This is a genomic window from Glutamicibacter sp. FR1, from assembly GCF_047300825.1.
In the GTDB taxonomy this organism is placed as follows: domain Bacteria; phylum Actinomycetota; class Actinomycetes; order Actinomycetales; family Micrococcaceae; genus Glutamicibacter; species Glutamicibacter nicotianae.
This window is the reverse complement of sequence record NZ_CP178602.1, coordinates 964,663-1,021,224: the sequence shown is the minus strand read 5'-3', so window position 1 is coordinate 1,021,224 and position 56,562 is coordinate 964,663. Positions and strand designations below refer to the sequence as shown.

Here is a 56,562-nt window from a genome sequence, read left to right as displayed (position 1 = left end):
AGCTGCGCAGCTTCGGGCACGAGCGCGGAGAGATATTCCGCCAATACTGCTGGAGATTCAGGAATGGCGGCGTGCGGGTGCCAACTCATCTGCCGCAAACTGGCCGTCCACGCTTCGGGCAATCGGTGCAACGGGCTTGAACCCCAGCCAGTGTCCCTGATCTGGAACGGACCAGGGACACCGGCTGGGGCTCTTGGCATCTAAGCGGCTTACAGCGTACTGGGCCTGCGTCTAGCGCACCGGCATGTTCAAGGAATCAAGACGGTCATAGACTTTCTGCCCGCCGAACCAGGTTTGCTACGCAGTGATCAACGGCAGCTGGTCGAGCTCCGCTTCGAACGGGTCCGCCGAGAGCATGACGAAGTCGGCAGACTTTCCGATTTCCAGCGATCCGGTCAGCTCCTCCAGCCCCATGGCCTTGGCGCAATTGATCGTGTAGATGCGCAAGGCATCAGCCAAGGTCACCGCTTCCTCTTCCCAGAGGATTCCGGAGAACGCTCCAGTATGATCCTTGCGGGTGATCAACCCGTAGATTCCCTCCCAAGCGTTCGGGGAAACGCTCACCGGCCAGTCCGAGCCTCCGGCAACCAGCGCCCCGCTGGCAAGCAAGGTCTTGTTCGGGTGCATCTTGGATGCCCGTTCGGCAGGAAGGACCAGTTTCATCGCTTCGGCGATCACCCCCGGGGAACCACAACGAAGGCGAGATGTCCGCGGTGACTGCCAATTCTGCAAAGCGCGGCAGGTCATCCGGGTGAATGAACTGGCCATGGGCGATATGGTACTTTGGCTCGATCAGACCTGCCTCGCGCACCTTTTGGACTGCGTCCAGGACCAGCCACACCGAGGCGTCGCCGGCGCAGTGGATCTTTGCTGAAATGCCCCACAGTTCGGTGCTCATCAGCCAGCCCTCGAGTGCTTCTGGAAGCATGGTCGTGCTGCCGCAATGGCACTCCGGGAAACCCACGCCTTCCAGATACGGTTCGATGAACGCTCCGGTACCGGCCGGCGGGACGCCATCGAGGAAGATCTTGATGAAATCAGGGCGGTGGTGGGCGGACCTGGTTTGCTCACGCTGGGCAATGATCCCTCGCCCAGCGGATGGGTCCCGAAAATGAAATCGTTGGCCTGCATGCTGGTGACCACCCAGGCGTGCAGGTTCCCCGACTCGTCCAGTTCTTTCAACGCCTGCATGAGCTGCAAGGAGGCGGCGGCATCCTGTAATCCGGTGATGCCGTAGGAATGCAGTATTTCCATGCCCCGTGCAGCGGCTTCGGCCACTTGCGAGGTAGGTGTCGGGCTCAAGCTCTCGCGTGCCTGCTCGACAATGACTCCGGCGGCTTCGAGCAGCACACCGGTGGCCTCATCCAGCCGCTCCAGCGCCTGGGGTGTGTTGAGCTCGCTGAACAGGCTCGAGCCCCAGCTGCCGCCGATAACCCACTGGTCCGCGGCCAGCTTGTCCGACCATGCCGCTACGGCTTCCAGGAACTCATCGAGGGTGAGCGTCGGTGGCACGTTTAGCTCGAACAGGTCCATGTGCCCGGCAAGCATGTGATGGTTATGCACATCCATCAGCCCGGGCATGATCGCGGCCCAGCCCCGATCGATCATCTCCGTTTCTTCCCCGCGCAGCCCCAGGACATCATCGCCGAGCGCGACGATTTTTCCTTCACTGACCGCCATCGCTGTGGCGATGCTGTCTCGCGGATCCAGCGTATGAATGGTGCCATTGAAAATAATCAGGTCAGGGGCTGTGTTCACGAATGCATACCTTTCGACGGGGTCCCATCCCGGATGGCTTGTGCAACCTCTGGAGGCGAGGCGGGCGACCGCCCGTCGGGTGCATTCATTCTGGCAAAGTCCGCACCTGGGGTGTTGGCTTTGCGCGCAGGATTGGTTGTCATTGCACGCCAACGTCGCATGGGTCAGCAGGCCAGGGCATGTTCCGTTGTCTCGGATCTTGGTGGATTGTTCCACACAACTTGCTGGCAACTTGCGTGTCCCCTCTTGCGACAGCCTGCAGGTTGTACAAGGGTGGAAGGACGAATGCGAAAGGAGCACACCTTGAAGAAAATCCTCATGGTCCTGACCAGCGTTTCCGAAATCGGTGGGGACAAGGAGCCCACCGGATACAACGTCGCAGAAGCCGCCCATCCTTGGAAGGTGTTCCGGGATTCCGGTCACTTCGTCGACTTCGCATCAATCAAGGGTGGCCAGCCGCCACGCGACACCGTGGATCAGGATGACCCGATCCAGGTGCAATTCACCCAAGACGAAACGACCCGAGCCGGCCTGTACAACACCGCCCGGGTGGGAGTCGTCGATCCCGAACAGTATGACGCGGTGTATCTCGTTGGAGGCCACGGCACCATGTGGGACTTCCCGGACAATGAAGGACTGCAAAAGCTGGTCGGCGCCATCTACAACAAGGGCGGCGTTGTCGGTGCGGTCTGCCACGGCCCGGCCGGTCTGCTTGATGTCGAACTGCATCATGGTTTGAAGCTCTTGAGTGGCAAAACCGTTGCGGCATTCACCAACGATGAAGAGGTCGCCGTAGGCAAGGACAAGATCATTCCGTTCTTCTTGGCCGACAAACTCACCGAGCAAGGCGCCACGCATATTGCCGCCGATAACTTCGAAGAGAATGTCCAAGTCTCCGAACGCCTGGTCACCGGACAGAACCCGGCCTCCGCGGCCGGTGTCGCCAAGGAAATGGAAAAGCTCTTGGCCGAAGTGATCCACCAAGAGAAGGCCGCTGAAGCCGAAGCAGCCGCTCAAGACGAAGCCGAATAAGCAAAAAGGTAATGCAGCCTGAAGATTCATAAAGAACTCTTGGATCCGCGTAATTTCGCGGATCCAAGAGTTTTTAACTTCCACTGGCCTTGATATGACGCATCCCGTTGCTGAAGCAATACTGACCGGGCGCATTAAGGTACAAGCAGATTTGAGCCCAGCCACCTGGAAGGCTGAACCGGGAGGTATGGAAGCGGGCTACCGCTGAACGAAGACCTGCAGTCCGCTTCCTCGTGTGAACCCCAGTTTTTCGTATCGCATCGCCATGGTTTCATCCGCAGCTATGGCTGCCACCACGGACTTAGACGGCAAGACCGAAATGGCTGAGCGAAGATCGGCTAACACTCCGGAGGTTGAACCTGGCATTTGAGCAAGAGAAGAAAGAATGTAGACCTCCCCTACAGGTAGACCACGGATGTCCAGAGCTACTTCTCCTTGACGCGCCATGGTTGCCATGCCGGCAGCCAACCAGATCATCAGCAAAGCGCTGATGCCGAATCCGGCAATTTGAACCCAGGCACTTCCAACCTGCAGGAAACGAACGGCTAGAGCCAGCAAAGCTGGAACGCATAATGCTACGAGGAACAAGCACAATCGGAGCAGAGCCGGCACCGGTCTGTTGCGCAGCAGCACGAAAACGCCCAACCTGTTACTGGTCAGGTGTATATGACGGCTCCCGGCGGACACCAGCGAAAGCAGCTGCGCAAGGAAAATAAATGCGGCACTAGCTGTGCCCTTACCGAAGGCAAGACTGGTGATGCGAGCAGCTTGGCAGGTGTCCCGTATGAGCCCGATAATGCTCGTCAATCGATTGGGTCTGGTTCGCAACCTGGCCGTCCATGCATCGCAAAAGCCTTCTCATACAGAGTGGCGCTCTCATCCGGCCAGCCTGGATCTCGCGGAACGACACCAGTAGCAGCCCAGAGCGTCTCCCTTAGCCACTGTGCGAATCCAGCTACACGGAAGTTGCCTACAGCGCCTGCATCCCCTTCAGCATGCTCAAGCAAGACAATTGCTCGCCTCATCCCACCGAGCTCGTCCTGAATGACGTTCCACAATTCTTCATCCTTAGTGAACACAACGTCGTAGCTGTCTTCATCTTCTTCGGGAGGCCATTCCATCATTTCGCGTTCAACCGGCAATGACCGGGAAGCAAGGAGCTCTGGGTCGGAAATATCGTAGGCTGCAACTACACGTGCCGAGTCTACGTATTCATCGATGAGGTTGCCGGCGAACCTGGAGTAGTCGAAGGTCTTGCCACCCAACGAGGTGAGAAGTGCTGCAGCTTCCGACACGCGTGGAGCAGCACAAACCCCGTAGTGCGCACGAGCGGCTTGCAGGAGTTCTTGGTAGTCAGTCATAGTTTCATAATTGAAACACGATTAGTGCCGCCAACAGTAGCTGGCGACACCAGTGCTTCGTGCAGGTTATTTCTTAGGTCGAGATTCCGTAGAAGAGATGAACGCTAGTGTTCCGCTTGTCCGGGTGGTAGCGCCACCTGCACCCCTTCTTGCCGCGGGTGACATTCTTGATTTTGGTCAGGCACTTGGCGCTGATGAAGATCATATTGCCCTTGCACGTTGCCAGGTAGCAGTCGCGCTTCTTCGGCTTGCTCTTCTTGCTGTTCTTCTTGATGGTCTTGGAGATAGCCCTACCGGCTACGAGAACGAGGGCTCCTCCGATAACAAATGCAGCACCGACAGCTAGGTAATAAATTGCGGTGTTAACCTTTCGAGTAGCTTCGGGGCCCTTTCGGAAGCCAACTCCGTCTTTTTCCTGCCGGCAATGCCGTATCTGGGGTGCAGAGATCTATGCGAATGCTGTTTTGGAGATCATTATTCGAAATTCGTGCCGACGACTCAGGAGCCGATGACGCGGTCCCACGGCCTGGAGGTTAAGAAAAATCCCCGTCTCCTGAAGCGGAGACGGGGATTTTTCTTGCTCTGAAGCAGAGGACTACTTGCGCAGGCCCAGACGCTCGATCAGCGAACGGTAACGCTCGATGTCGGTGTTCTTCAGGTAGCCGAGCATACGACGACGGCGACCAACCAGAGCCATCAGGCCACGGCGGGTGTGGTGGTCATGCTTGTGCATCTTCAGGTGCTCGGTCAGGTCCGAAATACGGCGGGACATGACGGCAATCTGAACCTCAGGCGAACCGGTGTCACCCTCGTGGGTAGCGTAAGCCTTGATGATTTCGTTCTTGATAGTGGCATCCAATGCCATAACAAACTCCTAGAGTTGGACCGCGTTCATAAGTCAGTGCGAACGCCGAGGCATTCACAGGGGAAACTCGCAACCGCGGACTGCAGCGAGAACCACCGTCAATCATATCACCGACGGGGACGCCGGCGGGACCTCCAAGCATGGGTGAGATACGGCACCTGCACCTTCTTATCTGGCTCATGCCCCAAATGCTCATGCCAGTACCATGCCAGGTTCGCTTCGACCTTTGCCCGCGTGGTGTCCGAGGACTTGCGGTAGTAGCTGCGTGATTTTGTCAGCTCGATAATCTCGTGGAAATCCAGCTCCATGAACCAATGCCAGATGCCATGCTCGGGCTTGTTGAACTGCGGTCCCAGCGGCGGCTCCAGCTCGGGCCGGTGTACATCCCCTGCATGCATGATCCGTGCCAAGCGGTGCACCCAGTGAACGGTGACATCCAGCTGGTTCCACAACAGTGCCAGCCAACCGTCGTCATGGAGCAACCGTGCCGCTTCGGCACTGGCTCGCGGGTGGTCAACCCAATGCCATGCCTGCGCATAGGTCACCAGATCAAAACTGTCAGCGGCCAAACCGGTAGCTTCACCAGCAGCGCAGGCCACCTCGATGTGAGGCAGGCGCTTGGACAGGACCGAGAGCATGTCCGAGGAAGGGTCTACCGCGGTGACTTCCAAGCCTGCAGAAACCAGTTGCTCGGTGAAGATCCCCGAACCGCAACCGATATCCACCGCAGTCGCCGGAAGGTGATGCAGCGTGAAATCCACTGCTTCCTGGGGATAGGAAGGACGGATCTTGTCATAGCTTTCGGCATCCGACTGGAAGGCCGACGCCAATTCTTCGCGGCGTTGGGCTCCCACAACGAAGGCGCGTTGCGGCAACGAAGGTATTTCAGCCATGATTCCTAGTGGCGTTCGGCAGCCAGTACCGCACGGGCCTGGTCGACATCCTCGGTCATCTGCTCAATCAAGGCTTCGATGCCGCGGTAGGCGACCATCGGACGCAGATGGGAAATGAACTCGACGACAATCTGCTGGCCATACAGGTCGAAATCTTCCACCCCTTCTTCGGGACGGTCGATCACATGCGCCTCGACCACGCGGGAGACACCATCGAAGGTCGGGTTCGAGCCAACGGAAATTGCCGCCGGCCAACGCACCTCGGCCTCGTCGATGACCCAGCCGGCATACACGCCATCGGCAGGGATGATGCCGGTGGCTTCGGGATCCAGATTTGCGGTGGGGAATCCCAGCTCGCGGCCGCGGGCGTGGCCATGCACTACTTCGCCGCGCATGCGATGCGGCCGGCCGAGGATCGCGGCGGCGGCCTCAACGTTGCCAGCCGCCAGTTCCTCGCGCACCCACGTCGAAGACAAGCGCCGCTTGTCCCCCACATCTTCAACGCCGATGACCTCGAAACCGTATTTGGCTCCCAGCTCCTGCATGTAGCCGAAGTCTCCGGAATTGCCGCGGCCGAACCGCACATCGTGCCCGACAACGACGGCTACGGCGTTCAGCTTCTCCACGATGATGGAACGGACGAACTCTTCAGCGCTTTGATCCGCAAATTCCAGGGTGTAGTGGATCATCAGCGTGGCGTCCAGGCCAACGCTGGCCAGGGTGTCGATGCGGTCGGCAATGCCCATGATCAATTCAGGAGCACTCTCGGGACGGTGCACCAGCGCCGGGTGCGGGTCGAAAGTGATTGCCACCGATTGTGCAGAGCGCGCTTTGGCCTGTGTGACAGCTGCATCCAGCACTTCGCAGTGGCCCAGGTGGACACCGTCAAAGTTGCCAATGGTCACGACAGTGGGCGCCATATCCGCGGGGACGGCATCCAAGCCCTTCCAATAGTGCACTTTGCTCCTTCAGAAATTCTGCTGCGGCGGATGGAAAACCCACCGAAGTAATTCTTGCACGTCTTTAGACGTGACGCTCATTACGATTACGGTACAGCCACCACAAGCCGATGATCGGCAGAACCAGCGGAATGTATCCGTACCCTTCGCCAAAACCGCTCCACACCGATGGATGCGCGAATTCTTCGGGGTGGGTCAGCGACAGGATTCCCACGACGATCACGCCCACCAATTCAATGGCTACCGCATACAGCGAGACCAGCCAGGCGCCACGCTTGGCCGAGGACAGCGAGAACGTGGCCAGGATGTAGATCAGGCCGGAAACCAGCGACAGGCTGTAGGCGATCGGAGCCTCGTCGAATTTGCTCATGATCTGGTAGACCGCGCGGACCGTCGCCGCCAGAGCGAGGATGCCGTAGACGGCAATGATCACGCGGCCCAGGCCGGTGGACCGGCTCGGCTTGGGGGCCTTGTTGGCGCTGCGCGCCTCGGCGGCCTGCATGATGCGCGAGTTGCGCTGCTTTTCACCCATGGGGTACTCCTACTGCCAGATCTGTTCCATGCGGAACACCATAACGAAAGTGACCGCGGCTGACGCGGCCAGCACGGCGTTGGACCAGCGGCTCTTCTCGCTGATGGCCCAGAAGAAGGCGATCGACGGCATGATCAGCGCCGTGATGAAGTAGCCCCAGAATTCCACCGGGTCCCCCTGCACCGCGTTGCCGCCAGCCTGGCGGATCACCGCCGCAATGCCGTAGGCAATCAGGAACAGCTCGGTGGCCACCGCGCCGATCAGCGCCCAGTCATCAGGGTGCTTGCGGATTGCTGTTGCAGTCGCTGCCACCAGAAACGCCAGCGCACAGACCACCGCGCCGGCGATGAAGAATCCATTCAGGGCAATCAAGCCAGGTCCTTTCGGGATTACTTGGCGGTGAAGACCAAGGCGGTACGGGCCTTGTCGCCCTTGTCTTCCAGCAACGCGACGAGCACGCCGTTTGGCGCGAACGCGGCAACGGTCTGGCCTTCGGCGATGTCCATGCTCAAGTGCGAGGCGGGGATGGTGCGGCCGAACGACAGCTCCACTGCTTCGTCGACGCTGACCGTGCGGTTGGGGAACAGCGCCGCGGCAGCCTTTTCAATGGGGAGGATCTCGAATTCCTGGGCCAGCTGCTCCAAGGTGCGGGTGAGCTCGATCTTGTACGGGCCCACCTCGGTACGGCGCAGCGCGGTGAGGTGCCCGCCCACGTTCAATGCTTCGCCCAGATCGCGGGCCAGCGCACGGATGTAGGTTCCGGATGAGCAGGAGACGGTGACGTCCACGTCGAGGATCTTGCCGCCGTTTTCGCGGCGCACCTCGTGGATCTCGAAACGCGAAATGGTCACCGGACGGGCCTTGAGCTCCACCTGTTCGCCGGCGCGCACGCGGGCGTAGGAACGCTTGCCATCGACCTTGATGGCCGAGACCGAGCTCGGGATCTGCTGGATGTCGCCGCGCAGCAAGGCCACCTCGCGTTCGATGTCCTCGTCGCTGACAGCTGCTGCGATGCGTTCGGAAATGATCTCGCCTTCGGCATCGTCGGTGACGGTATTCTGCCCCAGGCGGATGGTGGCGGTGTAGGTCTTGTCGTGGCCCACGATGTAAGTCAGCAGGCGGGTTGCCTTGTTCACGCCGACCACCAGCACGCCGGTGGCCATCGGGTCCAGGGTGCCGGCATGGCCGACTTTCCTGGTCCCAGCGAGTCGGCGGATGCGGCCCACCACGTCATGGGAGGTCATTCCCTGGTCTTTGTCGACTAATACGAGGCCTGATGCCTGCTCTTGCGTGTTCTGCCCGGCTTTACTCACGCCTTCCAGTATATGGGCTGTGCAGAGAATAAGCCTGCCGCGGGTTCCAAGCGTGGCAGATCCCACGTGCGGACCAATCCCCCTCCGATAGCGTGGCTGCAGACCCGCCCGGACGCCGCGTCACAGAGGGACTGGAAAATTATTTTGACGGGATTCCAATCCGCCAGGCATCGGGCACCGAATGCTCCATGACAGCCTGCTCCGCACGGACAGGAAAGGAACCGACGACAATAGTCGCGGCGAAGCAAGGAGAAAATCATGAAGCGCACATACAGCAAAGCCGCTGGAGTCTTCGGGCTCATCGCAGTCGCCGCCATGGGACTGAGCGCCTGCTCGACAGGTTCGGAAACCATGGAATCGCCCACCGCTTCTGCTTCGGAAAGCAGCTCTCCGATGGCCAGCGAGTCGGCCATGGATCCAGCCGGAAATCTCGTTGGCCCAGGCTGCGCAGCCTACGCCGAAGCAGTCCCGACCGGTGATGGCTCGGTAGAAGGCATGGCGCAGGATCCAGTAGCCGTCGCCGCCTCGAATAACCCGCTGCTGACCACGCTGACCTCGGCAGTCTCCGGTGAGCTGAACCCGGACGTGGACCTGGTCGATACGCTCAACGGCGGCGAATTCACCGTCTTCGCACCGGTGGATGACGCCTTCGCCGAGATTCCGAAGGATGACTTGGCAGCAGTGGCCAAGGACGCCGACACCCTGACCAGCGTGCTGACCTACCATGTGGTTTCCGGCCAGATCGCACCGGCTGATCTTCCCGGAACCCACAAAACGGTCCAGGGCGAGGATCTTGAAGTCACCGGCAGCGGTGATGATCTGGAAGTCAACGGGGCCTCGGTCATCTGCGGCGGCGTGCAAACCGCCAACGCCACCGTGTACCTGGTGGACACCGTCCTGATGCCGCCGGCCAAGAAGTAGCACCCCCGGAAACAGCAGGTCCGCCGGCATCGAGGTGGTGCGTGGAATACCTTCCATGCACCACCTTCGCCGGTGATGCGAGAACGTGGTTCCCGCAGCCCAGCTATTCCCCGAACGCCACGCCACCGCAGAGCGCCGCTGAGACACAAATGCATGAGACTCTAGGATTCATGAGTTCCAATAGACTCGACGCCATGGAAGACGATTCCGTGCAAACGCCAGACGATTTGTTGCGACAGGTCGCGCTGGGGGCCGAATCTGCCTTCGAATCGCTCTATGATGCCATGGCATCGCGGGTCTTCGGCCTTGTGCTGCGGGTGCTTCGCGACCAGGCGCAGAGCGAAGAGGTCACCCAGGAAGTATTCGTCGAAGCGTGGCAGCAGGCCAAGCGCTTCGATCCGTCCCGCGGAACCGCTGCGTCCTGGCTGCTGACCATAGCCCACCGCCGAGCCGTGGACCGGGTGCGCTCCAGCCAAGCGAGCCAAGCCCGGGATCTGCGCATTGGAATCAAGGAATTCCAGGACAGCTACGAAGACGTGGAAGAGAACGCCATCTTGCACGACGAGACCGTACGCGTTGCCCGGGCACTGCAACAGCTCAGCGCACCTCAACGCGAAGCCATACAGCTGGCCTACTTCGGCGGATACACCCACCTGGAAGTCGCTGAGCTGCTGAAAGTACCGGTGGGAACCGCTAAAACGCGAATACGCGATGGCATGGGCAAGCTTCGAGAACTGATGGGAGTGGCGTAATGGAAAAGCATGAGAACGAGCGGACCGACGGCTTCGCCCTGGAAGCTCTGGGAGACGAGGACCGCGGCAAGCTCGCGCACCAGGACTCAGATGCCGCCCAGGCCCGCCACGAGCTGGATGCCTTGCAGGAAACTGCTGGACTGCTCGGCTTGGCAGCGCAGCCGGTTGCTCCCCCAGCACGGCTCAAGAACGATGTCATGGCAGCTATCCGCGCCACCGAGCAGCTGCCGCCCGTCCAGGACCAGGAGCCTGCCTCGGGCAGCTCCCCCGCCAGTGGCTCCACGGCTGGTGCGGAACGTGAATCCGATGCCCCGGCAACGCCCCCGGCGCCGCAGCCCGGGACACCGCGCGGCACCCAGCGCTTCTTCGCCTTGGCCGCCGGCGTCCTGCTACTGGCAGCGGCGGCGTTGGGCGGCTTGGCCATCCAGCAGAATTCCGAGCAGCGCGAGCTGGAAAGCAAAATGGCAGCCATGGCCGAACATCAGGAAGAGCTCGCCCGGATCCTGGGGGCTCCCGATGCCAAGTCCAAGACGCAGACCTTGGATGACGGGGCAACGATCACGCTGTCCTATTCCGCGGCCGAAGGACTGATGGCGGTTTCCACCTCGGGCATGCCGGAGCTGTCCAGCGACAAAGGGTACGAGCTGTGGCTGATTTCCGCCGACGGCGCAGTCCCGGCAGGAATGCTCACGGGCAGCGATGCCAACGGCATGATCATGGTTTCCGATCCGATGCAGGGGATCACTCATTTCGGGATCACCGTCGAGCCGGCCACCGGCTCCCCCGCCCCGACGACGGATCCCATCATGCTGCAGTCGCTATGAGATCGCAGAAGATCTTGTAGCCGGTTCCAATCTGCTGTGCGTCCCGTTCCGAAAACACTGTAAGTGGTTGTTCCCCCGCATTAGGGAGGGGAACATGGAACGAAACGCATGAGGTGAGTGGCAGTGGGCTTCAAGAACAAGCGCGGCAGCAGGGTTTACGTTTTCCACGCGGTAGCCGGAATATGTTCGGCAGCGCTCATGTTTGCCGTCGCCCAGTTGGCCTCGGCATTTTTCAATAGTGCTTCCTCGCCGTTTTTCGCACTGGGGTCTGCCATCATCGACTTGACGCCTCCATGGCTCAAGGACTTCGCCATCGCCACCTTCGGGACCAATGACAAGCTGGCGCTGTTCATTTCCATCGGCGTGGCGGCAGCGGTGCTCTCTGCCCTGATCGGCCTGCTGGCAAAGCGGAGTTTCGCGTTGGCCTGCACCGCCATCATTGCTTTGGCGCTGGTGCTTGCCAGCGCTGTGGCCGCCCGCGCGTCCACCAGCCTGCTGGATGTTGTCCCTACGGTGCTGGGCGCAGTCGCCGGCATCGGAGCTCTTCATTGGCTGGCCCGGCTGGCTACAGCCACTGTCCCCGAACCCGGCCAGGGCACGGCAGCTGCCGGCCCAAGCCGCAGAATATTCTTGCGCGGCGCGGTCCTGTCCTTGGCGGCCGCGGCACTGGCCACCGCGGTGTCCACCTCCGTCTCCGCTACACGCAATATGGCTGTCGCCGCCCGCAACGCCCTGCGCCTGCCAGCGGCCCGGACGAAGGCCAAGGCCCTGCCCGAAGGAGTGCAAATAGAGGAGGCGAATATGCCCCGCTTCGTTACTCCCAACCAGGATTTCTACCGCATCGACACCGCGCTGTCGGTGCCGCAGATCGACCCGAACCAGTGGTCCTTGCGCGTGCACGGCATGGTGGAGAATGAATTCACCATCGGCTTCGACGAGCTGCTGGGCGAGGAACTCGTGGAAGCGTATCTGACCCTGACCTGCGTATCGAATCCTGTCGGAGGAGATCTGGTAGGCAACGCGAAGTGGCTGGGCTACCCGCTGCGAAAGGTGCTGGAGCGTGCGGTTCCCCAGGCCGGCGCCGATATGGTGCTTTCGACTTCTCATGACGGTTTCAGCGCTTCCACACCGCTACAAGCGCTGACCGATGACCGGATGGCCTTGCTGGCTATCGGCATGAACGGCGAGCCGCTGCCCTTCGACCACGGATTCCCCGTGCGCATGGTGGTTCCCGGCCTCTACGGCTATGTCTCGGCCACCAAATGGGTGATTGATTTGGAGGTGACGCGTTTCGAGGACAAGGCCGCCTATTGGACTACCCGCGGCTGGTCTGAACGCGGTCCCATCAAGATGTCCTCCCGCATCGACACGCCTCAGCCCTTCGCCGAGGTCCCTGCAGGGGAAGTTGTCTTGGGCGGAACTGCTTGGGCGCAGACCCGGGGCATTTCACGCGTGCAGGTGCAGATCGATGACGGCCCCTGGGAGGATGCGCAGCTGGCCGCCGAAGCGTCGCTGGATACATGGCGGCAGTGGCGCTTCGTGTGGAAGGACGCGGCACCGGGCATGCATGCGGCGTCGGTGCGAGCCTATGATGCGCAGGGCAAGATGCAGACCCGCGAGAAAGCCAACCCTGTGCCCAATGGCGCCAGTGGTTGGCAGCGTCTGCAGTTCACCGTGCAGTAGCCTTGCTCACCAGCACCCTATTCGTCGCGCAGCGCCTTGATAGCTTTCTCGACCCGGCGCGTCCTGGTGTCTTCGCCGCGGGCAGCCACGATGGGCTCCACATGGCCTCGTTGTTTGCTGTAGGACAGCTTGTTCCACGCTTCAAGGAGCTGCGGCTCGGCGGAGAGCAGCACGGCCAGTGGCTCGGGAATTTCGACGGTCCGCGGCTCTTCATCCAATTCGAGTTTCACGCTGATCTCATCGCCTGCGCCCTTGCCCGTGGCAGCGCGGGTTTCAGCGTTGAAGGAAATCAGGAACTGGCCACGCATCGATGAAATGGTGCTCCGGTAGCTATATCCCCCGTCAATGGTTACCAAGACAGGAACGCGCTTGCCACGGCCGAATCCGGCAACGACGTCATCTGGAACGACAATTCCGACGTTGTTCCCGCCGGTGGCACTGAGCACGGTGATGAATTCTGGCATTCGAGGGACCCCTGTTTCGGCTTACGCTGGTGATGGCTACGCTATCCCACGAACTCGGACCGGGTCTATGGGCCCGCACGGTTCCATGAGTGCTCCCGGCACGAGTCAGCCAGCACATCACACCTGTCCAGAGCATCAGAACGGCCAGCTGCCGCTCGGGGTTCGCGAGCACTTTATATGAGTCTCGACGGACCCTTGACCACCCCTGTGCCCCGGCCTAGAACTCGATTCATATGAGCGCATTGCCACGCGCCACCGCTGGGCTCGACATCCATGGGGATGCCGCCAGGACCGTGTTCCGCGGATTCAGCAGGCTCGTGCCATGGCTCTGGAAGCATCTGGTACTCAGCGGGTTCAAGTCTGCGTCTTCTTCGCGGCCGTCATCTGGCCGCGGCTCACTCGCACTCCCAGGAGAATCTCCCATGAAATCCCGAGTTCTCGCTGCCCTCGCGGCGGGATCGCTACTTACCGTGCCGCTCGTCGCTGCCCCCGCCCACGCTGCCGCTGCGTCCGCGCACAGCAAGCCGTCCATTGATTCGGTGCAGTCCGTTGCCGAGGGACTCGTCGGTCCGCTCAAGGTGGCTTTCGGTCCCGAAGGCTCGTACCTTGTCGCCGAGGCCTTCGGCGGAATCCTGTCATCCATCTCAACTGATGGCACCCGCCAGGTCTTGGTATCGGCTCCCGGCAAGGAAATCGCGGGCGTCTCGCATGACCGTGGCAACACCTACTACTTCGAGAACCTCGCCGGCACGGATGAAGATCCGCAAGCCGAAGGGCCCGCACTGGTCAAGGCCATTGATGCCCAGGGATCCACCCGTAGCTTGGCGGACCTGTTCGAATACGAGGTGGCCCACGACCCGGATGGCCAGACGCTCTACGGCGTACGTGACGCCTCACCCGAATGCCTGGCCCTGGCCCCGTACCTCCAGACCCATGGCGAGGTGTACTCGCACCCGTACTCCAGCGTTCCGGCCGCCAACGGCCTGTACGTGAGCGATGCCGGGGGCAACGCCCTCTACCACGTCGCAGCCGACGGCACGGTGACCCTGCTGAAGACGTTGCCGGCTGAGCCGATCAAGATCACCGAGCAAGTAGCGGCTTTGGCCGGAAAAATGGGCTTGTCCTTTCCGGAGTGCATGATGGGCCTGGATTACTGGGCCCAGCCGGTGCCTACCGACATCACCGTGCACAAGCAGTGGCTCTACTACACCGTCTTGCCCGGCGTTCCGGGCGAGGGCCTGTCGATGGGCAAGGTCTACCGGATGAACCTGCACAGCAAGGTCACGCAGCTAGTGGCCACCGGGCTGAATGCCCCGACCGGGGTGGCGGTCGATGACCGCGGCCGGGTGTTCGTGGCCGAGCTCTTCGGTGGCGGCGTGGGAGCCATCCGGCACAGCGAGTCCATGACGGTGCTGCCGGTGCCAATGGCTTCTGATGTGGCAATCGACGGCACCAGGGTGGCGGTCACCGCCAACGCCCTGACGCCTTCGGGCACCCTGCTCAGCGCCCGGATAGCCCGCTGATCACCGGCATCCACCGGAGGGATTGCCGCGACGGAAACTCATGAATTAAAAATGCTGGGGATCGCACCATGGTGCGATCCCCAGCATTGCATCCGGGCGGAAGGATTCCGGGAAGCTCCTAGGCTTCTTCGGCGTCCTCGTCCTTCTTGTATGGGTCCTGGTCTCCGGCGAAGTCCTTGCCTTCGCGCAGGGCCGCGACCTCAGCGTCCTTCTCGCGGGCCTTGGCCAGCAGTTCCTCCAGGTGCGAGGCACCCTCGGGAATCTCGTCAGCGACGAAGGCCAGCGTCGGGGTCAGGCGGATGGTCAGGTTCCGGCCCAATTCCTTGCGCAGGGCGCCGCCACGCTTTTCCAGCAGGGCGGCGATGTCCTTCTTCATCTCGTCATCGCCAAAGACGGTGTAGTACACCGTAGCGTGCTGCAGGTCGTTGGTGACACGGGCATCGGTCACGGTGACGTTGTCGATGCGCTCGTCCTTGATGACGTTGCGCAGCGACTGGGCCATAAGGACCTGTACGCGCTTAGCCAGGCGTGCGGCGCGGGCTGAATCAGCCATGGTTTTCTCCTAATGGTTCAAAACTCGTGGGCGCTTGACCAAAGCTTATCGGTCAAACGCCCACGAATCAGTGAGTCACACTGCTAATTGCCTGTCGGCAATTAGTCGCGTGGCTTTTCGCGCATCTCGAAGGTCTCGATGATGTCGCCTTCCTTGATGTCGTTGAACGACCCCAGGCCGATACCGCATTCGAAGCCCTCGCGGACCTCGGTGACATCGTCCTTCTCGCGGCGCAGCGAATCGATCGACAGGTTGTCGCCCACGACGTTGCCGTCGCGTACCAGGCGGGCCTTGGAATTGCGCTTGATAGTGCCCGAGCGGATGATCGAACCGGCAATGTTGCCGAACTTCGAGGAGCGGAAGACCTGGCGGATCTCGGCGGTACCGAGGGCCACTTCTTCGTATTCCGGCTTGAGCATGCCCTTGAGCGCTGCTTCGATGTCGTCGATCGCGGAGTAGATGACCGAGTAGAAGCGCATGTCGACGCCTTCCTTGTCGGCCAGTTCTGCCACGCGCTCGGCTGGGCGGACGTTGAAGCCAATGATGATGGCGTTGTCCACGGTTGCCAGGTTGACGTCGTTCTGGGTGATCGCACCAACACCGCGGTGGATCACGCGCAGCTGCACGTCGTCGCCTACCTCGATCTTCATCAGCGAGTCTTCCAGTGCCTCGACAGCACCGGAAGCGTCACCCTTGAGGATCAGGTTCAGGGTATCGATCTTGCCATCGGCAACAGCCTTGTCGAAGTCTTCCAAGGTGATGCGCTTGCGGCGCTTGGCCAGCAACGCATTGCGCTCTGCGGTCTCGCGCTTGTCAGCGATCTGGCGGGCGGTGCGCTCGTCATCGGTGATCAGGAAGCCGTCGCCAGCACGCGGAACCGAGGACATGCCCAGGACCTGTACCGGACGCGATGGCAGTGCCACGTCGAGGTTCTCGCCGTTCTCGTTGAACATTGCACGCACACGGCCGTGGGCGGTGCCCACCACCATGGTGTCGCCAACGCATAGGGTACCGGACTGGACCAGGACGGTGACAACCGAACCGCGGCCCTTGTCCAGGTTCGCTTCGATAGCCACGCCGCGAGCGGACTTGTCCGGGTTCGCCTTCAGTTCCAGGACATCGGAAGTCAGCAGGACAGCGTCCAGCAGCTCTTCGATACCCTGCTTCTGCAGTGCAGAAACCTTCACGAACATGGTGTCGCCACCGTATTCCTCGGGAACCAGGCCGTACTCGGTCAGCTGGCCCATGACCTTGTCAGGGTTGGCGCCTTCCTTATCGACCTTGTTCACTGCGACGATGATCGGCACGCCGGCAGCCTGTGCGTGGTTCAGCGCTTCCACGGTCTGCGGCATGACGCCGTCGTCCGCTGCGACAACCAGCACTGCAACGTCGGTGACCTCGGCACCGCGGGCACGCATGGCGGTGAACGCCTCGTGGCCCGGGGTATCGATGAAGGTCATCGCGCGCTGGCGACCCTCGTGCTCATGGTTGATCTGGTATGCACCGATGTGCTGGGTGATGCCGCCGTGCTCGCCCTCGATGACGTTCGACTGGCGGATGGCATCCAGCAGTCGGGTCTTACCGTGGTCGACGTGGCCCATGATGGTGATGACCGGGGCGCGCTCTTCGAGCACGTCTTCGCCTTCGGCCTCAAGTTCGGCTTCCAGGTCCAGTCCGAAGCCTTCGAGCAGCTCCTTGTCCTCGTCCTCTGGGGAGACGACAAGCACCTTGTAGCCCAGCTCTTCACCGAGCACCTCGAAGGTCGCCTCATCCAGCGACTGGGTTGCGGTAGCCATTTCACCGAGGTGGAACAGCACGGTCACCAGTGCGGCCGGGTTGGCGCCAATCTTGTCAGCGAAATCGGTGATCGACGCGCCGCGGCGCAGACGGATCTCGGTGTCACCGGTGCCGCGCGGAACATTCACGCCGCCCAATGACGGAGCACTCATCTGCTCCAATTCTTGGCGCTTTGCGCGCTTGGACTTGCGCTGCTTGCCGCGACCGGCGCCTCCCTTGCCGAAAGCGCCGCCAACGCCACCGCGGCCGCGTGGTGCGCCTGGGCGGAAGCCGCCACCGGTGCCGCCACCGCCGCCGCCACCTGGGCGACCGCGTCCGCCGGCACCTGCACCAGGACGTCCGCCGCCTGCTGGGGCTGGACGATCGGTGCGGTTAGGCATCATGCGCGGAGTTGCAGCGGTGCCGGCGCCTGGGCGTGGACCGCCTGCACCAGCTGGGCGTGGAGCGCCCTGGCCTGCTGGGCGTGGGCCGCCTGCGCCGGCTGGACGTGGACCGCGCTGCTGGCCATCGCGTGGCGGGCGTGGGCCGCCCTGGCCGTCGCGGGCCGGGCGTGGACCGCCGGCACCAGCTGGACGTGGACCGCGCTGGCCGTCACGTGGCGGACGAGGACCGCCCTGGCCACCTTCGCCGCGCATGCCCTGCTGCGAGGAGAACGGGTTGTTGCCTGGACGTGGACCGCCCGGACGTGGGGCGCCTGGACGTGGGGCACGACCGCCTTCGCGGCTGCCGCCACCACGGCGTTCGCCGGACTCAGCGCCGCGCATTCCCTGCTGGGACGAGAACGGGTTGTTGCCTGGGCGCGGAGCGCCTGGCTTTGGAGCCGGCTTGGCGCCTGGCTTCGGCGCTGGGGCTGCACCCGGCAATGGAGCGCCAGGGGTTGCCTTCGCGGTTGGAGCGGCAGGTGCTGCTGGTGCAGCAGGAGCCGGAGCTGGCTTGGAGCCTGGCTTCGGCGCCGAGGCACCTGGGGTAGCTGCCGGCTTTGGAGCTCCAGGGGTCGCTGGCTTGGCGGCGGCTGGCTTCGCAGCTGCTGGCTTGGCGGCACCGTTCGAACCCGGGAATGCGTCGCGCAGCTTGCGCGCTACGGGTGGTTCAACGGTCGAGGAAGCGGAACGAACGAATTCGCCCATGTCCTGCAACTTGGTTAGTGCTTCTTTTGAAGTGATTCCGAGCTCTTTGGCGAGCTCGTGAACGCGGGGTTTAGCCACATCTCTCCTGTGTCGATGCGATCTGCTCAAACCCCGGTATCAAAAGATAAATCTTTGGATCAGCGGTCTGGCAGATCAGCTGTGTAATTCGTGAAATTCTTCCGTCGCACGGTGGATCACGCAGAACTGATAATTCATCGTTGTGCGCTCAGCATTGCCGACTCATCGGGTTGCCATCAGATTTCTGACCCGCTTTCATCATGTTTGCCAGATAGCTGGCTTGCTGCCAACTGATCTTCGTATGCAGTGAATTCCTGCAGTACCTGCGAATCGTCTACCGCGGATCTGAAGGTCCGCGCGAACGCTCGGCGCTGCACTGCTTGCTGCACACACTTTTCGGTCCCGTGGGTCCAAGCGCCCCGCCCGAAAGCGGAACCTTGCAGATCCAGATTCACCGCACGCAGCGGTGCACCGTCTTTGAGGACCCAACGGAGCAGCTCGCTCTTATTGGTTACGGTTCGACAGCCAATGCACGTGCGTTGCTGATGCAGCTTCATGCGAGCGCCGTCGCCACCTTCCCAAGTTATTACGAGCCATCTACTAGTCTAGCGCGTTTGGACGCCATAGCGCGCATGAGATGCGGCTCACACGCAACCAGGCGTCCAGCACGCTGAACTGGAATTCTTCGGCAGCTGCTTACAGCTGCGGTTCCTTGCCGCCCGATGCGGCCAGGATGTCGATGCGCCAACCGGTCAGCTTGGCTGCGAGGCGGGCATTCTGCCCTTCCTTGCCGATCGCCAGCGAGAGCTGGGAGTCGGGGACAACCACGCGGGCACGGCGTTCACTTTCGTCCAGGATCTCCACCGAGATGACTTTCGACGGGGACAGGGCCGCTGCGATGAATTTTGCTGGATCCTCGTTGTAATCGACGATGTCGATCTTTTCGTCATTCAGCTCGTTCATCACAGCGCGCACGCGGGTTCCCATTTCGCCAATGCAGGCGCCCTTGGCGTTGACGCCGGCCTTGGTTGCACGCACGGCGATCTTGGTGCGGTGGCCAGCTTCGCGGGCCAGCGCCTCGACCGCGACGGTGCCGTCAGCGATTTCCGGAACTTCCATTTCGAACAGCCGGCGAACCAGGTTCGGGTGGGAGCGCGACAGGGTAATGGCCGGGCCCTTGTTGCCGCGCTCGGCCGAGACAACGTAGGCGCGCAGGCGGTTGCCGTGCTGGTACTTCTCACCTGGCGACTGCTCGACCGGTGGCAGCAGCGCTTCCAGGTCGCCGAGCTTGACCTGCACCATGTGCGAGGAGTAGCCCTGCTGGATGACGCCGGAGATCAAGGTGCCGACACGGGCCGCGTACTCGCCGACGACCTGCGCATCTTCTGCTTCCCGCAGGCGCTGCATGATCACCTGGCGTGCGGTCGAAGCGGCAATGCGGCCGAAGCCGTGAGGAGTATCGTCGAATTCGCCCAGGAGCACGCCAGCGTTATCGCGGTCTTCCACCAGGATCGCCACATGGCCGTTGCTGCGCTCAATATGCGCGCGAGCGCCGGGCATGGCGCCTTCGGTCTTGTTGTAGGCCAGCAGCAGGGCCGACTCGATGGTTGGAATCAAGACATCCATCGGGATGTCGCGGTCTTTTTCCAGGATGCGCAGCGCATTCATATCAATATCCACGCTTAGCCCTCCAAATCTTCAGTATCGACAGTGTCCAAGAGCGCGTCGTCGAAGTTCAGTTCTGGATCGACAACTGCTTTGCGGATATTTTCAAATGCATGGGTCGCAGGTTCGAGCACCTTGACCTTCATGCCCTTCTTGGCCGGCTCGCGGTGCTCGGCAACCAGCACGTCATTTTCGTTGACCTCTAGCAGTCGTCCGCGGAGCTTCGTGCCGTCCGCCAGTGAAAGCTTGACCATGCGGTTGATGGCGCGGATCCAATGGCGCTGGGCAGTCAACGGGCGGGAGAGTCCCGGGGAACTGACTTCGAGTTCGTATGGAGCCGCATTCGCATAGACGGCGTCCTTGTCCAGGGCATTGGAGATGGTGGTGGTGACTTCGCCAAGTTCATCGAGGTCCAGCGTTTCATGCCCGTCAGCCTTGTCGACGATGATCTGCAGGATCATTTGCTTGCCGGAGGGACGCAAGGTGACTTCTTCTAAGAGAAGCCCGTGGGATTCTACGTCTTTGGAGAGCAATGCAGTCAGACGCTGCGCTTCCGGTTCGGTATCGGCCGGCATTCCGGTCATGGATATCCTCCCACGCTATTCGATGTTGTCCTTTAAGCCTATATCGCGTTCTGCACATTGAGAACATCCAAACGGGCACAGGTGAAGGAACTCACGCCCATTTTCCATTCATCGCGGCGCGCGGCCCTGCCAATGCCCTCATTGCCTGTGTTGATCATGGCATGATCGAAACGCTATGACTGAAAAAACGCCTTATTCCTCCCCTCGCTCCGACAGGCAAGCACGCCGTGCTCCGGGCTGGATTGCTCCTACCTTGGCTGGCGCAGTTGCCGTGGCAGTGACGTGGGGAATAGGCAGCACGCTCTTTCATGGTGCCCTGGTCGAGCACGGACTGCCCGAACAAGTCAGCGAAGCCAGCGCCGATCAACGCACGATGTGGGAACAGGGAGCAAAGCTCGCGGATCTGGCATCCCAGGCCCAGGCTTTGGCCAAACTGGCACCCGAGGAAAACGCGTCGCAGCTGTCCGCACTGGCAACTTCCTTGTCGCAGGGTTCAGCGCTGCTCGGCGAATTGCGTTTCCATGACCAAGAACCTGCGGCGTTGCCGCAACGCTACTCCCCCGACGCACTGGTTGCCCTTGCCACGAATGTCGCCAATGTCTCGGCACAGATGCCTGCATTCGAGGAGCCGTCGCTTCCCAGGGATTCTAAACTGGCCGAGATTGCCTTCCAGATCAATCTGGATGCCCGCCGTGCACTTGCATCATCAGGTGACGAGCGCGACCTCGACTTGGCCCTGCCGCTGAGCAAAGTCGCGGGCGAGGAAAAGCAGAATGACCAGCTGGTAGCCTGCCTGCCGCATGCAGATCTGCTGGACCCGGCTATGGAAATCACCGGAGCACAGGACATCGAGCCAACGGCCGTCGCCCGTGCACTGGACCGCGGCTACGCGCTGGATTTCCTTCTTCAGCTCACTGCTGCTCGTGGCGCTGCGTCAGCCGAGGATGCCATTGAAGATCGGCGCAGCGAATTGGGAAATCAGCTTCGCAGCCTGCGCGACGTCGTTGACGACCGATGTGCAGACCTGCGCGAGCCCGCCTATGCATTGCCCGAAGGCGGACTGGAAGAACTAACCACGCTCTCCGCAGCAGCCGAAGAAGATTTTGCTGAAGCGCTGGTCGTAGCAGCGGGAAACACCGATGGCGCCGCTGGATTGGAAATTTCCGCCCTAGCATTCCAAGCTCTCCGCGAACTGCACGGATCAAGTAGTGACTACCGTCTCTTGGAAACTGGCGAGTCCAAGAAATAGCTTGAATTCCAGCAGATTTTTTCTGGTATATTTCCCTCGTCGTTGATTTATCACGAAATAATTACAACCTTGATTTTCCACGGCGAATTATGACCAGGGTTGGAACGGGCGTTTCTGTCGAGATGAAGCAGGCAATGTTTCACCGATCAGTGGTTTTTAACCTTGCCCCTCGTTGAAACTGGCATACCCGATACTGGTTTTTCGTAATCGACCGTAATTTCAGTTACCAATCTTCCCTATTCTCCCCGCCATCGAATGGAGCTGTAACTACATGAATTTCATTCCTACTCAACTGCTCTCGATATTCACTGCCAAAGGGTCTATGGTGAATAACAAGTGCTTGAGATTCGGCATTCAGCTCCGCTGAAACGGAGTGAGACTTTCCGCTTTCTTCCACTTATTGGGGAACTAACCACTTGCAGCTAGGTCGTCAATTGGAGGTATTGAAATGTCAGGTCGATACATGCGTTCGACGATAGCTGAACTGGTCAGCGAAGTGATCAGTTCACGGCAAGGTCGTGCGCAGCTCAGCGCACATGGTTGGATTCAGGGCATGCCCATTGTCATTGCTCAATCCGGAGAATCTGTCAACGACGTCATGTCGCTCGTAGCCGCGCATCAGCCTCCGGTGCTGGTCGCTACCCTCGACCCCGAGAACAACGATTTGTGGTTCTTGTACGTATCAATCGGTTCCACCGCGTTGAAGACCGTGGATCCGCTGGAACCCCGAACGACAATTGCCCAACTTTACAAAGCCGCATTAGGCTCTAGCTTCCTGACCTTCAGGATCGCGCAAATGCCGACCAGTTCCATGGTTCATGCCATCGAACCGCAACAGGTCCAGCATCATACCGGTTACCCGCCAATTAGCACATCAGCTGCCGGAAGCCGCTAGACCTTTCAGTTGCCGGCCAGGATCAGATCCGAACCGAGCTTGATGATCAGTGCCGAAACGACGATCACGAAGACGATGCGTATGAAGGCGCTGCCTTTTGAGATGGCCATGCGCGCGCCGAGGTAGCCGCCGAGCATATTCATCAAGCCCATGGCCAGGCCCAAGGCTACCAAGACGTGCCCCGTCGGGACGAAGAGCAGCAACGCACCCAGATTGGTGCACAGGTTCACGATCTTCGCCTTGGCGGAGGACTGCAGGAAGTTGTAGCCCAGCACCGTCACCATGGCGATGATCAAGAACGATCCAGTGCCTGGCCCGATCATCCCGTCGTAGCCGCCGATCAGCAGCCCGATCAGGATGGCGCGCAGATAGTGCCCATGCCCGGTGTAGCGCAGGCGCGACAGCTCCCCCGCTTTGGGCTTGAGGATCGTGAAGAGCAGCACCGCAATGAGTGCTGCGATGATGATGGGCTGAATCGCTTCGGCTGGAAGTATTGTTGCCAGCGCGGCTCCGCCGAACGCCCCGAGCATCGCGGTCAATGCCATCGGAATCGCAGTTCTCAAATCCGGGCTGGTGCGCCGGTAGTAGGTCACCGCGCTGGTTGCAGTCCCGAAGATTGAGCCGAGCTTATTCGTGGCCAGCGCCTGCACCGGAGTGATGCCGGGGAAAAGAAGCAGCGCGGGCAATTGGATCAGGCCGCCGCCGCCAACCACCGCGTCGATCCATCCAGCGCCCAAGGCTGCCAGAAGCAGCAAGGCCAGGGGCCAGAAGGAGACGGGTTCACCGTTGACGGACAGCAATTCCAAGATCTCTTGCACCGCGCTGCTCCCCTATTCGGTTTTCGGCTGCCGCGCTCTTAGGCAGACAGCTCCGCAACGACGTCCTCGACCTTGACGTCGCGGCGTTCGCCTGAGGTACGGTCCTTGACCTCGACTACGCCCTCTGCGAGGCCACGGCCCACCACGACAATGGTTGGGATGCCGATCAGTTCCGCATCGGAGAACTTCACGCCAGCGGAAACCTTTGGACGGTCGTCCAGGATGACCTCCAGGCCGGCCGCTTCGAATTCGACGGCCAGCTTCTCGGCGGCTTCCAGCAGCTCTGGGCCCTTGCCGGTGACAACCATGTGGATGTCGGCTGGGGCAACCTGCTTTGGCCATGCCAGGCCGTTTTCGTCGTGGTACGCCTCGGCGAGCGCGGCTACCGCACGGGTGACGCCAATGCCGTAGGAACCCATGGTGACGACGGTCAGCTTGCCGTTCTGATCCAGGACCCGCAGATCCAGTGCTTCGGCGTACTTGCGGCCGAGCTGGAAGATGTGTCCCATTTCGATGCCGCGTTCGGTGCGCAGCGGGCCGGAGCCATCCGGTGCCGGATCTCCTTCGAGCACGTTGACCGACTCGATGGTGCCGTCAAAGCCGAAGTCGCGCTCGGCCACCAGGCCGAAGACGTGCTTGCCCTTTTCGTTGGCGCCGGTGATCCACGAGGTGCCGGATACGACACGGGGATCAACCAGGTAGGTGATGCCGCTGGTTCCCTCGGTACCCAGAACAGCCTTGTCCAGGCCGTTGCCCGGGCCGATGTAGCCAGCAACCAATTCTGGGTGCTTGGCCAGGTCTTCGCCGTTAGCGGCTTCAACCTGGACCTCGCCGATGATGCCCAGCGGGGCACCTACGGTAGCTTCGACGCGCTTCAGGTCCACCTGGCGGTCACCTGGAACACCGATGACTACCAGCTGGCGATTGCCTTCAGGGTCGGTCACGGCCAGGACAACGTTCTTCAGGGTATCCTTGGCTTCCCAGGCACCGCCCACGCGTGGGCGCAGCTCGTTGGCCGCGGCCACCAGGGTTTCGATGGTCGGGGTATCCGGGGTATCGACGACCTCGAACGCAGGTGCGTTGGTGTAATCGATGGATTCTGGCACCACGGTGGTCACAGCCTCGACGTTCGCAGCATAGCCGCCTGCCGAACGCACGAAGGTGTCCTCGCCGATAGCCGTTGGATGCAGGAACTCCTCGGATTTGGAGCCGCCCATGGCGCCTGCCTGCGCGAAGACCGGGACAACTTCCAGTCCCAGGCGCTCGAAAATCTTCAGGTAGGCGGCACGGTGCGCCATGTAGGCCTCGTCCAGGCCCTCGTCATCGATGTTGAAGGAGTAGGAATCCTTCATGATGAATTCGCGGCCGCGCAGCAGGCCCGCGCGCGGACGTGCTTCGTCGCGGTACTTGTTCTGGATCTGGTACAGGTAGACCGGCAGATCCTTGTACGAGTTGTACAGGTCCTTCACCAGCAGGGTGAACATTTCCTCATGGGTCGGAGCCAGGAGGTAATCCGCATCTTTGCGGTCCTTGAGGCGGAACAGGCCTTCGCCGTATTCGGTCCAGCGGCCGGTCTGCTCGTAAGGCTCGCGTGGCAACAGCGCTGGGAAGTGGACTTCCTGGCCGCCGATAGCGTTCATTTCCTCGCGAACGATAGCTTCAACACGCGCAAGGACCTTCAAACCCAACGGCAACCAGGTGTAGATTCCCGGGGCCGCACGACGGATGTAACCGGCGCGTACCAACAACTTGTGGCTGGCGACTTCGGCGTCAACCGGATCTTCACGCAAGGTGCGCAAGAAGGTAGTGGAAAGCTTCAAAACCACTCGGGGTGTCCTTTTCCGTCCGTCGACTTCAGAGATATTTCCGGATGCCGACTAGCTATGCAAAATCAAATGGGATTTGGCCAGAAAATTGGCCTTAGACAATGCTACAGCTTTCGGCGACTTCCCAATAAATTCAAGGGGTCGAGCGGAACCGTGTTGCGTTTTCAGTAGCTTGCTCCCGCTTCTGGGCCACTGCTGGGCGTTGCAAGGTTCTTGCTTATTGAGGAGGTGACTTTAAACGAGACACCGCCTCGGTGCGCGTTTCTCACTGATTCTTGCTCGGAGCGTGTCCGCACATTGCGCCGCTCCACTGGCCATGGACACGGTTCATCAGCAGGTTCTCAACCGAACCTTCGCCTGAGACCACTCCATCCATCGGCAGCTGCTGCCTCACTTTGGAAGTATTTTCCATGTAAATGCGCGAAGCCCCTCTGGTCCAGGAACCAGAGGGGCATTCGCCACCGGAAGCGAGCCTACTTGGCCGCCGCCTTGACCTCTGCAACCGCCTTGTTCAGTTCATCAACGAGAGTCTTCACAGCCTCGTCTTCACTTTGTTCGGTGGTTTGGGTGTGGGAGACGGCAACGACGTTGTCGCCAACTACGCCCTGAATCTGGTACGAACCGCCCGGCACTTCAGCACCGTTCATGGTCATGGCGGTGTGGGTAGCGATCGTCTTGTCTGCGTCAGACTCAGCATCCAGGATCTTGGCAGAGGCCGAAACTTCCTGGCCTGCTACCTTCATCGAGAAGTCCTCGCAACCCTGCAAGTCCTTGGCATCTGCCATCTTGTTGATTGCTTCCAGCTTGGCAGCATCCTCGTAGCCAGCGACCGAATAGCTGCTGCTCTCACCGGCCTCGCCGACGACAATCGCTGCAGCCATGTTGACGCCGTCCAGGTCCTGGGTTCCCTGCTGCGCAACGTATTCCGCGCACTGCGCTGGTTCGATCTCCATCTGATCGATCAGTCCCTTGGCGCTTTCAACCGAGGCGCTCAACGCAGCGCTATCCAGAACCTGCACATTCGGTTCGTCTCCACCGAGAGTTTTGGCGACCGCAGCGGCTTGCTCGGCGGTCAGCGCCGGGACTGCCGTGCTTTCCTGTTCCTGAGGGGCCTCCGAAGAGCCTGCAGCTCCTTCGGTTCCCGAGTTCGAGCTGCAACCGGTCAGTGCCAGGGCAACTGCTACGGGCAGCACCCAGAGTGAACGCTTTTTCATGGTGATTTCCTCACTATGGTGATGATAAGCCACCCACAGCATTTCACAATATGTTGGAAATAAAAAGACAACAAGAGAGTGTTGCAGCAAATGGACTTGAGCAAGCTGTTCACTTGAATCGTCAAGAGCTGGTCAAGCGCCACCCACTGCCAGGAAAGCATCAGTCAAAGAGAAATCCGCAGGTGCCGCACATGAACAAGCCCCTGGCAGTCGAATCGCACTTCAACTGCCAGGGGCTTCAATGTGACTCGGAAGATGCATTGCTTCTCGGCAAACTATCAGCGTCGCTACCGCCACGGGCATCCCGCTCCTACGCGCAGCACCGCCTGATATTGGCGAGTCGGGGCACCGACCACATGCGACTATTGCTTTCGAACCGCGTCGATTTCGGCGAACGCACGATCCGTCAATTCCACCGCTTGCGCGGCCAGCTCAGCTGCTTGCTGCGAACCTGTCTGCAAGGTAACCAGGACGAAATCGCCGTCCCGCAGCGCCTGCACCACGATCGAGGTTAATAGCTGTCCTCCACCTGCGTCCATTTGAGTCGACATGGTCAACGACTGGTCAGCTTTGACGTCCAAGGGCAGGATCTGGCGTTCAGTTTCGATTTTTTCGCCACCGGTCTCAACGGTGACGTTTTCGCATCCCTCTAGATCATCCAGGGTCAGCGCCTGTGAAACGTTGTTGCGGGTGGCATCGTCTGTCAAGGAGAAGACCTGCACGACCTTGCCGACGGATTCCGAGGAGCTGGTTGCCGTTGCGGATACGGATGCTGTCAAGTCGGTGACTGAATACTTGGCATTCAACTCTGCGCATTTCTCCGGCTTGATGCCGCTGGGAGCCTTCGCGTTCTTGGCAATTTCCAGTTGCTGCTGCATTTGCTCGTTGCCGACCACCTGGACTGCGTTGTCGCCTTCCATAAGCTTGGAAGCGACGGATTTCACCTGCTCGGCAGTGAGCGCGCCATCCGAGGCAGCCTCTTTCTGGCTGTCTACGGAAGTCGTTGAAGCAGCCGATTGCGCAGGTTCACTAGCTGAATTTGAAGAACAGCCGGCCAGCATCATGCTCACCGCCAATGGCAGGGCCCAAAGGGTTAAACGCTTAGTCATTTACTGCTTTCCGTTGTTGCCGCCGAAGAGCCGACGACGTCGTAAAAATAAACTACTGGGTCAGCTGGCCCATGAGCTTTTGAAGGATCTCTGATGCTTCTTCAACTTCATTCGCGGTGTTCCCCGCTGATGTGGAGCGCTGTAGACCGAGAAGGACATTCGAGCTGGCAGTGCGAATGATCAGCTGCTGCTGGGTCGACGACCCATCACTGCTGGTGATCACATACCCATCGGATAATCCTGCTGAAGAATCTATGGGCTGCTTGGCAAGATGATAGGCACGAGTCTCGTTGCCCCGCTTGACGGTGTACCGCGTGCAATCAGCGTTGGCCGCCGTTTTGGCATCCCATTGGGCCTGCAAGAATTCAGAATCCTTGTAGATTGTGACCGTGAGGTAGCTGTCCTCGAATTCAATGGCGCCCATCGTGGCGTTCCTCAATTGATCGGCTACTGGCTCAGCAAAAGTGACCCCGCATTTGCTGGGATTCACTTTGACGTTCTCGATCCATTCCCGGGCTTGCGGAATGTTCTCACGAAGTTGCTTGTCGCTGATGACCTCGGAATTCTTTTCTTCTTGGGCGAATTCCTCGAGCAGGTTCTCCAGCTGTGCGCCATCGAGGCGAACCTGGGCTACCGGTGATGCGCCGACTTCGGCTTCTGGTGAGCTGCACCCGCTCATCAGGAGTACTGCTGCGCACATAGCAGCGCCCAAGTGCGCTCTAGCGCCAAAGCCTCGAACCACCAATTTTCCCATCACCGTCGCCGTTACACCTTCGAGTCTAGAAGACCGCGGATCATTCGCTGGGCATTGTTGCTTCCGCGTTGGGCGCAAGACGAAACATCACGAGGACAAAGCCGGGGTCGACATTTTCATTGCGGCGCCCGTCGCGCGATCGGGTTGCGCTGCAATTGCCCACGGCATCGAGGCTCGCTGTGCTGAAGCCATACAGGAATCTGCGAGCGAATCAGCATCGTCGGCTTCGAAAATTAAGGCTTTTCCATGGCGCCGGCTTCGGAGATCAGAACAGGATCGTCGCGAAGGTTCCGACCTGTTCAAATCCGATGCGCTGATATGTCTTAATCGCAGCGGTGTTGAAATCGTTGACGTAGAGGCTCACGACTGGCGCGAACTGCATTGCGTAGTCCACAGCGGAGGCCATGTAGCCGGCAGCCAACCCCTGTCCGCGGTACATCGGATTCACCCAAACACCTTGGATTTGCACAACTTCATCCGTGACCGTGCCCAGGTCAGCCTTGAAAATCACGTTGCCCCGCTGGTCGCAGTCCATGAGGGTATGCCCGTCACGAATTAGCTGACGTACACGATTGCGGTAGAAGCTTCCCCCGTTTTCCAACGGCGAATAGCCAAGTTCCTCTTCGAACATTGCTGCGCTGGCCGGCAGCACTCGATCGAATTCCTGGACCTGGGCCGGGCGGAGCCGATTGCGTCGAACGCCCGACGGGTTGTACGAGATCGCCATTAATGGCTGATTCGCCCGGAGCTCGAAAATTTCTTGCGGACCGTCCCGCAAGACCTCATGCATGGCCAGCACGGTTTCCGCCGGGCCGAAGACCGAGGCGAATCGCTGGCGGGTCTCGATGGCATGCATGGCGAATTTCTGGGCATCGGCCTCCGGCATGGCGGTGGGCGCCATATTGGCGCCCACCCAGCATGCCGATTCAAGGCCTTCACTGCCATCCAAGCCAACGATATGGGCAAAGCCATCTGGAACCGCAGACTTGTGGATGTTCACCTGCGAACGGGTGAAGATGTTGGCGACGGGGTCGCGATCGAGCAACTCGATGAGGGCGGCCGTGTCACGACGGCCCAAGATGCGCGGCGCTCCCTCGACGCTTCGTCGGCTAGTTCTAGCTGACGGAGACCACGGGAGAACCCGAGGAAGGATTCTCGTCATTGTCCAGTCCCATTTCTGCCGCCAAACGGTTGGCTTCTTCGATCAAAGTCTCGACAATCTGGTCTTCCTGGACGGTCTTGATGACCTCCCCCTTGACGAAGATCTGTCCCTTGCCGTTGCCCGAAGCTACACCGAGGTCCGCATCGCGGGCTTCGCCCGGTCCGTTGACGACGCAGCCCATGACTGCCACGCGCAGTGGAGCCTTCATGCCTTCCAGCCCAGCAGTAACCTGCTCAGCCAAAGTGTAGACATCCACCTGGGCACGACCGCAGGAGGGGCAGGAAACGATGTCCAGCTTGCGCGGACGCAGGTTCAGCGATTCCAGGATCTGGTTGCCGACCTTGACTTCCTCGACCGGTGGGGCCGACAGCGATACGCGAATGGTGTCACCAATGCCCTGGGAAAGCAGTGCACCGAAAGCGGTCGCGGACTTGATGGTGCCCTGGAACGCAGGACCGGCCTCGGTCACGCCCAGATGCAGCGGCCAGTCGCCGCGCTCTGCCAGCATCTCGTAGGCGCGGACCATGATCACCGGGTCGTTGTGCTTGACCGAGATCTTGAAGTCGTGGAAGCCGTGTTCCTCGAACAGGGAGGCTTCCCAGACAGCCGATTCGACCAGTGCTTCAGGGGTGGCCTTGCCGTACTTCTGCAGCAGGCGGCGGTCCAGTGAGCCGGCGTTGACGCCAATGCGGATCGACGTGCCGTGGTCCTTGGCAGCCTGTGCGATTTCCTTGACCTGGTCATCGAACTGTCGGATATTGCCCGGGTTCACGCGTACGGCGCCGCAACCTGCCTCGATGGCGGCGTAGACGTACTTGGGCTGGAAGTGGATATCGGCGATGACCGGGATCTGCGACTTCATCGCGATGATCTTCAGCGCTTCCGCGTCCTTGTCCGTTGGGCAAGCAACGCGCACGATGTCGCAGCCGGCAGCGGTCAGCTCAGCGATCTGCTGCAGGGTGGCGTTGATGTCGTGGGTCTTGGTGGTGGTCATCGACTGGACCGAAATCGGCGAGTCGGAGCCGACACCTACGGATCCAACCTGGAACTGACGAGTCTTACGTCGTGGTGCGAGTACCGGCGGTGGGCCTGCCGGCATGCCTAGGCTGACCGAAGTCAATGGACGCCTCCGAATAGATTGTGGGTATGTCTCTACTCCAAGTATGTCACCGTATCGCGGTGAGCGGGTATTGATGCGAGAAAGGCCACGGGAACCGTGGCCCTTCTCCCATCATTTTGCAGCTGGAGCCTGCGAAAGCCTAGTTGGCTTCGGCGATTTCCTTGATGCTCTTCAGCACGCCGGAAACCTGCTCGACAACTTCAGCGTCGTCCTTCGGGTGCAGTTCTGCGAAGCGCACTACCGAGTTCGGGATGGCCAGCTTGACGTTTTCAAGTACGTTGGCGCCGGCGATGTTCAGTGCCTTGCGTGCTTCGTCCTGTGCCCAGACGCCGCCGTACTGTCCGAAGGCGGTGCCCAGGACTACGGTTGGCATGTCCTTTAGTGCACCGGCACCGAAGGGACGGGACAGCCAGTCGATGGCGTTCTTCAAGACAGCTGGCATGGTGCCGTTGTACTCGGGGGTGACCAGCATCAGCGCGTCTGCTTCGCCGGCTGCGTCGCGCAGGGCCTGGGCTGCGACTGGAACGCCACCTTCCACGTCATGGTCCTCGTTGTAGAACGGGATATTCTCCAAGCCGCTGAACACTGAAACTTCCATGCCTTCGGGGGCGTTGTGCGAAGTGGCTTCCGCCAGCTGCTGGTTGGTCGAACCGTTGCGCAGGGAACCGACGAGGGTGAGGACTTTGGTGGTCATAAGGTGTTCTCCTTGGGGCAGAAAAAATAGAAAGCTGACGCTTCATCTACTTTCAACCGCATCGCCAAACCGGGCATTCCGCCGATTCCAGTGACATGGGACACAGTAGTTGCTTTCTCCGGTCAGTCCATTCCCGGCTTGCGGCGAAGCTGCTTCGTGGCCGAGCGATTGGCCTTGGCGCTCAGCCTGCGCCGGTGCGATCCCCGGGTGGCTTTCGTTGCTTTGCGCGCGGGCGCATCCGGCGCCAGGGCTTTTTCGATGATGCGTCCCAGCTTCTCCTGCGCAATCTGGCGGTTGCGCCATTGAGATCGTTCCTCGGCGGCAGTCACGACCAGTGCTCCAGCCACGAGGCGCGGTCCGAGTTTCTCGAGCAGCCTCTGGCGCTGCCAGTCGGACAATGCCCGTGAAGCGCCAATCACCCAAGCGAGCTCCACGCGGGAGTCAGAGGTATTCACATGCTGGCCGCCTGGGCCTGAAGAACGGGAGAAATGCCATTTCAGCTCCGCTGCAGGGATCGCCAGTGCCGGCGTAATCTGCACATCCATGATGCTCTCCCCTTTCTTCTCCCCTACCAGTCTGGGCCATCGATGCCGTTTAAGGCAGCCAGCCTCCGCCGTTCTTGGTACAGAACAACGGAGGCTGGCACATGCAACCTGTCGCCTAGGTGTGATGTCCAGGGACGTTGTTGAGTCGGTCGAAGGGTACGCCGCCAATCGCAGAGTGGTGTCGGTGGTGGTTGTAGAAGTGGAGCCAGCCGGGCAGCGCCAGGCGTCGTTCGGCCTCTGAACCGTAAAACCTGGCATAGGCCCAGCCGTCCCCGAGCGTGCGGTGGAATCGCTCGATCTTCCCGTTCGTCTGCGGCCGGTAGGGGCGTGTCCGCTTGTGTCGGATGCCGAGCCGAGCGCAGAAGTCCCTCCATGCGTGGGATCTGTATGCCGACCCGTTGTCGGATAGGACTCGCTCGACGGTCACGCCTCGTTCGGCGAACCAGGCCACGGCGCGTTCGAGAACTCCCACCGCTGTGCTCGCCTGCTCATCCGACCAGATTTCTGCGTATGCGACGCGGGAGTGGTCGTCGATGACTGTGTGAACGAACGCCGTCCCGGTGCGCGGCTTGTGATCTTTTCCTCGTGGTAATCCCGGAGTCGCGAGCTTGTTCCGTGCGCCTTGCTGCCGACCTACGTAACGATGTCCACCGCCGTCGGGGATGTTGCCGAACTTCGTGACATCGACATGAATCAACGATCCCGGATGAGGATGCTCATATCGCCGCAATGGCTCGCCAGTGACACGATCGATATGCGAGAGGCGGTTCACGCGGCAACGGACGAGGACCGCGTGAACAGTCGACGTCGAGAGACCAAGTCGCGCAGCGATCTGGGCTGGCCCCAGTCGAAGCCGCCAGCGCAGGTTGATGATCTTCTTCTTGACATGCTCGGGCGTCCTGCCTGGGATCCGGTGCGGCTTGCTGGAGCGATCCTGCATCCCAAACTCACCCTCTTCCCGGTAGCGGCCTGCCCATTTCCGGGCAGTGATCGGGGAGACCATGAACATCTTTGCGGCGATCGTGGCCGGATAGCCGTCTTCGACAATCAGCCGGGCTAACCGGAGACGGGCACGAGGAGTGAGAAGAGCGTTCGGATGGGTCATCAATTGGCCTCCGCCGCGGTCTTCGTAAGCGCGCGTCTGGTGAGAAGCATGATGACGAGAGCGATCGCTGTCAGCACCGAAGCGACCCAAACCGGCGCGAGCAGCCCCAGCCCGGTCGCGAGCCCGAGCGCACCAAGCACGGGCCCCGCTGCAGCTCCGATATTCAATGCTGCGGTTGCGTACGAACCGCCCATCGTTGGCGCACCCGATGCTGCATACAGCACACGCGTGATCAGAGTACTGCCGACGCCGAACGACAGGAATCCCTGAACGAGGACGAGGACGATAAGCGCGACGGGATGAGATGCGACCACTGCCAACACGATCCAGCCTGTCAGCAATAGCGGTCCGCCGACTGCGAGCACGAGGCCAGGTCGTTGATCTGATAGTCGTCCTGCGATCGTGACGCCAAGGAACGATCCGATGCCGAACATCACCAGCGCGACGGACACCCACGCTTCGGCCAAGCCCGCGGTCTCGGTCACGATGGGTGCCAGGAAGGTGAATGCCGCAAAGGTCCCTCCGTTGATCAGCGCTCCGAGTACCATGGCCAGGATGAGCCGCGGCGTCGCCAACTGGCTGAGCTCGACACGGAGCCTTGGTGAGGTCGCGCTAGTCTCGCTCCGACCAACATTGTTCGTGACGCCACGAATGACTCCAACGGCCGCGGGAATACAGAGGATGGCGATCGCCCAGAACGTCGTTCGCCAGCCCAGCGCTGTGCCGAGCAGTGCCCCGGCGGGGACGCCCACGACGGTTGCGATCGTCGTGCCGGAGAGCAGGATCGACAGTGCACGCCCCTTCTGGTTCGCTGGCACGAGGGTAGTGGCCGTGCTCAGTGCTACGGCGAGGAATCCTGCGTTTGCGAGAGCGCTGAGCACCCGGGTGATGAGCAGGAGAGAGAACACTGGTGTCATCGCTCCGATGACGTGGCTTCCCGCGAACACGAGAAGGCAAACGATCAATGTGAGCCGCGGTGGCCAACGGCGAGCGAATGCCGCCATCACTGGCGCGCCGACGACCATACCGACTGCGAATGCGGAGGTCAGCAGGCCCGCAGTGCCGACCGAGACGTCAAGTTCGGTCGCGATCGCGGGGAGCAATCCCGCGAGCATGAATTCTGAAGTGCCCATGACGAAGACCGCCAGGGCAAGCATGTAGAGGGCAAAAGGCATCGAGTACTCCGAGGTGTGAGATCAAGAAATGGTTCTTCTTGTCACCACGGCCAGCGCCCCGGGTACGCCAGACATACGCCCACACAGATCGTGGGCGTCGTAACTAGTGGTTCAAGGGGCTGGCGGTGTGACCGACAACCCCTGACCTGTCTGATTCGGGACTCGACATACCCTAAACTCTAACATGCCTTCAATGGCGAGCGGTCTGGACAGATACTTCTTGAATCGGCACGGTGTCATTACGGGCGGGGGCCAGAACAACGTCCCTGGACATCACACCTAGGAAGCGAATTCCTTCAGCAGGCCCATAACCGGGTTCCATTCTGTGATGGTGGCCGAGCCGACTGCGCCAACCAGCTGGAATGGGTCATTGGACAGCACGTCTTCCAATGCCACCTGCGATTCGACTGCGAAGATCAACAGCGCGCCGTCGCTGACCGGAGTTGGCCCCGAAGCCAGAAGGCGTACCGATCCTTCGCCAAGGAATCCCCCGAGGTACTCGCGGTGCGCTGGACGGTGTTCGTCGCGCAGCTCGGTGGAATTTTCGGCGTAAGCGTATTCAACAGCAAAAACAGTCATGTCTACAGCTTATTTCTCTCGTCTCAGAACAGTTGTATCGGCTTGAAGATATCCGCATATATTAAGAGCCCGCCCATGACCAGCATCGCCACCACGACGACATAGGTCAGCGGCAGTAGCTTGACCGTGTCAACCGGCTTGACCTTCTTGATCTTGAAGATCCGTGCAAACATGCGCTTCAGCCCCTCGTACAACGCTCCCACCACGTGGCCGCCATCCAGCGGCAGCAGCGGGATCAGGTTGAAGGCGAACAGCGCCAAGTTCAGGCCCCCGACGAGCGACAGCAACGTTGCGAATTTATCGGCAACCGAGATGGAATCCTCGGCGCTGATCTCTCCGGCGATGCGTCCTACGCCCACAATGGACACCGGCCCGTTGGGGTCGCGTTCCTGATTGCCGAAGGCCGCTTGGGCGACATCCACCATGCGCTGGGGCAGGTGAAGAATGACATCGCCGATCTTCAGCAGCTGCTCCCCGATCACGCCGGGCACCGCGCTCAAGGGCTGGGTCAAGTCGCGTTGCAAAGAGCCCATCCCGACGAAACCGACCTTGGTCATGATGTATTCGCCGTGCTCATCGAGCAGCACGTAGCCGTTCTCGTCAGTGGCCGGACGCTCGGTCAGGTACGGGGTCAGATCAGTGGTGTGGCTCTGCCCGTCACGGGAGTATTCCAGGGTGATGGGCTCTCCTGGATGATCGCGGATGACATCGGTGAGCTTGTTCCACTCGGCTTGCGCGACAGGGGTGCCATTCACCGCGGTGATCGTATCGCCGGGAAGCAGGCCAGCCTCGTAGGCAGGAGCCGGGACGTCCTCGTCGGTGCATTCGGTCTGCTCCGCGTTCTGCGCGCTGGCAATGCACTGGTACACCTCGGAGACCGTGGTGGTCGGGGTGGCCTGCCCGAAGCTGGTGAGCACTATGGCGATCACCACGAACCCGATGAGCAGGTTCATGATCGGGCCGCCGAGCATGATGATCACGCGCTTGTAGATCGGCAGCTGGTAGAACAACCGGCCTTCATCGCTGGGCAGCACGTTTTCGTTGGCCTGCGAACGCGCGTCATCGACCATTTGGCCGAAGACCTTCTGGAAGAGATTCGGCTTCTTCCCCGGAACATCGGCAGCGACCTGCTCGCGTGGCGGGTACATGCCGACCATCGAGATGTAGCCGCCCAGTGGCAGCGCCTTGATGCCGTATTGGGTTTCACCCCGCTTGAAGGAAACCAGTGTCTTGCCGAAACCGATCATGTACTGCGGAACCCGCAGCTTGAAGAGCTTCGCGGGCACCAGGTGCCCTATTTCATGCAGCGCGATGGACAGCCCTACGGCGACCAGCATGAACAGGACGCCGCCGATGAACAGCAATGCACTCATGCGCTCGCCTCGATGATCTTCGTTGCATGGGCACGGGCCCAACGATCGGTTTCCAGCACTGTTTCCACCGACAGCTCGGCATTCACCGGGGTGTACGCGTCCAGTGCGCGTTCAATGGTCTCGACGATGCCAGTGAAGCGGATCTTTCCATCATGGAAGGCATCCACTGCAACTTCGTTGGCGGCGTTGTAGACGGCCATATGCGTCCCCGACGAGGACGCTGCCTGCTTGGCAAGCTTCACAGCGCTGAAGACTTCTTCATCCAGCGGTTCAAAGGTCCAGCTGGCCGCGGTGGAGAAATCGCAGGCCTTCGCGGCCCCGTCGACCCGATGCGGCCAATTGATGCCCAGGGCGATGGGCAGGCGCATGTCCGGCGGCGATGCCTGGGCAATCACCGAACCGTCGATGAACTCCACCATCGAGTGGACGATGGACTGCCGGTGCACCACGGGCTCGATCTTCTCCAGCGGCACGTCGAAAAGCAGGTGGGCTTCGATGACTTCCAGGGCCTTGTTGACCATGGTGGCCGAGTTGGTGGTGACCATGCGCCCCATGTCCCAAGTCGGGTGGGCCAGTGCCTGGGCGGGGGTGACATCACGCAGCTGCTCGTAGCTGCAGCCGAAGAATGGGCCTCCGGAGGCCGTGACCAGCAGCTTGGCCACTTCCTCCGGCGCACCAGAGCGCAGGGCCTGGGCAAGGGCGGAGTGCTCGGAGTCTACCGGCGAGATCTGGCCAGGGGCTGCGATCTGCTTGACTACCTGGCCTCCGATGATCAGGGATTCCTTATTTGCCAGGGCCAGCAGGTGGCCGGCTTCCAGCGCAGCGATGGTCGGAGCCAGTCCAATGGCACCGGTGATGCCATTGAGCACTACGTCGGCCTCGGCGAACGCGGCTACTTCGGTGGCTGCCTGCGCGCCAACCACCAGCTCGGGTTCGTATCCGGTCACCGATGCGTCCTCGGCGGCCTCCTGGATGGCCGCGGCCAGCTCATCCTTTGATTCCACGGCGCTGCCGACCATTGCAGGGCGGTGCTTGATGGCCTGGCGAGCCAACAGTTCAAGGTTATATCCGCCGGATAAGGCGGCCACGGAGAATTGGCCGGATGCCTCTTCGATGACGTCCAGTCCCTGCGTACCGATGGAACCGGTGGAACCGATCAGGCTGACTCGACGGGGATGCCCGGCTGGAATGAAGGTTTTCTGGAAGCTCACCTAACCTATTATGGTTCGTTTAACTGTGAGCGCCCAAAGAGCGCCACACCCTGGAATCAGAATGCGGCGCTCCCTGCGGGTGGTGTTCAGAGACCAAGGCTGCGGGAAATGAGCATCTGCTGGACCTGCGTGGTCCCTTCTCCGATTTCCAGGATCTTCGAATCGCGGTAGTGGCGTGCCACCAATGACTCATTCATGAATCCGTACCCGCCAAAGATCTGGGTAGCATCTCGGGCATTGTCCATCGCCGCTTCGCTGGCAATCAGCTTGGCGTGCGCGGCTTCAATCTTGAAGTCCTTGCCGGCAAGCATCTTTGCCGCGGCCGCGTAATAGGCCAAGCGGGCAGTGTGGGCGCGCGAGGCCATGCGGGCAATCATGAAGGAAATGCCCTGGTACTGGCCGATTGCCTGGCCGAATGAGGTACGGGTCTTGGCATATTTAACCGCCTCGTCAAGGCAGCCCTGGGCAGCGCCGGTGGCCAGGGCGGCGATGGCGATGCGTCCTTCGTCGAGGATTTCCAGGAAGTAGGCGTATCCGCGTCCGCGCTCGCCCAGCAGGTTTTCCTCCGGAACCCGCACTCCGCTGAAGCTCAGCGGATGGGTATCACTGGCACGCCAGCCCACCTTGTCGTAGGCCTTTTCCGCGGTGAATCCCTCGGTACCGGTCGGCACGATGATGGCAGAGATTTCCTTTTTACCGGTTGCTTCATCGACGCCGGTCACTGCGGTAGCCGTGACGAGGGAGGTGATATCGGTGCCGGAGTTGGTGATGAATTCCTTGGCGCCGTCGATGACCCACTGGCCACTTTCAAGTTTCGCCTTGGTCAAGGATGCTGATGCGTCGGATCCTGCGCCGGGCTCGGTCAGGCCGAAACCGGCCAAACGTTCACCAGCGGCCAGGTCAGGCAGCCACTTCTGCTTTTGCTCCGCGCTGCCGAAGCGGTAGATCGGCATCGCGCCCAGGGAGACACCGGCTTCCAGGGTGATGGCTACCGACTGGTCGACCTTGCCCAGCTCTTCAAGCGCCAGCGCGAGGTGGAAGTAGTCGCCGCCGGAACCGCCGAATTCTTCGGAGACCGGAAGTCCAAAGAGACCCATCTCCCCCATTTGCTTGACGATGTCGTAAGGGAAGGCATGGTTCGCATCGTTCTGCGCGCTCTGCGGAGCAACGACTTCTCGGGCGAATTCGCGGACCATGTCAACCAGGTCTTGATGCTGGTCGTCGAGTTCGAGGTCAATCATCAGGCTCTCTCTTCGTTGAGGGACGAACCGGCACCGGCTGCGGAGTGTGCATTATCCGATGGCGGTCAGGTTATGCGCTTGGTGCGCGAGTTTCTTGGAAGCGCACGCTGCGACGAGTATGGTTAATATTTATTAACTGGTCACTGCCTACGGGTGGGTAAAACAGCTACATTTTTGACAGTAGTGGCAGCCGTCACAGTTGTCCAGACTGGGCTTGGCAAACGTAAGGAGTTGATGGTGTTGGCGAGCAAATATCAATCGCTCAATGAACCAACAGATCGCGAGCGCGCCAAAGCTGAACGACGCGAAGCGCTGTTACGCGAAGCCACGAGGCTATTTGCCTTGAATGGCTACGCGGGCGTTTCCCTGGAAGACCTCGGCGCGGCCTGCGGAATTTCCGGTCCGGCAGTGTACCGGCATTTCGCTGGCAAGCAGGCCGTGCTTATCGCCCTGCTGGTAGACATGTCCAAAGACATCTACGCCGGAGGTTGCACAGCGGCGGAAGCCGGCGGCACTCCCCTGGAGGTTCTGTCGCGCTTGGTGGATTTCCACACCGATTTCTCGCTGTCCCGCCCGGATATCCTGCAGGTCCAAGACCGCGACCTGAAATCGTTGCCGAAGGCCGAGCTGGAACTGGTTCGCAAACTCCAGAACTCCTATATCGGGCTATGGACTACCGAATTGGCAAAATTGCATCCCACCGGAAGCAAGCAGTCGCACCGGTTCCGCGCGCATGCTGTCTTCGGCTTGCTTAACTCGACAGCCCATTCCGCTCACTCACCGAGGACTAAAAAGTCGGGTTTGAAGCCGTTATTGTCCAATATGGCACTCGCGGCGCTCACTTCCCCGGTAGTGTAGGTTTCAAGCCACTATTCCCTGGCGTGCCGAAACCGGCACGCTGACCCATACGATTGAAAGGCCTTTATCGTGCAGCTACGTGAAGTCCGCCCTTCCGACTTGGACGCATTCTTCGCTCACCAGCAAGAACCCGAGGCGAACCTCATGGCCGCTTATCAGGCGCGTAACCCAGCCGACCGCGCGGTATTCGACCACCACTGGAACTCGATTCTGAACGATCCTAATGTTCTGGTTCGCACCATCGAGCATGAGGGCGAAGTCGTTGGATCCATTCTGGTCTTCGACGGCGAAGTACCAGAAATCAATTTCTGGACTTCGACCAAGTACTGGGGCAAGGGACTGACCACCAGCGCAGTAGAAGCATTCCTTGCCGAATACACCAAGCGCCCCTTGACCGCACACGTGGTCCAGGACAACCTGGGTTCGATCAAGGTCCTGGAACGCCGCGGTTTCAAGACCATCGGCACCGAGCAGATCTTCTCCAACGCCCGTGCACAGGTTGTCACCGAAAACGTCATGCAGCTGGATTAGTTTCCCAACGCATTAAGCAAGAGCCGGCTCTCAATTGAGAGCCGGCTCTTGCTTCTTAACACGGTCCTGCAGCCAAAGTTTGCCCCTCGGCGGGCCGCAGCGTTGCCTTCGTTCTGCGAAAGGCAACGTTGTTTCCGCGGGAGTCTGGCTGGGCGTCTGTTCATCGGAATTGAGCCTTCACCCAACCTGCCGGGCACAACGCTGTGATACTCAACTCCCGTCTTCCACGAGCCTGCAAGCGCCGCTTTCAACGTGCGGACAACCGCAAAATGCCATGACGGGCGAAAGGGGCGCGTTTCCAATGGCAATATTGGAAACGCGCCCCATTCGCTGTTCAGCGCAATGCCTACTTCGCGTTGTTCAGCAGGCGCCAAGCCTCACGGCGCACTGCCTGCTCATGCGGATCCGGAACAGGTGCCGCAGCCAACAGCCGCTTTGTGTATTCATGGGTTGGGGCGTGCAGCACGGTGTCCACCATGCCCTGCTCAACCGCCTTGCCGGACTGCATCACCACGACCGCGTCCGCCAGCATGTCCACGACCGCCAGGTCATGGCTGACGAAGAGGCAGGCGAAGTTGAAGTCCCGCTGCAGCTCCTGGAGCATTTCCAGGACAACTGCCTGCACCGACACGTCCAAGGCGCTGGTCGGCTCATCGGCGATCAGCAGCTCCGGGTTCAAGGTCAACGCACGGGCAATGCAAATACGCTGGCGCTGGCCGCCGGAAAGCTCGTGCGGGTACCGGTTGATCACGTTGCGCGGCATCTTCACGGCATCGAGCAATTCTTCGGCACGCTTGGTGCGCTCGGCCTTGCTGCCGATCTTGTGCACCACCATGGGTTCTGTGATGCATTCTCCAATCGGGAATCGCGGGTTCAAGGATGCGGCCGGGTCCTGGAAGATCACGCCGATGTCCTTGCGGACCTTGCGTGCTTCCTTCGGGGAAAGCTTGGGCAGGTTGTGGCCCCTGACCGACAAGGTGCCGCTAGCTACCGGCAACAGGCCCAGCACCGCCTTGGCAATGGTGGACTTGCCCGAGCCGGACTCGCCCACAATGCCCAGGACTTCGCCCTTGGCAACATCGAAGCTCACGTTTTCCACGGCGCGGAAGATCTTCCCGCGCATGTCGTACTCCAGCACGAGGTCCTTGGCTTCCAGAACCAGCTCGCGCTCTGGAGGGGCGGTTTCCGAGCTGTGTGCAGCGGCCTGCGTGGTGACAACGGCCGGAGCCGACAGGCGGGGCACCGCAGCCAGCAGGCGCTGGGTGTATGGATGCTCTGGGCGCAGCAATACCTGATCCACGGTGCCCGTCTCCACGAGGTTGCCCTGGAACATCACCGCCACTTCATCGGCCATATCCGCAACAACACCCATATTGTGGGTGATGAGCAGGATGCCGGTATTCAGCCGGTCCTTCAGCTCGCGCAGCAGATCGAGGATCTCGGCCTGCACCGTCACATCAAGTGCGGTGGTCGGCTCGTCGGCGATGATGACCTTCGGGTCGCAGGAGATCGCCATGGCGATGACGATGCGCTGCCGCTGGCCGCCGGAGAACTGGTGCGGGTACTGCTTGATGCGCTTGGCGGGATCCGGGATGCCCACCATCTCCAGCAGCTCGATAGCCCGGTCGTTCGCTTCCTTGCCGTAGGCGATGTCGTGCAGTTCCAGCGCTTCGGTCAGCTGGCGCTCGATGGTGAGCACCGGGTTCAGTGCCGTCATCGGCTCCTGGAAGACCATGGCGATATCGGTGGCGCGCATCTTGCGCAGCTTGCCTTCGTCCAGGCCAACTACGTTGACGTTGCCGACCTTGGCGGCACCGGAGACATTCGCGTTTTCCGGCAGCAGGCCCATGGCCGCCGTCGAGGTGACCGACTTGCCGGAACCGGACTCGCCGACCAGCGCGACGACCTGCCCCGGGCGGACGGCCAAGGACAAGCCCTTGACCGCGTGGACGTCGGCACCGCCGGTGGCAAAGACGACGTTGAGGTCGTTGAAGCTCAGTGCGAAGTCTTCTGAGCCTTGTTCATTCATTGGTGCTGCGTGGCTCATGGCTTCTCCTTGCGGGTTGGAAGGGCGAACATGCCAGCGCGGCGGCGGCGCTTCTTTCCGACCTGGCGCGGGTCGAAAGCATCGCGCAGGCCGTCACCCAGGAAGTTCACCGACAGGGCGATGGCAACGATGATCATGCCTGGCCACCAGAACAGCCATGGACGGGTGGTGAAGGCGTTCTGGTACTGGCTGATCAGCAGGCCCAGCGAGGATTCCGGGGCCTTCACGCCGAAGCCGAGGTAGGACAGCGAGGACTCCAGCAGGATCGCGCCGGCGATCGCGAAGGTGGCGTTCACGATGATCACGCCCATGGTGTTCGGGATCAGGTGCTTGAAGATCACGCGGCTGGTCTTCGAGCCCATGGCCTGGGCTGCGGCCACGTATTCGCGTTCGCGCAGCGACAGGATTTCGCCGCGGACCAGTCGGGCCAGTCCGGTCCAGGTCACCAATCCGAGCACGAGGGCCAGGGTGATGATGGAGCCGGTGGAGGCACCGGCCATCTTGCCGAGCACTGCCGCCAGGACCAGCAGCGGGATCACGATGAACAGGTCGGTGATGCGCATCAGGATTTCATCGACCCAGCCGCGGAAGTAGCCGGAAACAGCTCCGATGACGGTTCCCAGGACGGTGGCGACCAGGCCGACGACGACGCCGATGATGATGGACTTCTGCGTTCCGTTCATGACCAGCGCGAAGTAGTCCTTGCCCACAGAGTCCTGCCCGAAGGGGTGCTCGCCGATGCGGAAGCCTTCGCCGCCGAGCCAGGTGGGAACCAGGCTCAGCGTGGGCTTGCCGCCGTCCACGACCGCTCCGGCATGGTAGTAGTTCTGCCCCCACCAGCCGGGGAACGGGCCCCAGCCGATGGAGCTGAATGCGAAGACTGTGATGACGATCAGCACGATCGTGGAAATCATCGCCGGCTTGTGGCTGACGAAGCGATCGAAGACGATGCGTCCCTGGCTCTTCGGCTTTTCGTGGATCTGGGCCAGCTTGGCGTCTTCCACCTCGGCCACGGAAGACAGGTTTTGCGGCTCGTTCAAGTTGTTATTCGTGGTGCTCATCGCTGGTCCTTAGGGTTGCAGGCATGAAGGATATTCATTGATTCATGCCTCCTAGACTCGGATTCGTGGGTCAAGCAGGGCGTAAACGATATCCGCCAGCAAGTTGAAGAGGATAGCGGCGGTACCGGTAACCAGGAAGAACGCCATCACGGGTGCCGGGTCGACATGGTCCAGGCCGGTGGCGAACATTTCGCCCATGCCCTTCCAGCCGAACACGCGCTCGGTGATCACTGCGCCGCCGATCAGGCCGGCGAAGTCGAAGGCGGCGATGGTGGCAATGGGGATCATCGCATTGCGGAACGCATGGCGGAAGATCACGGTGCGTTCGCTCAAGCCCTTGGAGCGCGCGGTGCGGATGTAATCCTGGCGCTGCACTTCGAGCATGGAGGAACGCGTGTAGCGCGAGTAGCTGGCCAGGGAGATCACCGCGAGCAGGATCGTTGGCATCAGCAGCTGGGTGCCGTTATCCAGGAAGTGGTCCCAGAAGCCGCCCTCGAGGTTGGCCGTGGAGGAGCCGATGGTCGCGATGGGGCGTCCCTTGACGTCCAAGAATCCAGGCCAGGCGCGGAACATGTGGTCGATAACGGTCAACGCTGCGCCGGTGACACCGGTGACGATGGAAACGGACATGGCTGCCTTGCGCAGGCGGCCTCCCATGAAACGCCCGATGGCTGCCGGGATCACTACCGCGAGGACCAGACCGAAGAAGAGGATCCAGCCATTTGGCTCCAGCAGCATGTAGAAGGTCGCGTAGTACATGGCCAGGACCAGCACGACGGTAATCAATGCCGGGTACAGGACGCGCTTTTCCTTCAGGCCAACGCTCATGGCGGTGGCGCTCAGGGCCAGCAGAGCCGTCAGCACGATGATGATGGCCGGGCCCATTTGCGGGTAGCGGTAGAAATTCAGCCACAGGCTGTACTGCAGCACCAGCGGGACGAAAACCGCGGCGGCGAAGAAGGTGATACCACGGCGCTTGAGCGAGCCACCGAGGAACATCTGCAAGACGAGGCCGACAACGATGCCTATGGCTATGGACGTCCCCACGGATATCTGCGGATCGGCCAGCCAGTCGTTGTAGCTGATCGCCAGGTACTCCTTGAGCAGCACAGCTGCCCAGAAGACGGGAAGCGAGAAGAAGAGGAAGGTCAGGAAGGTAACGATGTAATCCAATCCGGAGTACTGGCGGATTGCAGTCAGCACGCCAATGGCGATACCCAGAACCGCGGCAATCACCGTAGCGAGCACGACCAGGCGCAAGGTAGATGATGCGGCGTTGGCCAGCAGGCCGGAGACCTCTACGCCGTTGATATTCCGACCCAGGTCGCATTGGCCAATCAGGCACTTGCTGGCACCTGTCAGCCAGTCCCAGTAGCGGCCGTACCACGGTGCATCCAGGTTCATGTATTCCACACGCTGGGCCATCAGGTACTCGCGGTTATCCGCATTGCTTTCGCGGAGGTCCTTGAGCGGGTCGCCTGAATTGATAACCAGTACGTAGAGCAAGAGCGATGCGGCAAACAGCACTGCCAGCGCTGAGCCCAGTCTCTTGGCGATAAATTTCCACACGGTTCTAATGTCCTACTTTCATCTCACGGAAGTGAGCCGGCCCTTGCGGTTGGGGACCTTTGAACACACTGCGGGGCCCGACTTGTGATCGGGCCCCGCACGTGTTCGCTCACGTTGTGCAAGTACGTTGCCTAGGGCAATTACTCAGCACGTACCCACTGCTCGGCGTTCCAGACGATCTGGTCCTGCGTTGCGGTGTGGCGGACATTCTGGATATCCGAACCCGAGGCGCTCAAGCCTGGGTGGGCGAATACCGGGATGCCGAACAGGTCATCCCACAGCAACTTCTCGATCTTCTTGGTCTGTTCCGCGTGGACTGCTGGGTCCAGCGAACCTGCCAGGGTCTCCCATGCGGCGTCGACTTCAGGGTTCGAGTACTGGCCGAAGTTCTGCGGCTTGCCGGTGGCGTAGATGTTCTGGCCGGAGGTGATCTGGCCGGAACCTGCCCAAGCGAACAGCGCTACCTCGTAGTCGCCACGATCCTGTGCACCATTTGGCGAGAAGAAGTCAGCCGAACCGGAGTCCACGATCTTGAAGCCGGCTTCGTCACAGGAGGACTTGATGGCCGAAACCTCGTTGGCACGACGCTCGTTAGGTGCCGAGTAGCCGATGCGCACTTCGGTGCCAACAGCATCCTGCTCTTCGAGGATCTTCTTTGCGCCCTCGATGTCCACCTCGTCGTAGCGGCCGTCATAGGATGCGTCCACTACTTCCTGGTAGTTGTCCTGGAATGGGAAGACTTCGCGGGCGTTCATCACGATGGCGTCTGGGTTCAGCGGCTTGATCAGGTTGTCAACAATCTGCTGGCGTGGAACGCACATGGCGAAGGCCTTGCGCAGTTCCAGGTTGGTCATTGCGTTGCCCTCGGCAAAGTTGAAGTCAAGGTGCTCCCAGGTCAGGGTGTCACCCTTCTGGATAGCCACCGCGTCGCCCAGGTTCTCCAGCTGCGCGAGCGTATCCACGGTCGGCTGCGGGTTGATGACGTCGACGTCCTTGTTCTGCAGCGCCTGGACCATGCTGGCGTCTTCAAGGAATCGGAAGGTCAATTCCTTAGTAGCCGGTGCAGGGCCGTAGTAGTTCTCGTTGGCAACCAGGGTTACGGATTCGCCAGCCTTCCAGCTGCCCAGCTTGTACGGGCCGGATACAGGCGAGATCTTCTCATCGGGCAGCTTGCCCGGGTCGGTCATCCAGCCTTCGTTCCAGAAGTCGGCTGCCTTCTTCAGCTTGTCGGACTCCCCGGCGCGGATGGCGCTGACGAGTTCTTCGGTGCTCATGCCCGATTCCTCGGCCACAACATGTGCTGGGTGCAGCATCCAGGTCTGCAGAGCCCAGTCCGGATCAGGCTGGGCGAACTCAACAGTGAATTCCTTGCCGTCCCAGTCGCCCTGCGGTCCTTCTGGCACGGTGTCACCGAGATCAACGGAAACCGAGTTGAACAGCGGCTTTTCCTTGGAACCCTCATTGAGGTTCAGGTTCTGCACTGCCCATGCGAACACGGAGTCGGCGACGGTGATCGGGGTGCCGTCAGACCACTTGGCATCTTCAGCGATCGTGTACTTGATGGTGAGCGGGTCGTCGCTGACCTTCTCGTAGCTGCCCAAAGCCTCATTCGGGTACAGGGTGCCGTCAGTGCCGAAGTAGCTGAAGCCGGCAAACATGCGATCCACGATCGCCGAGTTGTAGGTGGAGTACGTGTTCGGAGTAAAGCCGTTGTAGCTGATGAATTCCGGTGCACCCACGGTGACGTTGATGGTGTCGTCGGCAGTGGTGACATCACCGAGATCAGCCTTGCCGCTGTTCGCTGCTTCTGCCGAGCCGTTGCCTCCACCTGCGTTGGCATCCTTCGATGCGTCTGCGCCGGTGTCCCCGCCGCCTGGAGCACAAGCCGACAGGGCCAGGGCCAGGACAGCTCCTACAGCTACTGCTTTCGAAACGCGCTGAAACCGCATTTCGCCTCCTAGAGTTCTTGAATGATACGAGTTCCGGATCGGTGGATCCTCTGTGGATCAAATCACATGATCAATCCATTGAGGAATAGACTAACCCGAATTTTCTGGCTTGGATATAGAAAGAAGCGCTTCAGATTTCGCCCTTCGCCTACCCTTGAGAGTCGTTCGCAACGCGCTTGTTACTCGCGGGTTTACGAGATGCACCTCACATCCCCGAGATTTCAAGGATTTCTTTCAGATTGGGAAAATTCAATCGGGCAACTGTTTCAGGCATGTTGACTCGCGGAGTGATTTATAACATTTTTGCAACGTTTGTTTCAGATCGATTAAATCTGAAATATTCGTTGAATATTACGCAGTTTGAGCTTAGGTTAAGCGCTGAATGGGCCGGTGAAACCTTTCGGTTTCACCGGCCCATTCAGTTGATTCCGGAGCTGCTAGATCAGCGAAGCACCGGGGATAGCGGTCAGCAGATTGCGGGTGTAGGCACTCTTTGGCGTATCGAAAATCTCGTCCGTCGTGCCCTGCTCGACGATCTTGCCGCGTTCCATCACGCAGACGTTGTCTGCGATCTGGCGGACCACAGCCAGGTCGTGGGTAATGAACAGGTAGGTGAGGCCCATTTCGCGCTGCAGCTCGTCAAGCAGCTCCAGCACCTGGGCCTGGACCAGCACGTCCAACGCGGAAACAGCCTCATCGCAGACGATCATTTCCGGCTGCAGAGCCAGGGCACGCGCGATGGCGATGCGCTGGCGCTGCCCGCCGGACAGCTCATTCGGGAAGCGGTGCATCGTGGAAGCGGGCATGGAGACCTGCTCCAGCAGCTCCTTGACCTTCTTCTCCCGCGATGCCGCATTGCCAATGCCGTGAATGCGCAGCGGCTCTTCGATCGTCCGGAAAATCGAGTACATCGGGTCCAGGGAACCGTACGGGTCCTGGAAGATCGGCTGCACACGCCGGCGGTACTTGAACAAGTGCTTCTCGCTCAGGTTGCCGATCTGCTCGCCATCAAAGATGATCTCGCCCTCGGTCTTGTCCAGCAGGTTCAGCACCATCTGGGCGATGGTCGACTTGCCTGAACCTGACTCGCCCACCACGGCAGTCGTGGTGCCCCGGGGGATCTCGAAGGAAACGTTGTCCACCGCGGTGAACTTCTCCTTCTTGCCGAAGCCCTTGCGGATATCGAAGACCTTCGTCAGGTTGCTGACCTTCAGTAGCGGTTCAGCCTTGCCCGGCTCAATCTCGTCCACAATGGCCTCGTGCTTGTCCCCGCGCTGCGCAGACAGCGACGGAGCCGAATTGATCAGGCGCTGGGTGTACGGGTGCTGCGGATTGCGCAGGATCTCCAGCGCCGGGCCGTATTCGACGACGCGTCCCTTGTACATCACGACGACCTTTTCGGCACGCTCGGCTGCCAGGCCCAGGTCGTGGGTAATGAGCAGCACCGCGGTGCCCAGTTCACTGGTCATGGTGTCCAGATGGTCCAAGATTTGCTGCTGCACGGTGACATCCAGCGCGCTGGTTGGCTCATCTGCAATCAGCAGGCGCGGACGGCAGGCCAGGCCAATGGCGATCAGCGCACGCTGGCGCATCCCGCCGGAGAATTCGTGCGGGTACTGGCCGGCACGGGTCTCCGGATCGGGCAGACCTGCATCAGCCAAGACCTGGGCCACGCGCTTGTTGGGGTTGTCCCCCGCCAAGCCGTTGGCCTTCAAAGTTTCCTTGACCTGGAATCCGATCTTCCACACCGGGTTCAGGTTGGACATCGGATCCTGCGGAACCATGCCAATATGGTTGCCGCGCAGCTCGACGAAACGCTTTTCGCTGGCCTGGGCAATGTCTTCGCCATCAAAGAGAATCTGGCCGGAGGAAACCTTGCCGTTGCCGGCCAGCAGGCCGATAGCGGCCAGGGCCGAGGTCGACTTGCCCGAACCGGACTCGCCCACGATGGCCACGGTTTCCCCGGGCATCACGGTGAAGTTCGCGTCGCGGACCGCGTGGACCGGACCGTCAGGGGTGGAGAAGGTAATCGCCAGGTCCTTGACTTCCAGCAGCGGCTTTGGAGTTGCACTCTGAGTCATTGCTTAGGCTCCCTTCCGGGCCTTCGGATCCAGTGCATCACGCACTGCATCGCCGAGCATGATGAAGCTCAAAACCGTCACCGAAAGGAACAGCGCTGGCCACATCAGCATGGTCGGGTTGTTGCGCAGCTGGGTACGCGCCGAGGAAATATCGTTGCCCCAGCTCATGACGTCAGGTGGGAGCCCGACGCCCAGGAAGGACAGCGTGGCTTCGGCCACGATGTACACGCCCAAGTTCACTGTGGCAACAACGATGATCGGTGCCAGGGAATTCGGAATCACGTGCTTGAGCAACGCACTGAACTTGGACAGGCCCAGAGCGCGCGAGGCCTTCACGAAGTCCGCATTGCGGGCCTCGATCACAGCACCGCGGGTAATGCGCGCCAGCTGCGGCCAGCCGAAGATCGCAAGCGTGACGATAACCGTCCAGACGCTTCGGTTCTCGCGGAATGCCGGCAGCTGCATCACGATGATGGCGCCCAGGATCAGCGGCAGAGCGAAGAAGATGTCACCCAGGCGGGCCAGGATCGTGTCGACCCAGCCACCGTAGTAGCCTGCCAGCGCGCCGATGGCGCCACCAAGCAACACCACGATAAGGGTAGTGAAAACGCCTACCAGCAGCGAGGCACGCGTGCCGTAAATAGTGCGCGCATAGATATCGCAGCCCTGCAGGTTGAAGCCCATGATATGTCCAGGGCGTGCTGGTTCGTTGGAATTCTCCAAGAGGCAAGCCTGGTTGCCAGCCGGATCAATCGATGTGAAGAGCTGCGGGAAGGCAGCTACGACGATGACCGCGATGATCATGATCGTGGAGATGATGAATAGCGGCTGCTTGCGCAACGAACGCCAAGCTTCGGCCCACATGGACAGGGGCTTGCCGGTTTCCTTGACCGAGTCCACCGCTTGCAGGGGGGTTTCGTCCAGCGGAGCAACGTAGTGCTCGATCTTGTACTTGGAAACCTTGCCGGCGCGGTTGCTGCGGATGGGCAAGCCGTCTTCGGGATTAAAGTTCTGGTTCTCAGGCATAACGGATCCTTGGGTCAAGCAGTGCGTACAGCATATCCACGATCAGGTTGGCAAGTACGAAGACGATCACCAGAACGCCTACGACTGCAACCACTGTCGGGGTTTCGCCCTTCTGGATTGCTTGGTAGAGCAGGTGGCCGACACCGGGCACATTGAAGATGCCTTCGGTGACAATCGCGCCACCCATCAGTGCACCCAAGTCGGCACCCAGGTAGGTCACCACGGGGATCAGGGAGTTGCGCAGGATATGCACGGTAACCACGCGATTGCGACTCAGGCCCTTGGCGGTCGCCGTGCGTACATAGTCGGCGGTCTTGTTCTCGATGACGGAGGTACGCGTCAGACGGAGGACGTAGGCCAGAGATACCAGACCGAGAACCAACGCAGGCAGGATCAGTTCGCCCCACGTTGCCGCGCCGGAAACTGTAGGCTTGGCCCATTCGAGCTTCACGCCGACAACGTACTGCAGCAGGAAGCCGAGCACGAAAGTTGGAACTGCAATGACCAGCAGCGACGCAACCAACACGGTCGAATCGAAGAGCTTGCCCTTGCGCATACCAGCAATAACGCCGAGGATGATGCCGAATACGGCTTCAATAACCAATGCGAGGATTGCCAGGCGTGCCGTGACGGGGAACGCCCGCGCGAGCATCTCCTTGACTTCCTGTCCGGAGAACGAGGTTCCCAGGTCCAAGGTCACCAGGTTCTTCAGATACAGGCCATATTGAACCCAGAACGGCTTGTCCAGGTTGTATTGCGCGGTCAGGGCGGCTTTGGTGGCATCGCTCATGGGCTTGCCACCAGAAAGCGCGGCGATCGGGTCACCCGGGGTGGCGAAAACCAGGAAGTACACTAGCAGCGTTGCTCCGATGAAGACCGGGAACAGCTGCGAGATTCGCTTCAGGGTAAAAATTAACATGCTTGCATCTCACCTCGAGACACGTGAGGGCACAGGGCCATTTTCATCCTCTTTCCGTCGATAAGTAATTCGACGTTTGTTTTTGCGAGGCAGGACAAACACGCCAAAGGGAGACCCTGTTGTTCTCGGGTCTCCCTTAGCGCGGTTTCAGCTTCTATCCGGTCTGACTTGGTCGGAAGCTGAAGGGAACTTATTTGCCAGTGATTTGCTGGTACAGCGGAACACCGTTCCACCCGAACTCGACGTTATCCACGTTCTCGCTCCAACCACCCTGGACTGCCTGGTACCACAGCGGGATGGCTGGCAGATCCTTGAACAAGATCTCCTGTGCCTCGTTGAAGATCTTTGAGCCCTCGGCAGAATCCGTGGCCGACAGGCCCTCGGCCAGCTTGTCGTCGAATTCCTTGCTGGAGTACTTGCCATCGTTCGAACCAGCCCCGGTGCCGAATAGCGGACCAAGGAAGTTGTACAGCGATGGGTAGTCGGCCTGCCAACCGGTACGGAATGCACCGGTCATCTTGTAGCTGGTGACCTTCTCGCGCAATTCCTTGAATGACGAGAATGGCTGGGCAACTGCATTGATGCCCAGGTTGCTCTTCAGCTGGTTGACGACAGCTTCGACGTATTCCTTGTTGCCAGCGCCGTCGACGTTGTAGCCGATGGAGAATTCGACGCCGGAGTCCCACTTGCTGATTTCATCAGCCTGTTCCCACAGCTTCTTGGCTTCAGCTGCATCGAAGTCCAGGACTTCGCTGCCTGGAATGTCTGCGCTGTAGCCTTCGAGCACTGGTGCGGTGAAGTCATCGGCCTTGACCTTGCCGCCCTGGTACACCTTGTCGATGATCAGCTGGCGGTCAATGGCCCGGGAGATCGCAGCACGGCGCAGGTTGCCCTCTTCGCCCTGCTTGAAGTGATCCAGGTAGCCCGGGATGGTGATGGTTGCGTTGCCGGCGTATGGCGAGTTGACCGAGCGGTCGCCCAGGTCAGTCTCGTAGGAAGCCAGCTGGCTTGGCGGGATCTGGTCCAACACGTCCAGGTTGTTGGACTGCAGGTCGCTGTAGGCCGAGTCGGTGGACTGGTAGACCTTGAAGTCGATGCCGCCGTTCTGGGCTTCGCGTGGGCCCTCGTAGCTTTCGTTGACTTCCAGCTTCAGGTTGACGTCGTGGTTCCATTCGGTCAACTTGTAAGGGCCGTTGCCAATTGGCTTTTCGCCGAAGGCCTTTGGATCCTCGAATGCCGCTTCAGGCAATGGCATGAATGCGGTGTAGCCCAAGCGCAGCGGGAAGTCGGACTCAGGCTGCGAAAGTTCGACGGTGAAGGTGGTGTCATCCACGACCTTCAGGCCTTCCATCTCTTCCTTCTTGGAGCCTTCCTTGTTGACCTCGTCGAAGCCCTTGATGGATTCGAAGAAGTACGAGTTCAACTGCGCGTTCTTGGCTGCGGCACCGAAGTTCCAGGCATCCACGAACGAAGCAGCAGTTACTGGGGATCCATCGGAGAAGGTCTGTCCGGCCTTCAGCTTGATGGTGTAGTTCTGGGAGTCTTCGGTTTCGATGGACTCGGCGAGTTCATTGACCGGCGCGCCCTTGGCGTCGTAGCTGACCAGACCGGTGAAGATCAGGTCCATGACGCGACCGCCGCCAACTTCGTTGGTGTTGGCCGGCAGAAGGCCATTCTGCGGTTCGGTGGTGTTTGCGGTTACGACATACGAGCCGTCACCTTCGCCACCGGCGGTTTCGGTCGAACCGCCGCCACAAGCGGACAAGGTCAGCGCCAAGGCTGCAGATAAAACGACAGCCTTAGATGCGTGCGAGTATCGCATCCTATTTCTCCTCAACAGATCGTTGCTGCTTCTGCATTTCGCAGAGCCGTGCAGGCAAGCGTGAGCTATAGCACGTAGTGAATGAGATTACATCAAACATTGCGAAACAACCAATGAATAGTCATGAAAGCAATGCTTGAAATCGGTTTATTCACCCGGCTGAATTTACTTCAGCCCGGTCATGATTTACTTTGAATCAAATAAAAATATTCATCATTCCGGGATCCTCCAGCACCGAGCCGACACCTGCGAGGAACTCGCTTGCTTCTTTGCCGTCGACCACTCTGTGATCGAAGGACAACGCCAGTGTCATGGTATGGCGAAGTGCCACTTGGTCTTGGTATTCCCAAGGCCTGCGCTTCACTTGGCCTAGTGCCAGAATTCCTGCCTGCCCCGGCGGCAGAATTGGGGTGCCAGCATCCACGCCGAAAACCCCCACGTTGGTGATGGAGAATGTGCCACCTGTCAATTGGGCTGGTGACAATGTTCCTTCGCGGCCTTGGAGAATAATCCCGCTGAGTTCGGCAGCCAATACTGGCAGCGTCTTAGCTTGGGCATTTTTCAGCACCGGAACCAGCAGACCACGATCACTTGCCACGGCCATGCCCAGATTCACTGACCCGAATTCAATGATTTCGTCAGCTTTTTCATCCCACGTCGAGTTCAGTGCGGGATAGGTCTTCAACAGTCTCGTCACCACGAGCGCTGCCAGCGTTGTGATGTTGAGCTTCAGATCCTTGAGCAGTCGATGCGACCGCATGCGTTCCAGCAGCTCCATGGATTCGGTGACATCAACCGTGAGGAACTCCGTGGCATGCGGGGCGGTAAACGCCGACTGCACCATGGCCTTGGCCGTGGCCCTGCGAATCCCGGTGATCTTCACATGGCGATCCGCTCCTGGTGAAGACATGGATTCGCTGTCCATGGCCGCTGGCTTGATGGCACCGGCGGAGTCGATGGCCTGCTGGACATCCCGGCGCAGCACCAAGCCGTCCTCGCCGCTGCCGGCGAGCGCCGAAATATCGACCCCGTGATCGCGTGCCAGCTTGCGTACCGGCGGGGTGCACCTGGTCACCGCATGCTGTTCACGTTCATGGGTGCCCGGCCCGTCAGCCGGCTGGGATGCAACTGGTGCCGAAGCTGCTGGTGCAGGTGCTGGCACAGCTTCCGGGTTGCGCGAGCCGCGGGCTTTGCGCTTCGGACGGTTTCCGGTATCTGCCGGCGCACCGTAGCCAACCAGGGTGGGAGTGCGTTCGCCGGCCTTGCTTTGCTCCTGTTGCGCCGGATCAGCCGCTGCCGGCTGCTCGCCGGAACCGCCGGGCTCCTGGTCGAAAGTGACCAGCGGACCGCCGACCTGCACGGTTTCGCCTTCGGTGGCGTGCAGAGCCTGGACGAATCCCGCAAAGGGCGAGGGAAGTTCAACGACCGCCTTGGCGGTTTCGACCTCGGCAATGATCTGGTTGAGCGCAACATGCTCGCCAACCTTGATCTTCCAATTCAGCACCTCGGATTCGGTGAGCCCTTCGCCGAGGTCGGGGAGTTTGAAGGTGTGGGCGGTCATCACTTGGCAGCTCCTTCGGTTGCCTCGTGGTGGCGCATCACGGTATCGACCGCGTGCATCACTCGATCCAAGTCGGGCAGGTGGTGGCTTTCGAGCCGCGATGGCGGATACGGTATGTCGAATCCGGTGACGCGCAAGGGTGCGTGCTCCAGGTAGTCGAAGCAGCGCTCTGTGATTTCGGCGCAGATCTCCGCGCCGATGCCGCTGGTCCGGCTGGCCTCATGGACCACCACCAGCTTGCCGGTGCGCTTGACGGACTCGGCTACGGTGTCGATGTCCAGCGGATCCAGCGTGCGCAGGTCGATGACCTCCAGGCTGGTGCCTTCATCCTCCGCAGCTTTGGCCGCATCGACCAGAGTGTAGGTGGTCGGTCCGTAGCCGACCACGGTGACGTCCTCGCCGGGGCGAACGATCTTTGCCTTGGGCGATGCATCGGGTGCCGGGGCGAGAAGTTCCGCGGTGCTTTTCTCGTGGTAGCGGCGCTTCGGCTCGAAGAAGATCACCGGATCATCGCAAGCGATGGCCTGGCGCAGCATGGAGTAGGCGTCCTCGACGCTCGATGGCGCGAAGACCCGCAGGCCTGCGGTGTGGGCGAAGTAGGCTTCGGGCGATTCGGAGTGGTGCTCCGGCGAGCCGATTCCTCCGCCATAGGGAATGCGGACGGTGACCGGCATCTTCACCCGTCCCCGCGAACGGTAATGCAGCTTGGCCAGCTGGGACACCAGCTGGTCGAAGGCCGGGTAGGTGAAGCCGTCGAACTGGATCTCCACCACCGGGCGATAGCCTCGATAGGCCAGGCCGATGGCGCTGCCGACAATTCCGGACTCTGCCAGCGGGGTATCGACGACGCGGTGCTCGCCGAATTTGGATTTCAGCCCATCGGTGACCCGGAAGACTCCACCGAGGGTTCCGATGTCTTCGCCGAGCAGGATGACCTTCTCGTCCTGGTCCAGCGCATCGTGCAGCGACTTGTTCAGCGCCTTGAGCATGGTGGTTGCCACGGTTACTCTCCACCTTCAAAATCTGCCAAGTAGTCAAGGTAGTTCTTGGCTGCGCGTTCGGTTGGCTCATGCTTTTCTGCGTACACATTGGTGAACAGCTCTTCGGCCTTGGGGTCTTCCATGCTGGTGATCGCCGCGCGAAGCTTCGCGGCGAGGTCATCGGCGGCGTTCTGCGCGCGCTGCTCGTAGGACTGCACATCGGCACCCATCTCATGCAAGTACTTCACCAGGCGGTCGATGGGATCCTTGGCCTTCCACTCTTCGAGCTGCTCGCTCTTGCGGTAGCGGGTTGGATCATCGGCGGTGGTGTGCGAGCCCATGCGGTAGGTGACCGCTTCGATGAAAGCCGGGCCCAGGCCATGGCGGGCATGGTTCAGCGCGGCCTTGGTGGCGGCGTAGACGGCCAGGATGTCGTTGCCATCCACCCGCCATGTCTTCAGCCCGAAACCGTGGGCGCGGTCGGCAATCTGGGTGCGGCTTTGCAGGGCTACAGGTTCTGAGATTGCCCACTGGTTGTTCTGGCAGAAGAACAGCACCGGCGCCTGGTAGCTGGCGGCGAAGACCATGGCTTCGTTCACGTCGCCCTGGCTGGTGGCGCCATCGCCGAAGTAGGCTACGGAGACTTGCTTGCCGCCATCGAATTTGATGCCCATTCCGTACCCGGCGGCGTGCAGGGCCTGCGAGCCGATGACAATCTGCTGGCAGGCGATATTGACTTCATTCGGATCCCAGCCGCTGGCCTGCGCTCCGCGCCACACGCTGAGCAGGTCCTCTGCCTTCACTCCCCTGGCCCAGGCGACACCATGCTCGCGGTAGGAGGGGAAGATGAAGTCGTCGTCATTGGTGGCCCGCACGGAGCCGATTTGCGCGGCCTCCTGGCCGAGCAACGGAGCCCACAGGCCCAGCTGGCCCTGGCGTTGCAAGGCGGTGGCTTCATTGTCCATGCGGCGCAGGACAACCATGTCGCGCAGGAAATCTGCAAGGTCCGCTTCCTTGAGGTCCTTGAGATAGTGGTCAAGTTCTTCGTCCGGGATTCGTTTCCCGTCGACGTTCAGCAGCTGATGCGTGGGTAGGCATCCGGCGGCTACGTCAATGTGCTGTGTGGACACGATCGGCATCCTTACTCTCACGTAGTCGGTTGCGGGTTTTGATTCTCAAACGCCGCTTAATGTGATGCTACTCACGCAAGGCAGGATGCACAATGGTGTTTTTAAAATTAGAGCAAAACGCACTGTTTGATTGCCGTTAGGGATGCTAACGTGCACATTATGCAACTTCTGGACACCACCGACCGGCGCATCCTGCTTGCGCTTTCCAGCGCTGCCAAGCGCACCGGCGCAGCCATTGCCATGGCCTTGAACCTCGGGCGCAATACAGTGCAGACGCGGATGACCCGGCTGGAAAACGAGGTGCTTGATTCCATCGACCGCCGCATCCCGCCCG

The 56,562-nt window shown here is 60.5% G+C and carries 55 protein-coding genes and 1 pseudogene (1 of these 56 only partly in view); 12 read left to right on the top strand and 44 right to left on the bottom strand.

What is annotated here, in order from left to right:
• Positions 1-297: 297 nt before the first annotated feature.
• The 3 genes and pseudogenes from ACLQ8T_RS04880 to ACLQ8T_RS04870 all read right to left on the bottom strand — a co-directional run bounded on the left by ACLQ8T_RS04880 (position 298) and on the right by ACLQ8T_RS04870 (position 1,581).
• Entirely contained in the window at positions 298-678 is a 381-nt protein-coding gene (locus tag ACLQ8T_RS04880; protein WP_413455853.1) for an amidohydrolase family protein, read from the bottom strand.
• 52 nt (positions 679-730) lie between these two features.
• Positions 731-1,003 (bottom strand): annotated as a pseudogene (locus tag ACLQ8T_RS04875) (amidohydrolase); the annotation flags it as partial.
• Positions 898-1,581, bottom strand: a complete 684-nt coding sequence (locus ACLQ8T_RS04870; protein WP_413456371.1) for an amidohydrolase family protein — start codon at positions 1,579-1,581, stop codon at positions 898-900. The pseudogene ACLQ8T_RS04875 and the gene ACLQ8T_RS04870, both read right to left, overlap by 106 nt.
• A 480-nt stretch (positions 1,582-2,061) precedes the next feature.
• Here ACLQ8T_RS04870 and ACLQ8T_RS04865 point away from each other — a divergent pair, with 480 nt between their 5' ends.
• The gene (locus ACLQ8T_RS04865) at positions 2,062-2,790 is read left to right on the top strand and encodes a type 1 glutamine amidotransferase domain-containing protein (RefSeq protein WP_413456370.1); all 729 of its coding nucleotides are present in this window, start codon (positions 2,062-2,064) and stop codon (positions 2,788-2,790) included.
• Positions 2,791-2,988: 198 nt separating this feature from the next.
• Here the strand turns inward: ACLQ8T_RS04865 and ACLQ8T_RS04860 are convergent, their stop codons facing one another.
• Both ACLQ8T_RS04860 and ACLQ8T_RS04855 read right to left on the bottom strand, forming a co-directional pair.
• A complete protein-coding gene (locus tag ACLQ8T_RS04860; protein ID WP_204721252.1) occupies positions 2,989-3,597 on the bottom strand; it encodes a hypothetical protein in 609 nt (202 codons plus the stop codon).
• Positions 3,594-4,151 carry a hypothetical protein gene (locus tag ACLQ8T_RS04855; protein ID WP_204721250.1) on the bottom strand — a complete coding sequence of 186 codons (558 nt, stop codon included), beginning with the start codon at positions 4,149-4,151 and terminating at the stop codon, positions 3,594-3,596. Before ACLQ8T_RS04855 ends, ACLQ8T_RS04860 begins: the two co-directional genes overlap by 4 nt.
• 97 nt (positions 4,152-4,248) lie before the next feature.
• On the opposite strand from ACLQ8T_RS04855, the gene ACLQ8T_RS04850 reads away from it, so the two are divergent.
• On the top strand, positions 4,249-4,497 hold the full coding sequence (locus ACLQ8T_RS04850; protein WP_413455852.1) for a hypothetical protein: 249 nt from the start codon (positions 4,249-4,251) through the stop codon (positions 4,495-4,497).
• A gap of 249 nt (positions 4,498-4,746) precedes the next feature.
• On the opposite strand, the gene rpsO is transcribed toward ACLQ8T_RS04850, so the two are convergent.
• The 6 genes from rpsO to truB form a co-directional block, all read right to left on the bottom strand.
• Positions 4,747-5,016 (bottom strand): 30S ribosomal protein S15, encoded by a 270-nt coding sequence (gene rpsO, locus ACLQ8T_RS04845; protein ID WP_013348393.1) that lies wholly within the window; start codon positions 5,014-5,016, stop codon positions 4,747-4,749.
• Between the two features lie 107 nt (positions 5,017-5,123).
• Positions 5,124-5,909, bottom strand: a complete 786-nt coding sequence (locus ACLQ8T_RS04840; RefSeq protein ID WP_204721248.1) for a class I SAM-dependent methyltransferase — start codon at positions 5,907-5,909, stop codon at positions 5,124-5,126.
• A gap of 5 nt (positions 5,910-5,914) precedes the next feature.
• Positions 5,915-6,868, bottom strand: coding sequence for a bifunctional riboflavin kinase/FAD synthetase (locus ACLQ8T_RS04835; RefSeq protein ID WP_121866442.1), 954 nt, complete (start codon positions 6,866-6,868; stop codon positions 5,915-5,917).
• A gap of 64 nt (positions 6,869-6,932) precedes the next feature.
• Positions 6,933-7,400 (bottom strand): hypothetical protein, encoded by a 468-nt coding sequence (locus tag ACLQ8T_RS04830; protein ID WP_413455851.1) that lies wholly within the window; start codon positions 7,398-7,400, stop codon positions 6,933-6,935.
• A 9-nt stretch (positions 7,401-7,409) separates the two neighbouring features.
• Positions 7,410-7,772, bottom strand: a complete 363-nt coding sequence (locus ACLQ8T_RS04825; RefSeq protein WP_413455850.1) for a hypothetical protein — start codon at positions 7,770-7,772, stop codon at positions 7,410-7,412.
• 17 nt (positions 7,773-7,789) lie between these two features.
• The gene (truB, locus tag ACLQ8T_RS04820; protein WP_413455849.1) at positions 7,790-8,644 is read right to left on the bottom strand and encodes a tRNA pseudouridine(55) synthase TruB; all 855 of its coding nucleotides are present in this window, start codon (positions 8,642-8,644) and stop codon (positions 7,790-7,792) included.
• Positions 8,645-8,971: 327 nt separating this feature from the next.
• Here truB and ACLQ8T_RS04815 point away from each other — a divergent pair, with 327 nt between their 5' ends.
• From ACLQ8T_RS04815 to ACLQ8T_RS04800, 4 genes are all read left to right on the top strand, one after another.
• Positions 8,972-9,634, top strand: coding sequence for a fasciclin domain-containing protein (locus ACLQ8T_RS04815; RefSeq protein WP_038989659.1), 663 nt, complete (start codon positions 8,972-8,974; stop codon positions 9,632-9,634).
• Between the two features lie 170 nt (positions 9,635-9,804).
• Positions 9,805-10,386, top strand: coding sequence for an ECF RNA polymerase sigma factor SigK (sigK, locus tag ACLQ8T_RS04810; RefSeq protein ID WP_239543236.1), 582 nt, complete (start codon positions 9,805-9,807; stop codon positions 10,384-10,386).
• Positions 10,386-11,210, top strand: a complete 825-nt coding sequence (locus tag ACLQ8T_RS04805; protein WP_204721242.1) for an anti-sigma factor domain-containing protein — start codon at positions 10,386-10,388, stop codon at positions 11,208-11,210. The genes sigK and ACLQ8T_RS04805 overlap by 1 nt, the downstream gene beginning before the upstream one ends.
• Positions 11,211-11,408: 198 nt before the next feature.
• A complete protein-coding gene (locus ACLQ8T_RS04800) occupies positions 11,409-12,893 on the top strand; it encodes a molybdopterin-dependent oxidoreductase (protein WP_204723232.1) in 1,485 nt (494 codons plus the stop codon).
• A gap of 17 nt (positions 12,894-12,910) precedes the next feature.
• Here the strand turns inward: ACLQ8T_RS04800 and ACLQ8T_RS04795 are convergent, their stop codons facing one another.
• On the bottom strand, positions 12,911-13,357 hold the full coding sequence (locus tag ACLQ8T_RS04795; RefSeq protein WP_413455848.1) for a YdeI/OmpD-associated family protein: 447 nt from the start codon (positions 13,355-13,357) through the stop codon (positions 12,911-12,913).
• Between the two features lie 422 nt (positions 13,358-13,779).
• Here ACLQ8T_RS04795 and ACLQ8T_RS04790 point away from each other — a divergent pair, with 422 nt between their 5' ends.
• The gene (locus ACLQ8T_RS04790; protein ID WP_413455847.1) at positions 13,780-14,880 is read left to right on the top strand and encodes a ScyD/ScyE family protein; all 1,101 of its coding nucleotides are present in this window, start codon (positions 13,780-13,782) and stop codon (positions 14,878-14,880) included.
• A gap of 118 nt (positions 14,881-14,998) precedes the next feature.
• Here the strand turns inward: ACLQ8T_RS04790 and rbfA are convergent, their stop codons facing one another.
• The 5 genes from rbfA to rimP form a co-directional block, all read right to left on the bottom strand.
• Positions 14,999-15,433, bottom strand: a complete 435-nt coding sequence (gene rbfA / locus ACLQ8T_RS04785) for a 30S ribosome-binding factor RbfA (RefSeq protein WP_073706748.1) — start codon at positions 15,431-15,433, stop codon at positions 14,999-15,001.
• Between the two features lie 101 nt (positions 15,434-15,534).
• The gene (gene infB / locus ACLQ8T_RS04780) at positions 15,535-18,435 is read right to left on the bottom strand and encodes a translation initiation factor IF-2 (protein WP_204721236.1); all 2,901 of its coding nucleotides are present in this window, start codon (positions 18,433-18,435) and stop codon (positions 15,535-15,537) included.
• A 176-nt stretch (positions 18,436-18,611) separates the two neighbouring features.
• Positions 18,612-18,932 (bottom strand): YlxR family protein, encoded by a 321-nt coding sequence (locus ACLQ8T_RS04775; RefSeq protein ID WP_413455846.1) that lies wholly within the window; start codon positions 18,930-18,932, stop codon positions 18,612-18,614.
• Between the two features lie 139 nt (positions 18,933-19,071).
• Positions 19,072-20,055 (bottom strand): transcription termination factor NusA, encoded by a 984-nt coding sequence (nusA, locus tag ACLQ8T_RS04770; protein ID WP_038989667.1) that lies wholly within the window; start codon positions 20,053-20,055, stop codon positions 19,072-19,074.
• Between the two features lie 2 nt (positions 20,056-20,057).
• Positions 20,058-20,624, bottom strand: coding sequence for a ribosome maturation factor RimP (rimP, locus tag ACLQ8T_RS04765; RefSeq protein WP_413455845.1), 567 nt, complete (start codon positions 20,622-20,624; stop codon positions 20,058-20,060).
• Positions 20,625-20,799: 175 nt separating this feature from the next.
• Here rimP and ACLQ8T_RS04760 point away from each other — a divergent pair, with 175 nt between their 5' ends.
• A complete protein-coding gene (locus ACLQ8T_RS04760; protein ID WP_413455844.1) occupies positions 20,800-21,873 on the top strand; it encodes a hypothetical protein in 1,074 nt (357 codons plus the stop codon).
• A 553-nt stretch (positions 21,874-22,426) separates the two neighbouring features.
• Positions 22,427-22,768 (top strand): hypothetical protein, encoded by a 342-nt coding sequence (locus ACLQ8T_RS04755; RefSeq protein WP_413455843.1) that lies wholly within the window; start codon positions 22,427-22,429, stop codon positions 22,766-22,768.
• A gap of 5 nt (positions 22,769-22,773) precedes the next feature.
• Here ACLQ8T_RS04755 and ACLQ8T_RS04750 read toward each other — a convergent pair whose 3' ends face one another.
• The 16 genes from ACLQ8T_RS04750 to ACLQ8T_RS04675 all read right to left on the bottom strand — a co-directional run bounded on the left by ACLQ8T_RS04750 (position 22,774) and on the right by ACLQ8T_RS04675 (position 38,694).
• Positions 22,774-23,565, bottom strand: a complete 792-nt coding sequence (locus tag ACLQ8T_RS04750) for a TSUP family transporter (protein ID WP_204723231.1) — start codon at positions 23,563-23,565, stop codon at positions 22,774-22,776.
• A gap of 59 nt (positions 23,566-23,624) precedes the next feature.
• Positions 23,625-25,412, bottom strand: coding sequence for a proline--tRNA ligase (locus ACLQ8T_RS04745; protein WP_413455842.1), 1,788 nt, complete (start codon positions 25,410-25,412; stop codon positions 23,625-23,627).
• Between the two features lie 473 nt (positions 25,413-25,885).
• Positions 25,886-26,626, bottom strand: a complete 741-nt coding sequence (locus ACLQ8T_RS04740; protein WP_038989677.1) for a hypothetical protein — start codon at positions 26,624-26,626, stop codon at positions 25,886-25,888.
• A gap of 362 nt (positions 26,627-26,988) precedes the next feature.
• On the bottom strand, positions 26,989-27,735 hold the full coding sequence (locus tag ACLQ8T_RS04735; protein WP_413455841.1) for a hypothetical protein: 747 nt from the start codon (positions 27,733-27,735) through the stop codon (positions 26,989-26,991).
• A gap of 52 nt (positions 27,736-27,787) precedes the next feature.
• Positions 27,788-28,414, bottom strand: a complete 627-nt coding sequence (locus ACLQ8T_RS04730; protein ID WP_413455840.1) for a hypothetical protein — start codon at positions 28,412-28,414, stop codon at positions 27,788-27,790.
• 340 nt (positions 28,415-28,754) lie between these two features.
• Complete coding sequence (locus tag ACLQ8T_RS04725) at positions 28,755-29,567, bottom strand: GNAT family N-acetyltransferase (protein WP_413455839.1); 813 nt, start codon at positions 29,565-29,567, stop codon at positions 28,755-28,757.
• 37 nt (positions 29,568-29,604) lie between these two features.
• On the bottom strand, positions 29,605-30,771 hold the full coding sequence (gene ispG / locus ACLQ8T_RS04720) for a flavodoxin-dependent (E)-4-hydroxy-3-methylbut-2-enyl-diphosphate synthase (protein ID WP_038989684.1): 1,167 nt from the start codon (positions 30,769-30,771) through the stop codon (positions 29,605-29,607).
• A gap of 139 nt (positions 30,772-30,910) precedes the next feature.
• A complete protein-coding gene (locus ACLQ8T_RS04715) occupies positions 30,911-31,465 on the bottom strand; it encodes an NADPH-dependent FMN reductase (RefSeq protein WP_413455838.1) in 555 nt (184 codons plus the stop codon).
• A gap of 122 nt (positions 31,466-31,587) precedes the next feature.
• Entirely contained in the window at positions 31,588-32,010 is a 423-nt protein-coding gene (gene arfB / locus ACLQ8T_RS04710) for an alternative ribosome rescue aminoacyl-tRNA hydrolase ArfB (RefSeq protein ID WP_038989686.1), read from the bottom strand.
• A gap of 115 nt (positions 32,011-32,125) precedes the next feature.
• The gene (locus ACLQ8T_RS04705; RefSeq protein WP_011113072.1) at positions 32,126-33,115 is read right to left on the bottom strand and encodes an IS481-like element IS5564 family transposase; all 990 of its coding nucleotides are present in this window, start codon (positions 33,113-33,115) and stop codon (positions 32,126-32,128) included.
• The gene (gene cmx, locus ACLQ8T_RS04700) at positions 33,115-34,290 is read right to left on the bottom strand and encodes a chloramphenicol efflux MFS transporter Cmx (RefSeq protein WP_047217927.1); all 1,176 of its coding nucleotides are present in this window, start codon (positions 34,288-34,290) and stop codon (positions 33,115-33,117) included. Before cmx ends, ACLQ8T_RS04705 begins: the two co-directional genes overlap by 1 nt.
• A gap of 21 nt (positions 34,291-34,311) precedes the next feature.
• On the bottom strand, positions 34,312-34,365 hold the full coding sequence (locus ACLQ8T_RS04695; RefSeq protein ID WP_011113070.1) for a chloramphenicol resistance leader peptide: 54 nt from the start codon (positions 34,363-34,365) through the stop codon (positions 34,312-34,314).
• A gap of 204 nt (positions 34,366-34,569) precedes the next feature.
• Positions 34,570-34,869: a YciI family protein gene (locus ACLQ8T_RS04690; RefSeq protein ID WP_413455837.1), complete on the bottom strand. Its 300-nt coding sequence runs from the start codon at positions 34,867-34,869 to the stop codon at positions 34,570-34,572.
• Positions 34,870-34,892: 23 nt separating this feature from the next.
• Positions 34,893-36,242, bottom strand: coding sequence for a M50 family metallopeptidase (locus ACLQ8T_RS04685; RefSeq protein ID WP_413455836.1), 1,350 nt, complete (start codon positions 36,240-36,242; stop codon positions 34,893-34,895).
• Positions 36,239-37,453 (bottom strand): 1-deoxy-D-xylulose-5-phosphate reductoisomerase, encoded by a 1,215-nt coding sequence (gene dxr, locus ACLQ8T_RS04680; protein WP_052253501.1) that lies wholly within the window; start codon positions 37,451-37,453, stop codon positions 36,239-36,241. Before dxr ends, ACLQ8T_RS04685 begins: the two co-directional genes overlap by 4 nt.
• Positions 37,454-37,539: 86 nt before the next feature.
• Positions 37,540-38,694 (bottom strand): acyl-CoA dehydrogenase family protein, encoded by a 1,155-nt coding sequence (locus ACLQ8T_RS04675; RefSeq protein WP_413455835.1) that lies wholly within the window; start codon positions 38,692-38,694, stop codon positions 37,540-37,542.
• Between the two features lie 183 nt (positions 38,695-38,877).
• Here ACLQ8T_RS04675 and ACLQ8T_RS04670 point away from each other — a divergent pair, with 183 nt between their 5' ends.
• Both ACLQ8T_RS04670 and ACLQ8T_RS04665 read left to right on the top strand, forming a co-directional pair.
• Positions 38,878-39,552 (top strand): TetR/AcrR family transcriptional regulator, encoded by a 675-nt coding sequence (locus tag ACLQ8T_RS04670; RefSeq protein ID WP_223308907.1) that lies wholly within the window; start codon positions 38,878-38,880, stop codon positions 39,550-39,552.
• 69 nt (positions 39,553-39,621) lie between these two features.
• The gene (locus ACLQ8T_RS04665) at positions 39,622-40,083 is read left to right on the top strand and encodes a GNAT family N-acetyltransferase (protein ID WP_204721212.1); all 462 of its coding nucleotides are present in this window, start codon (positions 39,622-39,624) and stop codon (positions 40,081-40,083) included.
• Positions 40,084-40,429: 346 nt separating this feature from the next.
• On the opposite strand, the gene ACLQ8T_RS04660 is transcribed toward ACLQ8T_RS04665, so the two are convergent.
• From ACLQ8T_RS04660 to pdhA, 11 genes are all read right to left on the bottom strand, one after another.
• Positions 40,430-42,130, bottom strand: coding sequence for an ABC transporter ATP-binding protein (locus tag ACLQ8T_RS04660; protein ID WP_204721210.1), 1,701 nt, complete (start codon positions 42,128-42,130; stop codon positions 40,430-40,432).
• Entirely contained in the window at positions 42,127-43,191 is a 1,065-nt protein-coding gene (locus ACLQ8T_RS04655; RefSeq protein WP_038989696.1) for an ABC transporter permease, read from the bottom strand. Before ACLQ8T_RS04655 ends, ACLQ8T_RS04660 begins: the two co-directional genes overlap by 4 nt.
• A 51-nt stretch (positions 43,192-43,242) precedes the next feature.
• Positions 43,243-44,760: an ABC transporter permease gene (locus ACLQ8T_RS04650; RefSeq protein WP_413455834.1), complete on the bottom strand. Its 1,518-nt coding sequence runs from the start codon at positions 44,758-44,760 to the stop codon at positions 43,243-43,245.
• A gap of 140 nt (positions 44,761-44,900) precedes the next feature.
• A complete protein-coding gene (locus ACLQ8T_RS04645) occupies positions 44,901-46,709 on the bottom strand; it encodes an ABC transporter family substrate-binding protein (RefSeq protein ID WP_413455833.1) in 1,809 nt (602 codons plus the stop codon).
• Between the two features lie 437 nt (positions 46,710-47,146).
• Positions 47,147-48,790 carry an ABC transporter ATP-binding protein gene (locus tag ACLQ8T_RS04640; RefSeq protein WP_413455832.1) on the bottom strand — a complete coding sequence of 548 codons (1,644 nt, stop codon included), beginning with the start codon at positions 48,788-48,790 and terminating at the stop codon, positions 47,147-47,149.
• A gap of 3 nt (positions 48,791-48,793) precedes the next feature.
• Positions 48,794-49,816, bottom strand: coding sequence for an ABC transporter permease (locus ACLQ8T_RS04635; RefSeq protein ID WP_223308906.1), 1,023 nt, complete (start codon positions 49,814-49,816; stop codon positions 48,794-48,796).
• Positions 49,809-50,735 (bottom strand): ABC transporter permease, encoded by a 927-nt coding sequence (locus ACLQ8T_RS04630; protein ID WP_204721201.1) that lies wholly within the window; start codon positions 50,733-50,735, stop codon positions 49,809-49,811. Before ACLQ8T_RS04630 ends, ACLQ8T_RS04635 begins: the two co-directional genes overlap by 8 nt.
• Before the next feature lie 190 nt (positions 50,736-50,925).
• A complete protein-coding gene (locus ACLQ8T_RS04625) occupies positions 50,926-52,557 on the bottom strand; it encodes a peptide ABC transporter substrate-binding protein (RefSeq protein WP_413455831.1) in 1,632 nt (543 codons plus the stop codon).
• 196 nt (positions 52,558-52,753) lie between these two features.
• The gene (locus ACLQ8T_RS04620) at positions 52,754-54,118 is read right to left on the bottom strand and encodes a dihydrolipoamide acetyltransferase family protein (RefSeq protein ID WP_413455830.1); all 1,365 of its coding nucleotides are present in this window, start codon (positions 54,116-54,118) and stop codon (positions 52,754-52,756) included.
• Positions 54,118-55,107 carry an alpha-ketoacid dehydrogenase subunit beta gene (locus ACLQ8T_RS04615; RefSeq protein ID WP_413456369.1) on the bottom strand — a complete coding sequence of 330 codons (990 nt, stop codon included), beginning with the start codon at positions 55,105-55,107 and terminating at the stop codon, positions 54,118-54,120. The genes ACLQ8T_RS04620 and ACLQ8T_RS04615 overlap by 1 nt, the downstream gene beginning before the upstream one ends.
• Positions 55,108-55,121: 14 nt before the next feature.
• Complete coding sequence (pdhA, locus tag ACLQ8T_RS04610) at positions 55,122-56,237, bottom strand: pyruvate dehydrogenase (acetyl-transferring) E1 component subunit alpha (protein ID WP_038989707.1); 1,116 nt, start codon at positions 56,235-56,237, stop codon at positions 55,122-55,124.
• A gap of 150 nt (positions 56,238-56,387) precedes the next feature.
• Here pdhA and ACLQ8T_RS04605 point away from each other — a divergent pair, with 150 nt between their 5' ends.
• Positions 56,388-56,562, top strand: partial view of an Lrp/AsnC family transcriptional regulator gene (locus tag ACLQ8T_RS04605; RefSeq protein WP_204721195.1) — the start only. The gene runs 299 nt beyond the window's last position; only the first 175 of its 474 coding nucleotides appear in the window; the start codon lies at positions 56,388-56,390; the stop codon falls past the right edge of the window.

What these genes read in the sequence shown, in the direction of transcription:
- ACLQ8T_RS04870 (WP_413456371.1), bottom strand. Translation starts at nt 1,581, where the DNA reads ATGCCCGGGCTGATGGATGTGCATAACCATCACATGCTTGCCGGGCAC.
- ACLQ8T_RS04855 (WP_204721250.1), bottom strand. Translation starts at nt 4,151, where the DNA reads ATGACTGACTACCAAGAACTCCTGCAAGCCGCTCGTGCGCACTACGGG.
- ACLQ8T_RS04850 (WP_413455852.1), top strand. Translation starts at nt 4,249, where the DNA reads ATGAACGCTAGTGTTCCGCTTGTCCGGGTGGTAGCGCCACCTGCACCC.
- rpsO (WP_013348393.1), bottom strand. Translation starts at nt 5,016, where the DNA reads ATGGCATTGGATGCCACTATCAAGAACGAAATCATCAAGGCTTACGCT.
- ACLQ8T_RS04840 (WP_204721248.1), bottom strand. Translation starts at nt 5,909, where the DNA reads ATGGCTGAAATACCTTCGTTGCCGCAACGCGCCTTCGTTGTGGGAGCC.
- ACLQ8T_RS04830 (WP_413455851.1), bottom strand. Translation starts at nt 7,400, where the DNA reads ATGGGTGAAAAGCAGCGCAACTCGCGCATCATGCAGGCCGCCGAGGCG.
- truB (WP_413455849.1), bottom strand. Translation starts at nt 8,644, where the DNA reads ATGACCTCCCATGACGTGGTGGGCCGCATCCGCCGACTCGCTGGGACC.
- ACLQ8T_RS04815 (WP_038989659.1), top strand. Translation starts at nt 8,972, where the DNA reads ATGAAGCGCACATACAGCAAAGCCGCTGGAGTCTTCGGGCTCATCGCA.
- sigK (WP_239543236.1), top strand. Translation starts at nt 9,805, where the DNA reads ATGAGTTCCAATAGACTCGACGCCATGGAAGACGATTCCGTGCAAACG.
- ACLQ8T_RS04805 (WP_204721242.1), top strand. Translation starts at nt 10,386, where the DNA reads ATGGAAAAGCATGAGAACGAGCGGACCGACGGCTTCGCCCTGGAAGCT.
- ACLQ8T_RS04800 (WP_204723232.1), top strand. Translation starts at nt 11,409, where the DNA reads ATGTTTGCCGTCGCCCAGTTGGCCTCGGCATTTTTCAATAGTGCTTCC.
- ACLQ8T_RS04795 (WP_413455848.1), bottom strand. Translation starts at nt 13,357, where the DNA reads ATGCCAGAATTCATCACCGTGCTCAGTGCCACCGGCGGGAACAACGTC.
- ACLQ8T_RS04790 (WP_413455847.1), top strand. Translation starts at nt 13,780, where the DNA reads ATGAAATCCCGAGTTCTCGCTGCCCTCGCGGCGGGATCGCTACTTACC.
- rbfA (WP_073706748.1), bottom strand. Translation starts at nt 15,433, where the DNA reads ATGGCTGATTCAGCCCGCGCCGCACGCCTGGCTAAGCGCGTACAGGTC.
- ACLQ8T_RS04775 (WP_413455846.1), bottom strand. Translation starts at nt 18,932, where the DNA reads ATGAAGCTGCATCAGCAACGCACGTGCATTGGCTGTCGAACCGTAACC.
- rimP (WP_413455845.1), bottom strand. Translation starts at nt 20,624, where the DNA reads ATGACCGGAATGCCGGCCGATACCGAACCGGAAGCGCAGCGTCTGACT.
- ACLQ8T_RS04760 (WP_413455844.1), top strand. Translation starts at nt 20,800, where the DNA reads ATGACTGAAAAAACGCCTTATTCCTCCCCTCGCTCCGACAGGCAAGCA.
- ACLQ8T_RS04755 (WP_413455843.1), top strand. Translation starts at nt 22,427, where the DNA reads ATGCCCATTGTCATTGCTCAATCCGGAGAATCTGTCAACGACGTCATG.
- ACLQ8T_RS04740 (WP_038989677.1), bottom strand. Translation starts at nt 26,626, where the DNA reads ATGAAAAAGCGTTCACTCTGGGTGCTGCCCGTAGCAGTTGCCCTGGCA.
- ACLQ8T_RS04735 (WP_413455841.1), bottom strand. Translation starts at nt 27,735, where the DNA reads ATGACTAAGCGTTTAACCCTTTGGGCCCTGCCATTGGCGGTGAGCATG.
- ACLQ8T_RS04730 (WP_413455840.1), bottom strand. Translation starts at nt 28,414, where the DNA reads ATGAGCGGGTGCAGCTCACCAGAAGCCGAAGTCGGCGCATCACCGGTA.
- ACLQ8T_RS04715 (WP_413455838.1), bottom strand. Translation starts at nt 31,465, where the DNA reads ATGACCACCAAAGTCCTCACCCTCGTCGGTTCCCTGCGCAACGGTTCG.
- arfB (WP_038989686.1), bottom strand. Translation starts at nt 32,010, where the DNA reads ATGGATGTGCAGATTACGCCGGCACTGGCGATCCCTGCAGCGGAGCTG.
- ACLQ8T_RS04705 (WP_011113072.1), bottom strand. Translation starts at nt 33,115, where the DNA reads ATGACCCATCCGAACGCTCTTCTCACTCCTCGTGCCCGTCTCCGGTTA.
- cmx (WP_047217927.1), bottom strand. Translation starts at nt 34,290, where the DNA reads ATGCCTTTTGCCCTCTACATGCTTGCCCTGGCGGTCTTCGTCATGGGC.
- ACLQ8T_RS04690 (WP_413455837.1), bottom strand. Translation starts at nt 34,869, where the DNA reads ATGACTGTTTTTGCTGTTGAATACGCTTACGCCGAAAATTCCACCGAG.
- ACLQ8T_RS04685 (WP_413455836.1), bottom strand. Translation starts at nt 36,242, where the DNA reads ATGAGTGCATTGCTGTTCATCGGCGGCGTCCTGTTCATGCTGGTCGCC.
- ACLQ8T_RS04675 (WP_413455835.1), bottom strand. Translation starts at nt 38,694, where the DNA reads ATGATTGACCTCGAACTCGACGACCAGCATCAAGACCTGGTTGACATG.
- ACLQ8T_RS04660 (WP_204721210.1), bottom strand. Translation starts at nt 42,130, where the DNA reads ATGAGCCACGCAGCACCAATGAATGAACAAGGCTCAGAAGACTTCGCA.
- ACLQ8T_RS04655 (WP_038989696.1), bottom strand. Translation starts at nt 43,191, where the DNA reads ATGAGCACCACGAATAACAACTTGAACGAGCCGCAAAACCTGTCTTCC.
- ACLQ8T_RS04645 (WP_413455833.1), bottom strand. Translation starts at nt 46,709, where the DNA reads ATGCGGTTTCAGCGCGTTTCGAAAGCAGTAGCTGTAGGAGCTGTCCTG.
- ACLQ8T_RS04640 (WP_413455832.1), bottom strand. Translation starts at nt 48,790, where the DNA reads ATGACTCAGAGTGCAACTCCAAAGCCGCTGCTGGAAGTCAAGGACCTG.
- ACLQ8T_RS04635 (WP_223308906.1), bottom strand. Translation starts at nt 49,816, where the DNA reads ATGCCTGAGAACCAGAACTTTAATCCCGAAGACGGCTTGCCCATCCGC.
- ACLQ8T_RS04630 (WP_204721201.1), bottom strand. Translation starts at nt 50,735, where the DNA reads ATGTTAATTTTTACCCTGAAGCGAATCTCGCAGCTGTTCCCGGTCTTC.
- ACLQ8T_RS04625 (WP_413455831.1), bottom strand. Translation starts at nt 52,557, where the DNA reads ATGCGATACTCGCACGCATCTAAGGCTGTCGTTTTATCTGCAGCCTTG.
- ACLQ8T_RS04620 (WP_413455830.1), bottom strand. Translation starts at nt 54,118, where the DNA reads ATGACCGCCCACACCTTCAAACTCCCCGACCTCGGCGAAGGGCTCACC.
- ACLQ8T_RS04615 (WP_413456369.1), bottom strand. Translation starts at nt 55,107, where the DNA reads ATGCTCAAGGCGCTGAACAAGTCGCTGCACGATGCGCTGGACCAGGAC.
- pdhA (WP_038989707.1), bottom strand. Translation starts at nt 56,237, where the DNA reads ATGCCGATCGTGTCCACACAGCACATTGACGTAGCCGCCGGATGCCTA.